At 64.3% G+C, this 57,671-nt stretch carries 55 protein-coding genes, 2 tRNA genes and 1 riboswitch (1 of these 58 running past the window's edge); of the genes, 6 read left to right on the top strand and 51 right to left on the bottom strand.

Annotated elements, in window-relative coordinates; translation table 11 throughout:
* Positions 1-1,408, top strand: the 3' portion of a protein-coding gene (locus tag U1E26_10215) for an adenylate/guanylate cyclase domain-containing protein (GenBank protein MDZ4170009.1). It extends 125 nt beyond the left edge of the window; the window shows 1,408 of its 1,533 coding nt (coding positions 126-1,533); its start codon lies off the left edge, out of view; the stop codon is at positions 1,406-1,408.
* A 57-nt stretch (positions 1,409-1,465) separates the two neighbouring features.
* Here U1E26_10215 and U1E26_10210 read toward each other — a convergent pair.
* The 20 genes from U1E26_10210 to U1E26_10115 all read right to left on the bottom strand — a co-directional run bounded on the left by U1E26_10210 (position 1,466) and on the right by U1E26_10115 (position 20,839).
* Positions 1,466-1,541, bottom strand: a tRNA-Thr gene (locus U1E26_10210).
* Between the two features lie 53 nt (positions 1,542-1,594).
* The gene (gene sigH / locus U1E26_10205; GenBank protein MDZ4170008.1) at positions 1,595-2,248 is read right to left on the bottom strand and encodes an RNA polymerase sporulation sigma factor SigH; all 654 of its coding nucleotides are present in this window, start codon (positions 2,246-2,248) and stop codon (positions 1,595-1,597) included.
* Positions 2,249-2,484: 236 nt separating this feature from the next.
* The gene (locus tag U1E26_10200) at positions 2,485-3,000 is read right to left on the bottom strand and encodes an NYN domain-containing protein (GenBank protein ID MDZ4170007.1); all 516 of its coding nucleotides are present in this window, start codon (positions 2,998-3,000) and stop codon (positions 2,485-2,487) included.
* Positions 2,997-3,731, bottom strand: coding sequence for a 23S rRNA (guanosine(2251)-2'-O)-methyltransferase RlmB (gene rlmB / locus U1E26_10195; GenBank protein MDZ4170006.1), 735 nt, complete (start codon positions 3,729-3,731; stop codon positions 2,997-2,999). Before rlmB ends, U1E26_10200 begins: the two co-directional genes overlap by 4 nt.
* 4 nt (positions 3,732-3,735) lie before the next feature.
* Entirely contained in the window at positions 3,736-5,220 is a 1,485-nt protein-coding gene (gene cysS / locus U1E26_10190; GenBank protein MDZ4170005.1) for a cysteine--tRNA ligase, read from the bottom strand.
* Positions 5,221-5,278: 58 nt separating this feature from the next.
* Positions 5,279-6,031 carry a serine O-acetyltransferase gene (cysE, locus tag U1E26_10185; protein MDZ4170004.1) on the bottom strand — a complete coding sequence of 251 codons (753 nt, stop codon included), beginning with the start codon at positions 6,029-6,031 and terminating at the stop codon, positions 5,279-5,281.
* 32 nt (positions 6,032-6,063) lie between these two features.
* Positions 6,064-6,546: a 2-C-methyl-D-erythritol 2,4-cyclodiphosphate synthase gene (ispF, locus tag U1E26_10180; GenBank protein ID MDZ4170003.1), complete on the bottom strand. Its 483-nt coding sequence runs from the start codon at positions 6,544-6,546 to the stop codon at positions 6,064-6,066.
* Positions 6,543-7,256: a 2-C-methyl-D-erythritol 4-phosphate cytidylyltransferase gene (gene ispD / locus U1E26_10175; protein MDZ4170002.1), complete on the bottom strand. Its 714-nt coding sequence runs from the start codon at positions 7,254-7,256 to the stop codon at positions 6,543-6,545. Before ispD ends, ispF begins: the two co-directional genes overlap by 4 nt.
* Entirely contained in the window at positions 7,253-8,320 is a 1,068-nt protein-coding gene (locus U1E26_10170; GenBank protein ID MDZ4170001.1) for a hypothetical protein, read from the bottom strand. The genes ispD and U1E26_10170 overlap by 4 nt, the downstream gene beginning before the upstream one ends.
* A gap of 122 nt (positions 8,321-8,442) precedes the next feature.
* Positions 8,443-9,507 (bottom strand): DNA integrity scanning diadenylate cyclase DisA, encoded by a 1,065-nt coding sequence (gene disA, locus U1E26_10165; protein MDZ4170000.1) that lies wholly within the window; start codon positions 9,505-9,507, stop codon positions 8,443-8,445.
* A 62-nt stretch (positions 9,508-9,569) separates the two neighbouring features.
* The gene (gene radA / locus U1E26_10160) at positions 9,570-10,907 is read right to left on the bottom strand and encodes a DNA repair protein RadA (protein MDZ4169999.1); all 1,338 of its coding nucleotides are present in this window, start codon (positions 10,905-10,907) and stop codon (positions 9,570-9,572) included.
* Between the two features lie 3 nt (positions 10,908-10,910).
* Positions 10,911-13,472, bottom strand: coding sequence for an ATP-dependent Clp protease ATP-binding subunit (locus U1E26_10155; protein ID MDZ4169998.1), 2,562 nt, complete (start codon positions 13,470-13,472; stop codon positions 10,911-10,913).
* A 162-nt stretch (positions 13,473-13,634) separates the two neighbouring features.
* Complete coding sequence (lysS, locus tag U1E26_10150) at positions 13,635-15,134, bottom strand: lysine--tRNA ligase (GenBank protein ID MDZ4169997.1); 1,500 nt, start codon at positions 15,132-15,134, stop codon at positions 13,635-13,637.
* A 4-nt stretch (positions 15,135-15,138) separates the two neighbouring features.
* On the bottom strand, positions 15,139-15,615 hold the full coding sequence (greA, locus tag U1E26_10145; GenBank protein ID MDZ4169996.1) for a transcription elongation factor GreA: 477 nt from the start codon (positions 15,613-15,615) through the stop codon (positions 15,139-15,141).
* A gap of 181 nt (positions 15,616-15,796) precedes the next feature.
* Positions 15,797-16,048, bottom strand: coding sequence for a twin-arginine translocase TatA/TatE family subunit (gene tatA / locus U1E26_10140; GenBank protein ID MDZ4169995.1), 252 nt, complete (start codon positions 16,046-16,048; stop codon positions 15,797-15,799).
* Positions 16,049-16,114: 66 nt separating this feature from the next.
* Positions 16,115-16,789 (bottom strand): redox-sensing transcriptional repressor Rex, encoded by a 675-nt coding sequence (locus U1E26_10135; GenBank protein MDZ4169994.1) that lies wholly within the window; start codon positions 16,787-16,789, stop codon positions 16,115-16,117.
* A gap of 133 nt (positions 16,790-16,922) precedes the next feature.
* On the bottom strand, positions 16,923-18,050 hold the full coding sequence (locus U1E26_10130) for a site-2 protease family protein (GenBank protein MDZ4169993.1): 1,128 nt from the start codon (positions 18,048-18,050) through the stop codon (positions 16,923-16,925).
* 49 nt (positions 18,051-18,099) lie between these two features.
* The gene (locus U1E26_10125; protein MDZ4169992.1) at positions 18,100-18,894 is read right to left on the bottom strand and encodes an S-methyl-5'-thioadenosine phosphorylase; all 795 of its coding nucleotides are present in this window, start codon (positions 18,892-18,894) and stop codon (positions 18,100-18,102) included.
* Positions 18,895-18,973: 79 nt separating this feature from the next.
* Complete coding sequence (locus U1E26_10120) at positions 18,974-19,972, bottom strand: HD domain-containing protein (protein ID MDZ4169991.1); 999 nt, start codon at positions 19,970-19,972, stop codon at positions 18,974-18,976.
* Positions 19,973-20,032: 60 nt separating this feature from the next.
* Positions 20,033-20,839: an SAM-dependent chlorinase/fluorinase gene (locus U1E26_10115; GenBank protein MDZ4169990.1), complete on the bottom strand. Its 807-nt coding sequence runs from the start codon at positions 20,837-20,839 to the stop codon at positions 20,033-20,035.
* 68 nt (positions 20,840-20,907) lie between these two features.
* Here U1E26_10115 and U1E26_10110 point away from each other — a divergent pair, with 68 nt between their 5' ends.
* Positions 20,908-21,360 (top strand): hypothetical protein, encoded by a 453-nt coding sequence (locus tag U1E26_10110; GenBank protein MDZ4169989.1) that lies wholly within the window; start codon positions 20,908-20,910, stop codon positions 21,358-21,360.
* 2 nt (positions 21,361-21,362) lie between these two features.
* Here the strand turns inward: U1E26_10110 and U1E26_10105 are convergent, their stop codons facing one another.
* The 6 genes from U1E26_10105 to U1E26_10080 all read right to left on the bottom strand — a co-directional run bounded on the left by U1E26_10105 (position 21,363) and on the right by U1E26_10080 (position 26,657).
* The gene (locus U1E26_10105) at positions 21,363-21,746 is read right to left on the bottom strand and encodes a hypothetical protein (protein ID MDZ4169988.1); all 384 of its coding nucleotides are present in this window, start codon (positions 21,744-21,746) and stop codon (positions 21,363-21,365) included.
* Positions 21,747-21,802: 56 nt separating this feature from the next.
* Complete coding sequence (locus tag U1E26_10100) at positions 21,803-22,042, bottom strand: hypothetical protein (protein ID MDZ4169987.1); 240 nt, start codon at positions 22,040-22,042, stop codon at positions 21,803-21,805.
* A gap of 65 nt (positions 22,043-22,107) precedes the next feature.
* A complete protein-coding gene (locus tag U1E26_10095) occupies positions 22,108-22,794 on the bottom strand; it encodes a DUF2085 domain-containing protein (protein ID MDZ4169986.1) in 687 nt (228 codons plus the stop codon).
* 63 nt (positions 22,795-22,857) lie between these two features.
* Positions 22,858-22,934, bottom strand: a tRNA-Pro gene (locus U1E26_10090).
* Between the two features lie 109 nt (positions 22,935-23,043).
* Positions 23,044-25,284, bottom strand: a complete 2,241-nt coding sequence (locus U1E26_10085) for a NapC/NirT family cytochrome c (GenBank protein ID MDZ4169985.1) — start codon at positions 25,282-25,284, stop codon at positions 23,044-23,046.
* 212 nt (positions 25,285-25,496) lie between these two features.
* On the bottom strand, positions 25,497-26,657 hold the full coding sequence (locus U1E26_10080; GenBank protein MDZ4169984.1) for a methyl-accepting chemotaxis protein: 1,161 nt from the start codon (positions 26,655-26,657) through the stop codon (positions 25,497-25,499).
* A gap of 478 nt (positions 26,658-27,135) precedes the next feature.
* Here U1E26_10080 and U1E26_10075 point away from each other — a divergent pair, with 478 nt between their 5' ends.
* The gene (locus U1E26_10075; protein MDZ4169983.1) at positions 27,136-27,390 is read left to right on the top strand and encodes a DUF1462 family protein; all 255 of its coding nucleotides are present in this window, start codon (positions 27,136-27,138) and stop codon (positions 27,388-27,390) included.
* A 24-nt stretch (positions 27,391-27,414) separates the two neighbouring features.
* Here U1E26_10075 and U1E26_10070 read toward each other — a convergent pair whose 3' ends face one another.
* Complete coding sequence (locus U1E26_10070) at positions 27,415-27,711, bottom strand: J domain-containing protein (GenBank protein ID MDZ4169982.1); 297 nt, start codon at positions 27,709-27,711, stop codon at positions 27,415-27,417.
* A gap of 31 nt (positions 27,712-27,742) precedes the next feature.
* Positions 27,743-29,713 carry a PBP1A family penicillin-binding protein gene (locus U1E26_10065; GenBank protein MDZ4169981.1) on the bottom strand — a complete coding sequence of 657 codons (1,971 nt, stop codon included), beginning with the start codon at positions 29,711-29,713 and terminating at the stop codon, positions 27,743-27,745.
* Positions 29,714-29,814: 101 nt separating this feature from the next.
* Between U1E26_10065 and U1E26_10060 the strand changes: the two genes are divergently transcribed.
* Positions 29,815-30,393 (top strand): hypothetical protein, encoded by a 579-nt coding sequence (locus U1E26_10060; protein ID MDZ4169980.1) that lies wholly within the window; start codon positions 29,815-29,817, stop codon positions 30,391-30,393.
* A gap of 8 nt (positions 30,394-30,401) precedes the next feature.
* Here U1E26_10060 and U1E26_10055 read toward each other — a convergent pair whose 3' ends face one another.
* Positions 30,402-31,316, bottom strand: a complete 915-nt coding sequence (locus U1E26_10055) for a DMT family transporter (GenBank protein MDZ4169979.1) — start codon at positions 31,314-31,316, stop codon at positions 30,402-30,404.
* Positions 31,317-31,410: 94 nt separating this feature from the next.
* Between U1E26_10055 and U1E26_10050 the strand changes: the two genes are divergently transcribed.
* Positions 31,411-31,824 (top strand): VanZ family protein, encoded by a 414-nt coding sequence (locus U1E26_10050; protein ID MDZ4169978.1) that lies wholly within the window; start codon positions 31,411-31,413, stop codon positions 31,822-31,824.
* On the opposite strand, the gene U1E26_10045 is transcribed toward U1E26_10050, so the two are convergent.
* From U1E26_10045 to U1E26_09985, 13 genes are all read right to left on the bottom strand, one after another.
* Complete coding sequence (locus U1E26_10045) at positions 31,818-32,921, bottom strand: PilT/PilU family type 4a pilus ATPase (GenBank protein ID MDZ4169977.1); 1,104 nt, start codon at positions 32,919-32,921, stop codon at positions 31,818-31,820. The genes U1E26_10050 and U1E26_10045 overlap by 7 nt on opposite strands.
* A 118-nt stretch (positions 32,922-33,039) precedes the next feature.
* On the bottom strand, positions 33,040-34,008 hold the full coding sequence (locus U1E26_10040) for an NlpC/P60 family protein (protein ID MDZ4169976.1): 969 nt from the start codon (positions 34,006-34,008) through the stop codon (positions 33,040-33,042).
* Between the two features lie 110 nt (positions 34,009-34,118).
* Positions 34,119-35,012, bottom strand: coding sequence for a peptidoglycan-binding protein (locus U1E26_10035; GenBank protein ID MDZ4169975.1), 894 nt, complete (start codon positions 35,010-35,012; stop codon positions 34,119-34,121).
* A gap of 21 nt (positions 35,013-35,033) precedes the next feature.
* Positions 35,034-35,384: a hypothetical protein gene (locus U1E26_10030; GenBank protein ID MDZ4169974.1), complete on the bottom strand. Its 351-nt coding sequence runs from the start codon at positions 35,382-35,384 to the stop codon at positions 35,034-35,036.
* A 37-nt stretch (positions 35,385-35,421) separates the two neighbouring features.
* Complete coding sequence (locus tag U1E26_10025; protein ID MDZ4169973.1) at positions 35,422-36,915, bottom strand: sensor domain-containing diguanylate cyclase; 1,494 nt, start codon at positions 36,913-36,915, stop codon at positions 35,422-35,424.
* Between the two features lie 27 nt (positions 36,916-36,942).
* Positions 36,943-37,476, bottom strand: a complete 534-nt coding sequence (locus U1E26_10020) for a chemotaxis protein CheD (GenBank protein MDZ4169972.1) — start codon at positions 37,474-37,476, stop codon at positions 36,943-36,945.
* Complete coding sequence (locus U1E26_10015) at positions 37,473-38,081, bottom strand: chemotaxis protein CheC (protein ID MDZ4169971.1); 609 nt, start codon at positions 38,079-38,081, stop codon at positions 37,473-37,475. Before U1E26_10015 ends, U1E26_10020 begins: the two co-directional genes overlap by 4 nt.
* 2 nt (positions 38,082-38,083) lie before the next feature.
* A complete protein-coding gene (locus U1E26_10010) occupies positions 38,084-40,033 on the bottom strand; it encodes a chemotaxis protein CheA (GenBank protein MDZ4169970.1) in 1,950 nt (649 codons plus the stop codon).
* 5 nt (positions 40,034-40,038) lie between these two features.
* Positions 40,039-41,121, bottom strand: coding sequence for a chemotaxis response regulator protein-glutamate methylesterase (locus U1E26_10005; GenBank protein MDZ4169969.1), 1,083 nt, complete (start codon positions 41,119-41,121; stop codon positions 40,039-40,041).
* 13 nt (positions 41,122-41,134) lie between these two features.
* A complete protein-coding gene (locus U1E26_10000; GenBank protein MDZ4169968.1) occupies positions 41,135-41,506 on the bottom strand; it encodes a response regulator in 372 nt (123 codons plus the stop codon).
* Complete coding sequence (locus U1E26_09995; GenBank protein ID MDZ4169967.1) at positions 41,499-41,990, bottom strand: chemotaxis protein CheW; 492 nt, start codon at positions 41,988-41,990, stop codon at positions 41,499-41,501. Before U1E26_09995 ends, U1E26_10000 begins: the two co-directional genes overlap by 8 nt.
* Positions 41,991-41,999: 9 nt before the next feature.
* Entirely contained in the window at positions 42,000-43,313 is a 1,314-nt protein-coding gene (locus U1E26_09990) for a methyl-accepting chemotaxis protein (protein MDZ4169966.1), read from the bottom strand.
* Positions 43,314-43,353: 40 nt separating this feature from the next.
* Complete coding sequence (locus U1E26_09985; GenBank protein MDZ4169965.1) at positions 43,354-44,196, bottom strand: protein-glutamate O-methyltransferase CheR; 843 nt, start codon at positions 44,194-44,196, stop codon at positions 43,354-43,356.
* A gap of 118 nt (positions 44,197-44,314) precedes the next feature.
* Here U1E26_09985 and U1E26_09980 point away from each other — a divergent pair, with 118 nt between their 5' ends.
* Complete coding sequence (locus U1E26_09980; protein ID MDZ4169964.1) at positions 44,315-45,373, top strand: L,D-transpeptidase/peptidoglycan binding protein; 1,059 nt, start codon at positions 44,315-44,317, stop codon at positions 45,371-45,373.
* Between the two features lie 18 nt (positions 45,374-45,391).
* On the opposite strand, the gene U1E26_09975 is transcribed toward U1E26_09980, so the two are convergent.
* The 9 genes from U1E26_09975 to U1E26_09935 all read right to left on the bottom strand — a co-directional run.
* The gene (locus U1E26_09975) at positions 45,392-46,240 is read right to left on the bottom strand and encodes a hypothetical protein (protein ID MDZ4169963.1); all 849 of its coding nucleotides are present in this window, start codon (positions 46,238-46,240) and stop codon (positions 45,392-45,394) included.
* Entirely contained in the window at positions 46,237-47,679 is a 1,443-nt protein-coding gene (locus U1E26_09970; GenBank protein ID MDZ4169962.1) for a hypothetical protein, read from the bottom strand. Before U1E26_09970 ends, U1E26_09975 begins: the two co-directional genes overlap by 4 nt.
* A gap of 96 nt (positions 47,680-47,775) precedes the next feature.
* Positions 47,776-49,056: a cytochrome c3 family protein gene (locus U1E26_09965; protein ID MDZ4169961.1), complete on the bottom strand. Its 1,281-nt coding sequence runs from the start codon at positions 49,054-49,056 to the stop codon at positions 47,776-47,778.
* Positions 49,056-49,964, bottom strand: a complete 909-nt coding sequence (locus U1E26_09960; protein ID MDZ4169960.1) for a hypothetical protein — start codon at positions 49,962-49,964, stop codon at positions 49,056-49,058. Before U1E26_09960 ends, U1E26_09965 begins: the two co-directional genes overlap by 1 nt.
* A 14-nt stretch (positions 49,965-49,978) precedes the next feature.
* The gene (locus tag U1E26_09955) at positions 49,979-52,975 is read right to left on the bottom strand and encodes a molybdopterin-dependent oxidoreductase (protein ID MDZ4169959.1); all 2,997 of its coding nucleotides are present in this window, start codon (positions 52,973-52,975) and stop codon (positions 49,979-49,981) included.
* 48 nt (positions 52,976-53,023) lie between these two features.
* Positions 53,024-53,680, bottom strand: coding sequence for a twin-arginine translocation signal domain-containing protein (locus U1E26_09950; protein ID MDZ4169958.1), 657 nt, complete (start codon positions 53,678-53,680; stop codon positions 53,024-53,026).
* Positions 53,681-53,931: 251 nt separating this feature from the next.
* A riboswitch (molybdenum cofactor riboswitch) is annotated at positions 53,932-54,060 on the bottom strand.
* A gap of 130 nt (positions 54,061-54,190) precedes the next feature.
* On the bottom strand, positions 54,191-55,753 hold the full coding sequence (locus tag U1E26_09945) for an NHL repeat-containing protein (protein ID MDZ4169957.1): 1,563 nt from the start codon (positions 55,751-55,753) through the stop codon (positions 54,191-54,193).
* Positions 55,743-56,747: a tetratricopeptide repeat protein gene (locus U1E26_09940; protein MDZ4169956.1), complete on the bottom strand. Its 1,005-nt coding sequence runs from the start codon at positions 56,745-56,747 to the stop codon at positions 55,743-55,745. The genes U1E26_09945 and U1E26_09940 overlap by 11 nt, the downstream gene beginning before the upstream one ends.
* 161 nt (positions 56,748-56,908) lie before the next feature.
* The coding region (locus U1E26_09935; protein ID MDZ4169955.1) for a hypothetical protein at positions 56,909-57,671 on the bottom strand (763 nt) is incomplete at its 5' end.

The raw sequence follows: 57,671 nt of genomic DNA, 5'->3' as shown, positions 1-57,671 counted from the left end.
GCTCGCGCTGGCAGCGGGACTGCTCACGCTGGCCGCCGCCGACTTGGGTGTCCTCACCTTGGTGATCGCCGTCTCGCTCCCCCTCACCGCCGCCAACCCGATCGTCGGCATCATCTTTCTCACGGTGGGAGTGGTCAGCATCCGCTACCTTGGTGCTGACGGAGGGCGGGCCGCCCTGCTGATCGCCACCGGTGTCATCGGCGCGTTTGCCGGGCCGGTCTGGGTCGTGCCCGCGATCGCGGGATGCGTCCTTGGCGCCAGTGAAGGTGCGCTCGCGGCCGGCATCGCCTGCGTCGCTGCTCAGGTCATCGGGCTGATGCTGGGACGCGAGCGGCTCTTCGGACTGGTCACCGGAGGGTCTGAAGCGACGCAGCTTCTTGACTTCGCACGTGAGAACCTGCCGCAGTCCTACTTCGGCGTGGCGTGGCTCAAGGATAGTTTCGCCGGTCTCGACAACGCCGCCATCGATCGTTTCTCTGAGGCGTTCGGTGCCGCGGCTCTCCCCGCGATGCTCGCACTTCAGCCGGTACTGTGGGCGGCCGGCGCTGTCGCAGCAGGAGTGATAGCCAAGACGGCGAGACACCGGAGGAGTCCGCTCTTGTCAGCGACGGCGGGCGCCGCAGGAGTCGCTGTGCCGGCCGTCGGCTCGCTTCTGGTGCTCGGCCCTGCGGCCGGCCTCAGCGCGATTGCTCTCCCCTTGGCCAGCTCGCTCTTCCTCGCCGTCGGGTTCGCCTGGGCATGGGACCGTTACTTCCCCCTCGAGGTGGTGGCTCAAGCGCATTCCGCTGCGGGCGGACCCACGACGATGGCCGCGGAAGACGCTGACGTCGATGAGCTTCTGCGCCTCATTTCGACGGCCGAGGATAAGCTCGCCACGGACCACACGACCCAGAAGACCGTGATGATCACGGATATGAAGGCTTTCTCGCGGATGACCGAAGAGGACGGCAGCATTCTCACGGCCAAAGCGATCCAGCGCCACCGCGACCTTCTGCTGCCGATCATCGAGCGGCACGGCGGCCACGGGAAGTCCACCGGAGGCGACGGGCTCGTCGCGGCGTTCGCGGAGCCCGCCGGCGCGCTGCGGTCCGCGGTCGAGATGCAGCGGACACTGGACGCGCACAACGCAAGCCACCCAGGTGAACGAGAGATGACGGTGCGTATCGGGGTCGCTGACGGTGAGGTCGTGCTCGACAAGGGCGGCCGACCCTTCATCGGAGCTGCGCTGAACCTGGCGGCCCGGGTCATGAACCTGGCAGACGGGGGTCAGGCATACGCAACCGCTGAAGTCGCGTCCAAGGCCGCCGGCGCCGTGGACACGCGGCCCCTTGGCGAGTTCGAGCTGAAGAACATCGCCAAACCGGTCCAGGTCTCTGAGATCCTGTGGCGCCAGGAGTCGGCAGACTAGGGGCCCGAAGTAACGGTGACCCGGACGACGGGCGCCCGGGTCACCAGTTCTGTGCGGTGGAGCTGGCGGGGGGACTCGAACCCCCAACCCCCTGATTACAAATCAGGTGCGCTGCCAATTGCGCCACGCCAGCAAACGCGCAGAAGTGTACCTGTGCATTCGCCGACGTGCCAAGCCTCGCCTCTCTCAGCAGGCCCGGCAGCGCTGGATCTGAGTCTCCATCTTGCGCTTGATCCTCTGGAGCGCGTTGTCGACCGCCTTCGTGTGGCGCCCGAGTTCGTCCGCAATCTCCTGGTAGGAACTCCCGCCGGTATACAGCCTCAAGACGCAGTGCTCGAACGGCGAAAGCGTCTCGACGATTCCTTTTCGGATGAAGTCCGACTCCCAGGCGTTGACGACGATCTCTGCCGGGTCACAGATATCGCGAGCTGCGATGATGTCTGACAGAATCCGCTCCCCTTCCTCGTCGGCCGTAGCCGGACGAGAAAGAGATACGTACCCGTTGAGCGGGGTGTGCTTGCGTCGAGTCGCCGACTTGACGGCGGTGATGATCTGCCGGGTGACGCAGAGCTCGGCGAACGAGTGGAAGCTCGCCTGTCGTGACGCGTCGTAGTCCCGAATGGCCTTGAACAGGCCGATCATGCCTTCCTGAATGATGTCGTCGCGGTCAGCGCCGACCAGGAAATAGGATCTGGCCTTGCTCCGAATGAGGCCACGGTAGCGGCGCACCAACTCCCCGCCTGCGGCCTGATCCCCCGACTGAGCTGCATGAACGAGCCTGATTTCACCCTCGCGACCGCATGGAACGCGGTGCGCGAGGGCGCGCCTCGTGAGGTCCACTGCGACACCCCCGGTATCGATGTTCCCTAATCGCCCACATGTTCGGAAGGACGGCACCGCCGGCACGGCGCGGGACACAGCGAACAAGGTGACCGTATGCCTGGCCCAAGGCCCGGGTCAATGGGTTTCGCAATTGTTGAAGAAGCCTGTCTTAGTATGAATGAATTCGACTGCTGCGATCTGCAAAAGCGCACTTCAGGGCTAGCATGAACACGTCCTGCGCGCGCCACGCATGCCTAGCCGTCCCCGCGCGCCCATCGGTCGAGGGTGGCTCGGATGTCAGGATCGATGCGCTCTTCGATGCGCACCTTCGTCATCCCGTTCGGCGTGTGTTCGCGCCACTCGCTCTCGGCCACCCTCAGCTCGCCTGCGAACTCCGTCGCCGAGCGCCTCACGACCGAGCCTCCCATCACGGCCCACTGGGTCTGTGCGTCGCTCGTGACGACTTCAACCGAGTCGCCGCTCTCTCGCCATCGTCGTGCGAGAGACTCGATCACGGCGTCGGCGTCCACCCCATGAGGTGAGAACTGCACCGTCACCCCCCACATTGAATGCGGCTCGCCGTCTGAGCGGGGGTTTCCACCCCCATCAAACACGACCGTCGCGTCCCAGTCGCCGCCAGCGTAGGCAGCCACATCGCCGACGAGTGCCGCACGTGCGGCTTCGAGGTCGCGGAGCGCGAGCTCGCGATAGGGGGGCGTCGAACGGATGACGTTGTAGCCGTCCACGACAAGTCGGCGGGCCTGACTCACCGGGCCGCCTCACGCCGACGTACCCACTCGTACGCGATCGCAGTGGTCGCCTGGGCCACATTGAGCGACCCGATCTTTCCCGCCTGCGGGAGGCTGACAAGAAAGTCGCACGTCTCGCGCGTCAGTCGTGAGAGCCCCTCGCCTTCTGAGCCCATCACGAGGACGATCCTGCCCTCAAGTGCCGCGTCCCATACCGACTGGTCGGCGCACTCGGACGCGCCTGCCACCCAGTAGCCCGCCTCCTTGAGCCTGACTAGCGATCGCACGAGGTTCGTCTCTTGCACAAGCGGCACGTGAGCGAGCGCTCCTGCAGCCGCTTTCCAGGCCGCTGGTGTCACACCCGCGCTACGCCTGCCGGGCACCAGAACAGCCGCTGCGCCGATGACCTCTGCCGTACGGGCGATCGCGCCGAGGTTACCTGGGTCGGTGATGTGATCGAGCGCGATCACGAGTGACCACCGGTCATCGGCCGACTCCCGAATCACCGTGTCGAGTGAGGCGTAGTCGAACGGTCGTGCGGCGGCGACGATGCCCTGATGTGCGCCTCGCTCGCTCAATCGATCGAGCTCCTTGCGAGCCACCACATCCACCCGCACGCCATCGGCGCTCGCCAGTCTGCGGATCTCGTCGACTCCGCGGTCAGGCTTGGCCCCCTCCGCCACGAGTATGCGTTCAAGCGGCATGCCGGCACGAAGGGCTTCGAGCACGGCGTGCTTGCCCTCGATGTGCATGCCTCTACCCGTGGAAGACGACACGCGCGCCCTGCGGCGTGTCCTCGACGGAGAAGTTCAATCTCGAAAGGCCATCGCGGACGCCATCGGCCAGTGCCCAGTTGCGCTCAGTGCGCGCAGCGGTCCGAGTCTTCAACAGCGCCTCGATCGCCGCCTCGGCGTCCTGGCCCTGGTACCCCGCAAGGTCACGAGCCAGATCCACGACCTCGGGTGGGTAGCAGCACTCCCGTGGCTCAGGCACGTGGATTCCCAGCACCCCGAGCAGCTCGATCACCGTGGCTTCCGCTTCAGAGATGGCGAGCTTGTCCTCGACACACAGGTCCACTTGGTACTCGGAGAGAAACACGTTGGCTGCCTTGGCAAGCTCGAATACCGATGCGAGTGCTGCCGCCGTGTTGAAGTCGTCGTCCATCTCGACCTCGAACTTGTGCCGAGCCGTATCCACGTGAAGCTTGAGTCCCGAACACACCTCAGCCGGTGCACCGGTCCCCGTCGCCGCGAGCGTACGCGCCCACCCAAGATTGCGAACGATATTGGCAAGCCTGTCGAACGCGTGAATCGTGTCGTCGAGACGCGAGTCCGAGAAGTCGAGCGGGCTGCGGTAGTGCGTCTGGAGCATGAGGAGACGAACGACGTTCGGGTCATAGCGCTCGAGCACCTCTTTGAGGAGCAAGAAGTTGCCCTGTGACTTGCTCATCTTCTCGGCGTTCACCTGGAGCATGCCGCCGTGGAGCCAGTACCGGACGAACTGAGCGCCTGTTGCCGCTTCTGACTGGGCGAGTTCGTTCTCATGATGGGGGAAGATGAGATCGGCGCCGCCGCCGTGAATGTCGAACGGAAGCCCGAGCTGCTCCTCACTCATCACGCTGCACTCGATGTGCCACCCGGGGCGCCCGTCACCCCACGGGCTGGGCCAGTGCGGCTCGCCGGGCTTCGCGGACTTCCACAGCGCGAAGTCGAGCGGGTCGGTCTTGCGCTCGTCGACCTCGACCCGGGCGCCCGAATGCATCTCATCGATATCGCGTCCGGACAGCTTGCCGTAGGCGGGAAAGCTGCGTACGGCGAAGTAGACGTCGCCATCGACGGCGTACGCACTCCCCTGGGCGATGAGACGTTCGATCATCTCGATCATCTGCGGAATCGTCTCCGTGCACAGCGGACGCACCGTCGGGTCGGCAACGCCGAGAGCACGCATACCCTGGATGAAGGCGTGTGTGTACTCGCGCGCCACGTCGGCGGCTGGGCGACCCTCCTCGTTGGCGCGGTTGATGATCTTGTCGTCGACATCAGTGATGTTCTGGACGAAGGTGACCTTGAGGCCCTTCCACTCCAGGTACCGTCTGATCACATCGAACGACAGGAAGGTCCGCGCGTTGCCGATGTGGATGTGGTTGTAGACAGTGGGGCCGCAGACGTACATCGACACCTCACCCGGCCTGACCGGACAGAACTCCTCTTTCGTACGAGTCATGGTGTTGTAGACGCGCATCGATCGTTCCTCTCCGCGCCGCACAGGCGCAGACTTCTCATTCGTCTGCAGTGCCCGCTCAGTCGACACTGTTCGTCTCGTTGGCGCCGGTGGGTTCCCCGCGTTCCTCCGACAGTCCTTCATCGCGTGACAAGCCCCGCTCAAGCCGTTCCACACGGCGCGTGAGCGTGGTGAACATCTCGATCACGGGGTCGGGCAGGTCCTCATGATGCAGATCGATGGCCTCGACCCGCGCACCGGCCCGCACGACAACGCGCCCCGGGATGCCCACTGCGGTGCTGTTGGGCGGCACGTCCTCGATCACGACAGCGCCTGCACCGACCTTGCTTCCGCGCCCCACGGTGATGTTGCCCAGCACCGCAGAGCCGACGCCCACGACGACACAGTCATCCAGTGTCGGGTGCCGCTTGCCCGCTTCCTTGCCCGTTCCGCCGAGGGTGACGCCCTGGTACAGCGTCACATCATCGCCGATGACCGTCGTCTCCCCGATCACAACGCCCATGCCGTGGTCGATGAAGAAGCGCTCGCCGATGGAGGCTCCCGGATGGATCTCCACTCCCGTGAACCACCGTGTCACCTGCGACAGGAAGCGTGCGACGCCGTGGCGCCCACGGTTCCACAACCAGTGATTGACGCGATGGGACCACAGCGCATGCAGGCCGGGGTAGTTGACGAGGACCGACACGGTCGAGGTAGCAGCAGGATCGCGCTCCTTGACGGCACGGATATCTTCTCTGATGCGCCCGAACATGCTCCCCGGTCTTCGGTCGAGGCCCGTTCGCACGAGCGCTTCCCAGCGTAGCGCACACAGTCTATCACCCGGCCGCAGGGGGCAACCCGGCTCTAGCTGCTCGCTTGGATCAGGACAACCGCCTGCACGCCGATCCCTTCGCCGCGGCCTTCGAACCCGAGGCCCTCCGTCGTGGTGGCTTTGACACCGACGCAGTCCACACCAACCCCCATCGCCCGGGCCAGATTCGAACGCATAGCATCCCGGTACGGAGCGATCTTGGGCTGCTCGGCTATCACGACACAGTCCACATCAAGCACCTCAAAGCCCCTGCTTCGCACCAGATCGGCCACGGTGCCGAGCAACCCCAGCGAGTCTGCATCCGCCCACGCCGGGTCGGTGTCGGGGAAGTGCTGCCCGATGTCGCCCTCCCGCAGTGCGCCGAGCAGCCCGTCAGCCACTGCGTGGGCGACAACATCCGCGTCCGAGTGCCCGGCAAGGCCTCGATCATGAGCGATCTCGACGCCCCCCAGCACGAGTCTGCGCCCAGCCGCGAACGCATGAACGTCGTACCCTAGACCGATTCGAAGTCTCACTGCTCCCCCTCGTGCCTGAGCGCCATGAGCGCCTCGGCGAGTGCCAGGTCATCGGTCACGGTCACCTTCAGGTTGTCGCGGGGACCCTGAAACACGATGACCGTGCCGCCATCGTGCTCCACCAGCGAAGCGTCATCCGTTCCGGTGTACCCGCTACTGGCCGCAGCGCGATGCGCGCGACGCAGGCTTTCTGCCCGAAAGACCTGCGGGGTCTGAACCGCCCACAGTCGTGCCCTGTCCGGAGTCCCGATCACCACGTCGCCATCGACCTGCTTGATCGTATCAGCACTCGGATACCCCACGACAAGGCCGTCTGCCGTCACCGATCGCAGCTTTGCGATCGCATCGGAGAACAGGTCCGGCGACACGATCGGACGCGCCCCATCGTGCACAACGACGATCTCGATCGGGGATGGGATCTGCGCGAGCCCCGCCGCCACAGAGGCCTGACGCGTATCTCCGCCGGCGACGAACACGTGAGGCTTGTCGATCCTGATGGCTGCCTCCACCGCGAGGCGATACGTATCGACCCGCTCCGGGTGGCACACGATGACGATGAACCCGATCGCCGGCGAGGCGTCGAGTGACTCGACTGCCCATGCGAGAACCGGCCGCCCCGCGAGCTCTGCCAGCTGCTTGCCTCCGGGGCGGCCCAGACGCTCGCCGGCCCCACCGGCCACGACTATGGCGCCTGCGGTTGGCGCGCTCACTCAGGATGCCCCTGAGGGTCAACAGGCTCTGTGGGTCGGGCGAAGATCATCCGACCGCCCGCGGTCTGCAGCACAGAGGTGACCTCTAAGAGAGCGTCTTGGCCGATGAGCGGCTGTCCATCATGGACGACCACCATCGTGCCGTCCTCAAGATAGCCGACACCCTGCCCCGCTTCCTTGCCGGCCTTCGCCACGCGGAGCCTCAAACCGTCTCCGGGCAGGAAAGTCGGGCGCAGAGCGGCTGCAGCCTCGTTGAGATTCAGCACCCGAATCCCGCGAACACGGGCGACCTGGGACAGATTGTGATCGACGGTGACGATCGTCGCTCCCGATTCGGTCGCCAGTCTCATCAACTTCTCGTCCACCCCCGCAAGGTCAGAGTAGTCGACCTCCAACACCGAAACGGCGCGCTCGGCGGGGAGCGTGACCAGCAGATCGAGCCCGCGGCGACCACGCGAGCGACGCCCGTCGTCCGCTGAGTCAGCGAGTGTCTGTAGCTCGGCCAGAACGAAGCGCGGCACGCGGAGTTCCCCCGTGAGGAATCCGAGTTCGCGCATCTCCGGGAACCGGCCATCGATCACGGTGCTCGTGTCCAGAGCGAGCATGGCCGAAGAGGTCTCGGAAGCGGTCGATGCGAACCGGGGAAACAGCGCCCCGAACTCCTTGCGGCGGGTCATCGCCAGACTGATTCCCAGGTATCCGGCGACGATGGAGAGTAATGCTGTCACCGCAATCGCAAGCCACACGGGCTCAAGAAGCCGCAGCGGCTGCGCCGCGAAGAACGCTATGGTCAGTCCGACGATCAGCCCGACGGTACCGAGGATGAGCTCCGCGAGAGCGACCTCGCCGAGCCTAGCCTCGAGACGCCCCCATGCCGTGTCCAACTCGCGCCCGACGATCCCGCCGAGAACGAACCCGCTCGCGCCCCCCAGAATGACGAAGAGAAAGATGACGTAATTGGGGTCGAGTCCGAGCTCCGCTTGCCAGTTGAACGACTGCGTGATGGCGTACCCGCCGAGCAATCCCGCCGCGACAAGTACGAAGCGCGTGATTGCCTCAATCATGGTTGTGGCGTGAACGGCCTCAGCGCCGCCTCGCCCTCACCTCCTTACCGAATCTGCCCCCCAAGGGCCCCCGTTGGTGGGGATGGTAGCACACCTGACAGCTTCGGACCCGCATGCTGCCGCTACACGGAGACGTGCGCCTTGACCCGCGCCAGACCGTTCGCAATCGAACGAGCACGACGCTCGCCCACGCCGTCCACCGCGTCGAGTTCCGCGGTCGACGCGCGCACGATGGCGGGCAACGTCCCGAACCTCTCGACAATCCGGCCCACGACGGTGCCGGGAAGCATCGGTATCTGGGCGAGCGCACGGTGCCCGCGCGAGCGCAGATGCTGCTCCGCCTGCTCTGCGGAGGTCAGCCCGAGTTCGTGAGCGATGACCTCCGGCTCGAGCAGTCGCTCCGAAGGCAGTCCCGCGAGGCGGTCACGAATCGAGTTCACACGTCGGGTACGCGGTGAGTCGGAATAGTCGCGAAGCACGAGGGTGTACTGCTCCATCACCCCCGATGTGAACTCGTCGGACTGCATCCGCACGAGCCTGCCCTCCGTGCCCAGCTGGATGATGTAGCGAGACACCTCGCGTGACACGCGCAACAGCATCTCGAACCTGCTCACGACTTCGGTGATGTCTCCGAGCGTGACGAGATCCTCGAACTCAAGCAGTGTGAGGCGTTCGAGCATCTCGTCGAGCCGCTGGCGGTAGTTCTGGAGCGTCTGAATCGCCTGATTGGCTTTGGCAAGCAGGACCTCGATGTCCTCGAGTTGTATCCGGCGACCGAGCAGGTACAGGCTGACCGTGTTGCGCCTGCCCGAGATCGCTATCGCGAGCGCGTTCGACTGTCGGCTCAAGCGCTCGGCCGTTCGATGCCGCATCCCGGTCTCGCAGGTGAGCAGGGCCGGGTCGGGCACGAGATGGGTGTTGGCGCGCACGATGTGGTCACACTCCGCGTCGAGCACGATTGCACCGTCCATCTTGGACAGCTCGAACAGACGTTGGGGCGTGAAGGTGACGTTCAACACAAAGCCGTCATTGCACAGCGGCTCGACCTCATCGGCGTCGCCCACCACCACGAGGGCACCCATGCGCGCGGAGATGATCATGTCGAGCGCCTCGCGAAGCCGAGTGCCCGGTGCGACCTTGCGAAGCTCGGTTCGCATGATCTCTTGGAGGACTCTCTCGTCGGTCACAGCCGGCTCCCTTGGTTGTGTGGCTTGCTTGGATTCTGCCAGAGAAGCCGCCTCAACGGAACTCAGGCGAGTAGACCGAGTGCCTCACCTACCGTGTCGACGCCACGCATGCCGGTCACGCCACCGGTGGTAGGCACGGCTCCCACCACCGTCTCGAAGCCAAAGCGCGCGGCCTCCTTCACGCGAGCTGCTGCGTGCGGAACCGGTCGCACATGCCCCGTGAGGCCGATCTCGCCGAACGCGGCGAGGGCGGTCGGCACAACGGTATCCCGAGCCGCTGATGCAAGGGCCAGCGCAAGCGGCAGGTCCACCGCCGGCTCGCCCACCCGCAGACCACCAGCGACGCTGACCAGAACATCCAGTCCCGCGAAGGAGACGCCTGCGCGCCTCTCGAGCACTGCGATGACCTGGAGAAGCCGCGCCGTCTCGATACCCGTAGCCAGTCGCCGCGGGGCCGGCAGGTAGCTCGAGGTGACGAGCGCCTGTACCTCGACCAGCAAGGGACGAGATCCTTCCACGGTGACCATGACCGCCGACCCGGGTGTGGCCTCCGATCGCTCAGCCAGAAGCGCCGCCGACGGCGAACCCACCCCGAGCAGGCCGTCCTGAGTCATCTCGAACACCCCTACCTCGCTTGCCGACCCGAAGCGGTTCTTCACAGCTCGGACCACTCGGAAGGCATGATCGCGATCGCCCTCGAAGTACAAAACCGCGTCCACCATATGCTCGAGCACGCGGGGGCCGGCTATCGCCCCGTCCTTGGTCACATGCCCGACGATCAGCGTCGTGACGCCAAGGTCCTTCGCGATCCTGGTCAGCCGTGCCGTGCACGCCCGCACCTGTCCGACGCTGCCGGGGGCACCGGCGAGCTCGGGGTCGAACGCCGTCTGAATCGAGTCCAGGACAAGGATGTCGGGATGAGACGATCTGACGTGCTCCTCGACAGCGGTCACATCGAGTTCCGGGAGCAGAACCACGTTATGGGACGTGGCACCAAGACGTTTGGCTCTGAGTCCGACCTGCTGCGGAGACTCCTCCCCGCACACGTAGAGCACGTGCGATCCTTGGCGTCCCAGGGAGTCGGCCACCTGCAGGAGCAGGGTCGACTTGCCGATTCCCGGCTCGCCACCCAGCAGCACAAGCGATCCGGGTACGAGCCCACCGCCAAGCACAAGGTCAAGCTCGGGTACTCCGGTCGAGACGCGAGCTACATCGGCGGCGCCGACCTCATCGAGGTGTACCTGGCTTGCCCGCGCTCGCGAAGCCGGGGGTCCTCCCGCAGCGCGCTCTATCTCCTCGACGAACGTACCGTAGTCGCCGCAATCACCGCAGCGCCCGATCCAGCGGGGAGCACTGGCACCGCAGGTCTGGCATCGCCACGTCGTCCGCGCCTTGGCCACGGACTACGCGCCTGAGGCGCCGCCGGCGCTCTTGCCACCGCGACCGCGCGCCCGGGGCTTCGACGAGGTGACAGGCCGCGAACCTGCCGCGTCCTCTGGATGACGGCGGACGGGAGCTGTCACCACCCCCTCGCCCTTGCGGAACGCGATCACACCTTCGTCATCGACGTAGGTCTCGATCATGTCGCCGCTGCTCCATTGACCCGCGAGGATCTGTTCGGACAACGGGTCCTCGATCGAGCGCTGAATCGCGCGGCGAAGCGGCCGTGCGCCGAGTGCGGAGTCAAACCCTTCTTGCGCCAGGTGAGACCGGGCGTCATCTCCCAAGACGATGCTCATCCCATGGAGCATGAGCTGATCGCGGGTGCGTGAGACCATCAGGTCGACGATCTGCTCGATCTCTTCGCGCGACAGGTCATGAAACACGATCACCTCATCGACACGGTTCAGGAACTCCGGCTTGAACACCGTTTTGAGCTCGCTCGTCACGCGGCGCTTGAGATCCTCATACGCGAGCCCCTCAGACGTCTTCGGCGCGAAGCCCAAGGACGTGTTCTTGACGATATCGCGCGCGCCGATGTTGCTCGTCATGATCACGATGGCGTGCTTGAAGTTGACTTTGCGCCCCTGAGCGTCGGTCAACCTGCCCTCCTCCAGAATCTGAAGCAGGACGTTGAACACATCCGGGTGCGCCTTCTCGATCTCATCGAACAGGATGACGCTGTACGGGCGACGCCGGACCTGCTCAGTGAGCTGCCCGCCGTCGTCGAACCCGACGTAGCCCGGGGGCGACCCGATCAGCCTGGATACCGTGTGCTTCTCCATGTACTCGCTCATGTCGAGCGAGATGAGCGACTCCTCGCTGCCGAACAGGAACTCGGCCAAGGCCTTGGCGAGCTCGGTCTTGCCCACGCCGGAGGGGCCCAGGAAGATGAATGATCCCGAGGGCCTCCGAGGATCCTTGAGACCCGCACGCGAGCGGCGAATGGCTTTGCTCACGGCGGTCACGGCCTCGCCCTGACCGACGATTCGCTCGTGAACGACGTTCTCCATTCGGAGAAGCTTCTCAGTCTCCTCTTCGGTCAGCGATGTGACGGGCACGCCGGTCCACATGCTGACGACTTCGGCGATCTCCTTCTCGGTGACCTCCACCACGCGCCGTACTTCCGGCTTGAGCCACTCCTCCTCCATCGCGCGCTTCTCGGCGAGAACCTGCTTCTCGGTGTCGCGCAAAGCGGCGGCCTTCTCGAACTCCTGAGCTTCGATGGAGGCTTCCTTCTCGGCGCGCGTCTTGCGCAAGCGCTCGTCGATCTCTCTCACGCCCGGTGGTGCGGTCATCATGCGAATGCGCATCTTGGCGCCGGCCTCATCGATCAGGTCGATGGCCTTGTCCGGCAAGAAGCGGTCGGCGATGTAGCGATCTGCCAGGGTCGCGGCGGCGTCGATGGCGTCGTCGGTGATCGACACCCTGTGGTGTGCCTCGTAGCGGTCCCTCAGCCCCTTCAAGATCAGGACGGTCTCTTCGACGCTCGGCTCCCCTACCTGGATCGGCTGGAACCGGCGCTCGAGCGCCGCGTCTTTCTCCACGTACTTGCGGTACTCATCAAGGGTCGTGGCCCCGATCGTCTGCAGCTCCCCGCGCGCGAGTGCGGGCTTGATGATGCTGGCGGCGTCGATGGCACCCTCTGCGGCACCTGCGCCCACAAGCGTGTGCATCTCATCGACAAACAGGATGATGTCGCCTCGCTCGCGAATCTCCTTCATGACCTTCTTGAGGCGATCCTCGAACTCGCCCCGGTACTTGGAACCCGCGACCAGCGCCGCGAGGTCAAGGGTGTAGAGCTGCTTGTCCTTGATGGTCTCGGGCACCTCGTCGGCCGAGATCCGCTGAGCCAGGCCCTCCGCCACCGCGGTCTTGCCGACGCCCGGCTCCCCGATCAGCACGGGGTTGTTCTTGGTGCGACGCGAGAGAATCTGCATCACGCGGTCGATCTCGTTGCTCCGCCCGATGACCGGATCGAGCTTGCCCTCGCGGGCCTGCTTGGTCAGGTTGCGCCCGAACTCATCGAGCATCGACTGCCCGCCGCCGCCGTGACGCTCCTCGCCCGGCTCCCCGGACTGCTTGCCATAGTGGCCGGACAGCAGCTGAATGACGGCGGATCGAACCTTGTCCAGGTCGGCTCCCAGGTTGAGAAGCACCTGGGCGGCAACACCCTCGCCCTCTCGGATGAGTCCGAGCAAGATGTGCTCGGTGCCGATGTAGTTGTGACCAAGCTGCAGCGCCTCGCGCAGCGACAGCTCGAGGACCTTCTTGGCGCGCGGCGTGAACGGGATGTGCCCGGTCGGCACGAAGGTCCCCCTCCCGATGAGGTCCTCGACTTGCGCGTGGACATCCTCAAGCGAGATGTTCAGCGACTCGAGCGCTTTGGCTGCGATGCCATCCTGCTCTCGAATAAGACCGAGCAGGAGATGCTCGGTGCCGATGTAGTTCTGGTTCAACATGCGCGCCTCTTCTTGCGCGTACACAACTACGCGGCGCGCCTTCTCGGTGAATCGCTCGAACATGAGTGCTCCCCTTGGTCACACGGCCGGTTGCTGCCAGCCGATGGGTGTCTGAGGTGAGTATACCCGTGCCTCGTGACACGGGGACTCCGTACGGCGAACAGGAGCAAGACAGATGCCACACATCTGAGTGTGCGACACTCAGATTGTCGCGGAGGTCGCCGATCAGCCTTCGGAGCGCATGTGCGGGAAGAGCAGAACGTCCCGGATGGAGGCCCGGTCCGTGAGCAGCATGACGAGACGATCGATTCCGATACCGAGCCCGCCCGCAGGAGGCATGCCGTACTCCTGCGCCCGGAGGTAGTCTTCATCGACCCACATCGCCTCGACGTCGCCCGCCTCCTTCGCGGCCGCCTGTGCCTCGAAGCGCGCGCGCTGGTCTACCGGGTCCACCAGCTCTGAGAACGCGTTGGCGAACTCCCTCCCGGTGATGATGAGCTCGAACCGGTCCGTCAACTCCGGATCGTCATCGTTTCGACGCGCCAGCGGCGACGTCTCTGCTGGATGCATCGTCACGAACGTCGGCTGGACCAAGGTGTGCTCGACGAGCTTCTCAAACAGCTCGGTCAGAAGCTTCCCGGGGCCCCAGCCCTTCTCGACTGAGACGCCGTGCTTGTCGCATTCGGCGAGCAGGTCTGCGACCGGCGTATGCACCGAAAGTTCGCGCCCCGCGGCCTCGCTCACCAGTTCGGCCATCGGAGCGCGGCGCCACGGGCGCTCCAGCGAGACATCGACTCCCTGGTAGCTCAACTCAAGAGTGCCGAGCACCTCGCGGGCGGCGGCCGTGATGATCGACTCGGTGAGTTCGAGCATCGATGCCATATTGCCGAACGCCTGATAGGCCTCAAGCATCGTGAACTCGGGATTGTGGCGGGGACTCATGCCCTCGTTGCGGAACGAGCGGTTGATCTCGTAGACGCGCTCGAAACCCCCCACAAGGAGGCGCTTCAGGTAGAGCTCGGGCGCGATCCGCAGGTACAGCGGCATATCGAGCGCGTTGTGGTGGGTCACGAACGGTCGGGCCGAAGCGCCACCCGGAATGGGCTGAAGCATGGGAGTCTCGACCTCGAGATACCCCGCCCCTTCCATATGGCGGCGAATCGCGGCGATAGTGCGAAAGCGCGTCTCGAAGACGGCGCGCACCTCGGGGTTCGCGATCAGATCCACATACCGCCGGCGATAGCGCGTCTCGGTGTCCGTGAGCCCATGGAACTTCTCGGGCAGCGGCGCAAGCGACTTCGAAAGAAGCGTGACCTTCGTTGGCTGGATCGACAGTTCCCCGCGCCTTGATCGAAGCACCGTACCCGTCGCGCCGACCCAGTCGCCCAAGTCCAGATCCTTGGCGAACTCGAATCCTTCGTCACCCAGCACATTGATGCGACAGAAGAGCTGGATCTCGCCTGTCCCATCGCGCAGGACAAGGAACGCGAGCTTGCCCTGATCTCGCTTCGCGACCAGACGCCCGGCCACCGTCACGACGTCCTCGGTCTCGCCGCCCGGAACGAGCTCAGCATAGTCGCGCACCAGGTCGGCCACATGCGTCGAAACCTCGAACCCGTCGACATAGGCTTGCGTGCCAGAAGCGCGCAACGCATCAAGCTTCGCACGGCGCACTACGAAAGGGTCATCTTCCGGTGCAAGGGGTTCGATCGGCTCGTCGGCCATGGCGTCAGCGGGAGATCTTGATGATCTCGTACTCAATGACCGAGCCTCGCGGCGTGGTCACCTGAACCGTCTCGCCCTTCTTGTGACCGATGATGGCCTGCCCGACCGGGGACTCGTTGCTGATGCTGCCCTTGGTCGGGTCAGCCTCGGCCGAACCCACGACCTGGTAGTTGTGAACATCGCCGGTCTCGATGTCCTTGAGTTCAACGTGGCACCCGAGCATGACTTTGCTCGGCGCGCTCTTCGGCTTGGCGATGATCGTCGCATGGGCAAGAATCACGTTGATCTCAATGATCCGGCTCTCCACCCATGCCTGCTCGTTCTTCGCATCGTCGTACTCGGAGTTCTCCGAGATGTCTCCGAACTCCTTGGCCTCCTTGATGCGCTCCCCCACCTCACGGCGACGAACCGTCTCAAGGTGACGAAGCTCATCCTCGAGCTTCGTCTGGCCTTCAGGCGTAAGGGCGATCTCCTTGTGCATTAAGCGACTCCTGTGGACGGTGCCGCGCATGCGGCGGGGCTCGAGGGTAACCGTACGGGCTGCCCTGAGTTCACGGGCAGCCCGTCGAATGTCCACGAGAGTATAGCCGAAGCATCATCGATAGCAACCCGCACCCCGCCGCTGGCAGGTGAAGGGCCCGAGAAGGGCGCCTCGTGCCGGGCTACACCTTGGCGTTGTCCTCGCTCTTGACCTTGGTGTCGCCCTCGGTCTTGACCTCGGCCTCGTCCTTCCCAGGAACGGCGGCCTCGTCTTCATCGTCGTTGTCGCCGAACTTGCCGTCGACGCCGTCGCGGATGGAACGCATGGTCTTGCCGATGGTCTTGCCCAACTGGGGAAGACGCTTGGGGCCGAACAGAATCAGAACGATCACCAAGACGATGACCAGTTCCTGCCAGCCGATGCTTCGCAACATACTCGTCAGACCTCCAGTCGAAATCGGATAACGGCCGCATGCCGGGCGACCGCGTGAGTACCAGCGTTAGCGTACCACCTGAGTCGATGGTGCCGCCACGCCTTCTGCGCGCGACAGATAGTACAGGGTATGGAGCAACTCTCGAACCGGATCCGTGTTGTGGATCGTCACCTCTGCCGGAACGTTCACGAAGGCCGGCGAATAGTTGAGAATCACACGGATTCCCGCTTCGCACAGCTGGTCCGCTGCCGCTTGAGCGGATTCGGGCGGAACGGCGATGACACCGAAGCGGATGTTCTGCTGCGAGACCACGCGCGGCAACTCCGAAACATCCCGAACGATCAGGTCGGCCACCCGTTGCCCCACCTTGCGCGGGTCGGTGTCGAAAAGCCCCGCGACGATGAAGCCGCGTGCACGGAGGCCGTCGTAACTTGCGATGGCAGAGCCTAGATTGCCTGCGCCCAGAATGGCGACGCGGTGCGCGTGATCGGAGCCGAGAATGGTCTGAATACGGTCGATCAACTGCGACACGTCATAGCCGACACCGCGCGTGCCGAACGAACCGAAGTAGGTCAGATCTCGGCGAATCTGGGCCGCATTGACCTCCGCAAGCGAAGAAAGCTGAGCCGACGAGACGGTCTGCTCACCCTCGTGCCTCAAGTGGAGCAGGGCGTTCAGGTACTGCGGCAGACGCTCTACGACCCCCTGAGGTATCGCTTTTGGGTGGGAACCGTCGGCCACGTCGAGTGTCTCCTCGTATGCTAGAGGGCGCCCTGACATAGTAACAACTGTTACATAATTGAACAACCTCGGGAGGAGCCGTTCGCCGATCCTCGAAGCCTATCGCGCCGCGCGACCAAGCAGGCTACGTACGTCAGCCGGACGGCGGGCCCTCGATGAGTGCGATCACATCCGCTCGGGTCACGATGCCCACAAGGCGCCCCCCACCCGAGACGATCAGTGCCCCGGGTCGGTCCCCCGCAAGCCGCGGAACCAGCGCCTCGACGGGCGCATCGCTCGGAACCACGAGCGCGTTCAAATCCCGATTCGTGACGTCGATGGTCTTGACGAACGGCCAGTCGGCGCGGTCCACGCTCTTGACCTCGGGCAGGGTCACGAGACCGACGATCGATCCCTCGGAGATCACCGGGTACCGGGCATGGTGTCCACCGAGGAAGTGATTGTGTACCAACTCGTCCAGGGTCAGGTCACCGGACACGTACTCCGGGTTCGGGGTCATGACCTCGGCGACTGTTACGCCTTCGACGCGCGAGCGCACGAGTTGCTGGCGATAGGCCTGACCCGCAAGGGAGGCGATAAACCACCCTACAAGACCGAACCAGATCAGGCCGGACTGCCCGCCGACGACGCCGACCACCGCCCAGACGACCATCGTCCAGCCGATGAACTGGCCTGAGCGCGAGGCCCATCGGGTCGCCTTCAGAACATCGCCGGTCGCAGCCCACAGCATCGAGCGCAAGACCCGACCGCCATCGAGGGGGAAGCCCGGCAGCAGGTTGAACAGCGCGACGAAGAGGTTGATGCCCGCGAGGTACTCGAGCGGCGCCCAAGCCCACCATGCCGCCCCACCGGCCACCAGAGCCACGTAGCCATAGAACGACGCGCCGGCGATCAGCAGGCTCATCCCCGGACCCGCGGCCGCCATCAGGAACTCCTTGCCCGGCGAACGGGGCTCCTCGTCGATCTGGGCAACGCCGCCGAAGATGAACAGGGTGATCTTCTCGACGCTGCCGCCCTCTGCTTTGGCCACGAGCGAGTGGCACAGCTCGTGCGCGAGTATGGATGCGAAGAAGAGCAGAGCGGTAGTAGCGCCGACCACGGCGAACAGCCAGCGCGGCGCCCCCGCCGACTCCTCGATCGCCGGAAAGACCGCTGTGGCGAGGGAGAAGGCAACCAGTCCGAATATGACGAGCCAACTCAGGTTGATCTCGATGGGGATGCCGAAGACCCTGCCGATCCTTACCGACGGAATGTCGAACACGTTGCTCGGTCCGCCTTCCTGGCCATCGGGGCACGAGCGGTCGCCTTGGTCAGAATGCCGCGCCGTCCAGGGCGGATCCGCATCCGCAGGTCGACGTCGAAGGTAGCCGCGGAATCAGCCCATAGATGAGGCTCTTCACCTTGCTGTTGTTCTCGTTGAAGACCCGCACCACTTCCTCGTTGGTGACGGGAGGCACGCCATCCATCCCCGCGTCGTAGTCGGTTATGAGCGAGATGTTGAGGTAGCACATCTCCTGTTCGCGGGCCAGATAGCTTTCCGGGTACTGGGTCATGTTGATGACCTCCCATCCCTGCGCGGCAAACCACTTCGATTCGGCTCGTGTAGAGAATCGCGGTCCTTGGATCACGACGACCGTCCCCGTCGGATGAGCGGTGATCCCCAGATCGTTGGCGCATGAGATCGCGGTCTCGCGCATGACGGGACAGTACGGGTCTGCCGAAGAGACGTGCGTGGTGATGGGGCCGTCGAAGAACGTGTCCTTGCGGCCCCACGTGCGATCCACGAACTGGTCGCAGATCACGAAGTGTCCGGGCTCAACGTGCTTCTGAAGCGAGCCGCATGCGTTGGGACCCACGATCCGGCTTGCGCCAAGCTCCTTCATCGCCCAGACGTTCGCGCGGAAGTTGATCATGTGCGGAGGCAGCTGATGCGCCGCTCCATGCCGGGGCAGGAACCCGACGCTGCGACCCCCGATCTCACCCACCATGACCGGCGCTGACGGCGCGCCGAACGGCGTGTTGACTCGATACTCCTTCGGGTTGTCCAGCAGCTCGTAGAACCCACTACCGCCGAACACTCCGACCTCAATGCGGGGAAGCTCCACCATCGCGCTCGTCCTCCTGACGTCCTCGGTTGGTCCGTTGTGATTCTAGACGATACCCGACGGTCCCACCTTTGTGCGATCAGGCGCTGCGACGAACCTCGAGATCGTCCTCTGTCGCCCGGTACGGACGATCGTCCTCGACGGCACGCGGCGCGTGGAGAGGGCGCCTGAACAGGTTCGAGGCATCCGTCCACGTCTCATCTGCGCGCGTCGCACCTGCCAGGATCGTCGACAGACCGGCGGCCTTGGCGTCGAGATTGTCGACGTGATGAAGCAGCAGCGCCTCCAATGTCGCCGGGCGCTTCGGTGACCCCCACTCGAGTTCGCCGTGGTGAGACAGCATCACATGCCCCAACCGCAGGAGCACTGCAGGCTCCAGCCTCGCGTTCTGCGCCGCCTTCAAGACCCGCTGGTGCCCGAGTACCACGTGCCCCAGGAGGCGACCTTCGTCCGTGTAGGAGATCCCGCTCCCGGCGACCAGCTCATCGAGCTTGCCGATGTCGTGGAGCAGGGCGGCTGTGACGAGCAGATCGTGGTCCGCGCCCTCGTAGCAGGCAGCAAGCTGGGAGCAGAGCCCCGCAACAGCCACCGTGTGCTCTAGCAGGCCCGTGACGTATGCATGGTGGCTGGATTGGGATGCCGGAGCGACGCAGAAGCGGTCGAAGAGCCCCGGTTCGACGAATACCGCTCGCAGCAACCTGCGAAGTCCCGACTGCGTGATCGACTTCGTGATCCTGACGAACTCAGATTTGAGTTCATCTCCGTCACGCGGCCCGACGGGCAACAGGTCCGAGGAGTCCCACGTGGCGGCGGGAACGAGCGAATCCATGGCAAGGCGCTTGATACCTCGGTAGGAGGTCACCACGCCCGTTACCCGGGCCACCGCCCCGACAGGAATCTCGGACGCTGCGGGCCCTGGACGAAAGAGCACGGCTGGCATGGAGCCCGTCCTGTCCGCCAGCTCAAGCGCCAAGTACGCGTCTCCGTTGCGTGCGACACGCACCTCTTTGGAACGAACGAGCGCAACGGAATCGGTCCGCGCTCCGAGAGTCAGTTCTGTCAGGTACTTCGCCTTCATCGCTACCCCTCCTCTCCTGAATGGTTCAACGAGGAAGGTAGCAAGCAGCTCTGACACGCTTCAGCCGGCGGCCTTGATCCTGACCGACGCGCCCGCCTTGACTCTGAACCGATCGGCTGCACTTGCTCGGTTGAGTGCGAGCGTGAGCCATCCGGACGAATCCACGAGCGCGACCGGCTCGCCATCGAGCGCATCCGAGAACGTCAGCCCCGTCCTCGCGAGAAAGGTGTTGTGCCCGATACTCAGCTCGAGCACGTCGGCCTTGAGCCCGAGTGTCTCGACCTGGTCGGCCGCCACATTGGTTCGAATCGAACCGAAACGGTCGATGTCAAGAACCTCGGCAGCGACGGTGTCGCCCTCACGGCAAGCCTCTTCGAACGGAGCGGCCACGAGCGACTCCGGCGCGACGGCGTCACCCAATGAACCTGGATCGACGCCGCAGGCGAGTGCCGCCGCCACCGGCGCTAGGATATCGCGCGCGTGAAACGTCGCGAGCGGGCTGCGAAAATCGACCTTCGAGGAATCGATGACGAAGGCATGTGCGACACCACCCTGGCGACGGGCGGCAGGAATCAAAACGCCGTTGTCCGGACCCACGAGGAGCGTGCCGGACTGCGCCTGGACACAGACGTCGCGCCGCCCGCCTCCAACGCCCGGGTCCACCACGATCAGATGGATCGCATCAGGGACCTGGTGGACGCTGGAGGTCGCGACGGCAGCGCCTTGCCTGATGTCAAACGGGCGAATGTGGTGCGCCATGTCCACGACATGTGCCTGGGGACACGCTCGATGTATCACGGCATGACACACGCCCACCCACGTGTCATCGAGCCCGAAATCGGATACGAAGCAGATCAATGCCTGCACAACTACCCCCCAAGCCGAGCGGTCCGAGCAACTCCATAGTATCGTGGTACCCGATAAGGAGGCGCGCCGTGCCGTTTGCGAGAATCAGGTTACCGCTGATTGCCATCGTATCGCTCGTTCTTGGAGCTGCTGTGCTCGCCTCGGGCTGCCGATCCACAGAAATACGATTCGTGGAGGACGATCAGGCCTACGACGCGGAGTCGGTCATGCAACTGTTCGACGTCGCCGTACCCGCCTCACTGGCTTCGGCTGATGTCCGGGATGCGGCCAGGCTTCGACAGGCCGCGTTGACCGACCTGCGCGGTCAGGGTGGCGTCTCCGCCGAAGCGGCCGAGTTGCTCACTGCAACGTTCACCGCCGCCACGATCGGTGTTCCCTATTACGTCGAACGGGCTACGTATGAGGGTGAGGATGCGTGGCTGGTGCTCGAGGCACGCGGGCCGAAGGACGGCACGCTTTCAGGGCGCCGGCTGTGGGTCTTGAGGCTCGACGGAGACGTGATCCTGTCCACGCTTCTCTGACGTCAGGCACAGAGCTGGCGCCGATAGTCCTCGAGCACGTCTAGCGGGAACACCCGCGCCCAGTCGCGATCGATCTGCTCCCACACCGCTCGGGGGTCTCGACCCGATGCCGTCAGGTCGTCGATGACCGCCTTCAGTACGAACCGTGCCGAAACGTCTCGGGAGCCGGTGCGACTCGCCTCTCGCCGCACGACCGCCCAGAAGTACCGGCGCGTGCGAAGCCGAACTGCCTCACCGGACCGCGACGGGCACCTCGTCATCGCTTCGAACGTCGCCCGCGCGGCTCGATCGATGATCTCCGTCGGAACTCGGTGCTTGCGGCTGGCTGCGTCACAGACGCAATCCAACTCCTGCCGCACCGATACCACGAAACGCGTGTCGCCCATTGCTGCCTCCCTACGAACAAGTGTTCGCAGAAGCATAGCCCCGGGCTCTGACATCGCTACTCGAAGGGGAAGACCGCCGCCACTAAGTCACGATTGACTGCCATGTAGCCGGGCGTGAAGAGCTCCTCGCCTGAGCAAAGATCGGTGACGACGACATCCGTCACGGGAAAGAATCCCTTCACCTTGGCGTTGAGCGTATCGGTGAGTCGGCTCCCGGCGAGTACGTGGACATCCCCGACCACGCGCCATGAGCCGATGACCAAGACACACCGAATCTTGTCCTTCGATGCCTGCACCGTTTCCCCCTTACGTCGCGAATCCGCTTCGAATCTATCGCAAGCTGCCCACGAACGAAAGGGCGTCACCCGACGGAGCGCGCCGCTGCTTCCAGGAGTCCGCGACCCACTCCGGCGATCCACACCTCGAGAACGGCAAGACCAAACGCGATGGCCGAAGGCACCACAAGGTCACGGTAGCGGTGCGCCGCCCTGTCGAACGCGGGGAACATCCCGACGATGACAAGGTTGATGGCTGTCAGGGTTCCGAGGATCGCAAACACGACCAGAATCGGATACCCGACACCGAGTCGCGACCCGAATCGCCATAGCAGGGGCACAGCCGCCCCGGCGCTCACGAGCCATACGGCGAGCCTCCACCAAGGATCCAGGAGTCGCTCGGCCGATGGCTTGGCCCAGAGTACATCGTTGAGCATGGGCAGGATGAGCGCAGCGCACACGTAGCCGACCCCCCAGCCGCTCGTGAGTCTGAGCAGGTTCGTGGTCTCACGTACACCTGCGTAGGACGTCAGGCCGTCCCATCCCATGAACGCCACCGCAGCAGCCGTGACCACCCAGCCCACGGTTCCGGGGAAGATCCGTGGGCGATGGCGATGAAGCGCGGCGAGAACGACGAATGACACGATGAATCCGACGTAGATGCCGGTGTCTCGCGCACAGACGGGGACCTGAACGCCTCCGCCGAAGAAGGACCGCTCGGGAAGCTGGTGGCATAGGCCGTAACCCAGCCATTGAAGAAACTCCTCGAGCACCGAAACACTCCTCCCTGGAAACGGGAACGGCGGGCCGCCGCTGCGGCCCGCCGCCAGTTTCGATGGTCGGGATGGCGGGATTCGAACCCACGACCTCTCGGTCCCGAACCGAGCGCTCTACCAAGCTGAGCCACATCCCGGACGAGGCGCTATGCTAGCACGCCCTTCGAGGCACGCCAACCCCGAAGAATGGGGGCCTGGCTGCCGAAGCGGCCAGGCCCCCCTCAGAGCGAACACCCTGCGCTTTGGTTACATGAGACCCTTCTTCGCCAGGTTCACGTGGCAGTTGGCGCAGAAGGTCGGCTGGTGACACTCGAAGCACGGCTCAGCACCGTTCTTCTTCACCAGGTTCGGGTGATAGCGTACCCACGGCTTATCGGGGCTGTTGCCCTCGTGGTGACAGTCGTTACAGAAGGAGTCGCGGTGGCAGTTCGCGCACTGCTTCTTGTTGTACTGCTTCTTCTCGAACTGATCCTTGTGCATGAACTTCTGCTTCTCCGCATCGTTGATCTTGTGCGGCATCTCGAGCTTATGACAGCTCTTGCAGAACTTCGAGTTCGGGAGCTCTGCCGCAGCGCCGGCGTGGCAGTACGTGCAGATCTCTCCGTCCTTCTTGTACAGAGCAACGTGCTGAGCGTCCTTGGACGAGAAGTCACGAGTGAACTTGCTGTTCTTGTGGGAAGCGGGAACCACCTTGCGCTGCTGGTGGCACTTCACACAGTCGTTCTTCTCATGGCATTTCTCGATGCATCCCGCAGGCTTGTTCGTGTTGACCGAAGTTCCGTGCAGCGACATCCACGACTTCGTCGTCGACGAATCGATATGGTGGCAGTTGCTGCACAGCTCAGGCCACGCGTGGCATTGGACGCACGGTTTCGGGTTCTTCTTGGAGCTGACGTGGTTCGTCTTGAACTCGGCGGCGTGCGGGATCTCCGTCTTGTGGCAGGCCTTGCAGAACGGTGCCTTGGTTCCACCGTCGCCGTGGCAGACCTCACACGACTCGATCGACTTCTGCGCATCGAGTGCGTGCTTCGCCGAAGCCGCTGCGGGCTTCTCGCCGAACGTGGTGAGCGCGCCGGGGTACTTCGGCTTCGTCCAGTACTGCGCGTTGTGCGAGTCGGGCACGACGTTCTTGCCCGTGTGGCAATCCACGCAGAACTTCTTCGGGTGGCAGTCAAGGCACGGCTTCACGCCCGACTTGGCAACGGCCAGCGGGTGCTGCTTCTGGGTCCAGGGCTGGGTCTTGCTGAACTCCCACCCAACTGCGGTTCCGTGGTGACAGCTGTCGCAGAAGGCGGTCTTCTCGTTCTTGCCGTGGCACAAGACGCACTTCTCGGGCTTGGCCTCGGAGATGACCGGGTGGCCCGCCTTGTCCTTGGGCTCCTTGGGCTCTCTGAACTCATCCGGGTGCGGCATCTCCATGCCGTGACAGTTGGTGCAGAATGTCTCGACGTGGCACGTGCCGCAGTAGAAGATGGAGTCGACCTTCGGAAGGAAGCCGCCGACGCTCTCGCTGTCGCTGTTGCCGTGCTCCTTCTGTGCCTCGAGAACCCCCGGCACCTCCTCCTTCGTGACTGACTCGTGCACCGCGCCCCCGCTGGCATAGGCCTTCTCAGGGGTCAGGAAGCTGCCCTCCTTCTCCTCTGCAGGGGCAGTGCTCTCGGTGCTCTCCTTCGAGCCCTCTTCGCCCTCTTCGCCCTCTTCGCCCTCTTCGCCCTCTTCGCCCTCTTCGCCCTCATGGCCACTCGCGGCGGCGTCGGACTCAGCCTTCATCTCCAGGGCCATCTCTGCATGGCCCGCAGGATAGAAGCCCTTCTCCTTGTGATTGTCCGGCTTGAGCTCGAAGTCCGCCGGATGACAGGCCACGCACGCTCCTGGTGCCGCAGCATCCTTGCCCAGGTCGTGGCAGCGGAAACACGCCGTCATCGACATGAAGTCATCGTGCTTCTGGTTCGGCTTGCCTGTACCGGGGTCGGTCAGCGTGAGCTCGAAGTCCTCACGATGCGCGATGCGGTTGTGGCACACAGAACACGCCGCGTTGACCTCGGCGTGGGGCTCGTGCTCGATCTTGATGCCCTTCGACGGCGTGATCACGCGGTTCTTCAAGTTGTGGCACTGCGTGCACTGCTTGGATGCCATCGACAGAGCGACATGGGACTCTGCGTTGAGCGGCAAGTGGAAGTTGTCCGTCACCGTCAGGTACAACTCACCGAGTGCCTCTGCCTTGTGGAGGATGAACGTCACCGGATCCGCGTTCACGGGCATGTGACATGCCATGCACGAGACCTCAGAGTGTGACGAACGCTGATACGCGATGATCGAGTCGTCCTGAACCTTGTGGCACACCTCGGCACAGAACCACCGGGTAGAAGTCACCCCCAGTGCAACGATCATGACCGCTGCAAGCACCAGGACAGCAACGCCTGTCCAGATGATGAAGCGCGGTCGGCGCACCGGGTCCTTGAACCCGGCCAGCGAGATCTTGGGCATACGCGTCTCCTAACTCCGTCGGACAGCGCCGGCAGCGCATGCCCCCTCCAAGCCCCAATTCACAGAAACTCTATAAGAACCTGACCGCGTGAACAACCAAGAATCAACGCGACATCCCTCTGGCTTCGACGCGTCGTCGAAACGTCCTGCCAAAAGCACTCGACTTCTAGGCACGGCCGCCGAGGCTGTCGTGCGCTTCTGAACCTGCCGAACTAGTGCACGAGCAGCGTGTCGGCCAGCCGATTGAGCTCTGAGATGGCGCCTTGGATCTGCCTCGATGCTTCTGCTGCCTGCGTCGAGACCTGGGCCATCTCACGCATCGAGATGACGACCTGATCGGATGCGGTCCGCTGCTGCTGGGTGGCTATCGAGATCTGCTTGGCCGAGTCGGTGGTCTCCTCGACCTGCTGAACGATCTTGTCCAGTGAGCCCGCCGTGCGCCGAGCCAGCATCTTGCCCTCTTCGACCTTCTTCTGGGCTCGCTCGGTCGACATGACGAGGGCGCTTGCGCTCGACTGGATCTCCCGAACGACCCGGCCGATCTCAGAGGTCGACTCGGTGACGGAGTCCGCAAGCTTGCGAATCTCCTCCGCGACCACGGCGAATCCCTTGCCCGCCTCGCCCGCACGAGCCGCCTCGATGGCGGCGTTCAGGGCCAAGATCTTCGTCTGCTCTGCGATCTCGTCGATGATGACGAGCACGCGACCGATCTCCTGGCTACGCTCACCCAACTGGAGAATGCGGTCTGACGATGCCTGCGTGGACTCACGGATCTCCTCGATACCGGCTGCCGTGTCGGCCACCGCCTGCATTCCCTCTTCGGCACTGGCCAGCGTGCGTTCGGCCACGGCAGCCACGTTCTGAGAGTTGTCCGCGATCTGCTTGGATGTCTGCGCGAGCTCTTCGACCGTGGCGCTGGTCTCACTCACGGCCGCGGCCTGCTGCGCGGACCCGGAGGCCTGCTCTTCGGTCGCGGCCAGCACCTGCGACGTCAATGCTCGCACGTCGTTGTTGACCGCTTTGGCCTGACCGAGCATGCCAGTGACCTCACCGAGCAGGCGCAAGACCTCGCCCTGCATGTCCTCGCAATCACCTTCGCACGTCACATCGATGCCGAATCGCTCGCGAGCGCCGTCGAGGACCTGTCGAAACATGCCCTCGCCGACCTTCGCGGCGACCAGCGCGCATCCGACGCCCAGCAGCACACCGGCGGCGATGCACATCAACCAGAAGGTGATGTTTGCCGCAGTGCTCTTCGGCTCCACGAAGAAGCTGGCGAACAGGGGGAAAGCGATTCCTACCACGACGCCGGCGCCGCCCATGTAGAGCATGAGCTTGCGCCGGGTCGAGCCCAACCTGCTCGTTCGTGCCACGCAGACCTCCAGTCCGCCGTACATCCCACTCGGAGACATACTACCAGCACGCGAAGCGACGGATAAGGTGCGCCAAGGAAATGCGTGCCGCGGGTTGCACATGGCATACCCCATGGGGTATTATGCTCACCTAGGAGCTCCGCCCTCTTCCCGAAAGGAATGCCCCGGATGCCAGCGATCAGTATCGAGAACACATCGTGTGACCGGTCCCCCGGGTGCCCCGCCCGTCGCGTCTGCCCCAAGGATGCTATCGTTCCTCTTGCAGGAGGATCGTATCCCGGCGCCAACGGGTACACCGTCATAGATGAGAAATGCGCCGGTTGCGGAATCTGCATGCGGGTCTGTGCAGGCGGAGCCGTCCGCTTCAACTGACAGGAGCGTCAACGTGACTGAACCCATCATCGTCGAGGTGTACGACGTGCCCTCCCCCGCTGACTGTTTCTCCGGCGGTTGAGGCCCCTCTTGGTCTCCGGAGGAGATCACAGCCATCATCCGCACCGAACTCGAGCGGCGCTACGGCGATGAAGCTCGGGTTCTGTACCACAACGTACAGCTGGCTGACGAACGCGCTGAGCACTCCGAGGTGGTTGCCCAGATCGAGCAACGCGGACTGATGTACCCCGTGACTTCGGTCGACGGAGTGCTTGTCTACGATGGGGCCGTCAGCTACCCCGCGATCATGCGCGCAGTCCAGAACAAGGTGGCCGAGCGCGCGGAGCTCGCGCAAGCCTGACCGTCCGGTCACGGGAAGTAGCCATCAGACGTCGGTGCGCGCTGCGATCCGGTCCCTGAAAAGCCCGATCAGGCCGTCGTCGAGGAATCGGTCCCAGCCGTTGGAGCCCTCGGGCGCCAAGCCAGCGTCGTAGTCACGCCTCAGACGAGGGTCCCGAAGTACCGCGTACGCCTCATTGAGACGCTGCATCCGACGCGTGGCACTCCGCCCCGCCCCCGGATTCACATCGGGGTGATACTTCAGCGACAGCGCCTTGTACGCACGCTCGATGACCTCGGGCTCGGCATCGCGTGTCACCTGGAGCGTGCGATAGTGGTCCACGCGCTCGAGCCTCTCTTCAGGCAGCCGCACCTCAGTGCAGCGTGCAGTTTTCTCCCGGAACCCGACCCGGCTCGAGGTATATCTCAACGGGCCGAGGGCATCGACGGTTCGCGATGTTCATCGAGTCCGTGCACACGGTGACCCTCACCTGGTTGCCCACGCTGGGCGCCGTGACTATCGGAGCCGAACGGTTCTTCTTCACGCCTCGCATGAATGCAGCCCATATCTTCGCGGGGAAGCTACCGCCTGTCACGCGAGTTCCGTGAACGTTGGTCATGTCCACCTGCGCATCAGGGTACCCGACCCAGACGGCCGTCGACACATCCCCCGACCATCCCACGAACCACGCATCGCGGTGGGACTGTGTCGTCCCGGTCTTGCCGGCCGCCCATGCACCTATCTTGGCCGACGTGCCGGTACCCTTCTCGATCACGTCGTGCAGTATGAGGGCGGTCTTGAGGGCTACCTCACTGTCGACGACCCGTTCGGCCACGGCGTCTGGCTCATAGATGACAGCCCCCTGATCGTCGGTGACCTTGGTCACGCCGCTTGGCGCAACCCTCATCCCACCGTTGGCGAGGGTGCCGTACGCGGACGCCATCTCCAGCGGCGAGACACCTGTCTTCAACCCACCCAGCGCAATCGCCGGGTCCGCGTTCAGCGGGGTGGTGATTCCGAGACGCTTCGCGACCTCGACGACCTTCTTGGGCCCGACCTCCATGATGAGACGCGCATACACCGCGTTGACCGACCAGCTCGTCGCCGCCCTCAAAGTCAGCTTGCCGCTCGTCCGCGCGTTCTCGTAGTTCTGCACTCTCCAGACTCCGTCTTTGACGCGGACAGAGTAGGGCGCGGCGCTGTACACCTTCTGAGGATTCACACCCTTCTCGAGTGCCGCCACGAGAACGAACGTCTTGAAGGCAGAACCGGGCTGACGACGCCCCTGGGTAGCTAGGTTGAACTGGCTCTTCGAGAAGTCGCGACCGCCCACCATGGCAAGGACGCTGCCGTCCGAGTGGCGCAGCGCGACGATGGCCGTCTCCGGGTCATCGGGACGGTTCAGAAGTCGTGCGCTCTTCTCCGCAAGCCGCTGCAGCGAGGGCTCGAGCGTCGTGTGGACCCTCAGTCCGCCCGCGAACACCCGTTCTGAACCAAGCCTCTCGACCAGGTCGCGCTTCACGTACTCGACGAAATGCGGCGCGACCGTCGGTACATCCGCCTTCGGCGCAAGCTTGACGCCGTCCTTGCGCGCGCCCTGTAGCTCGTCGCGCGTGATGTACCCCTGTTCGCGCATCAATGTCAGAACCAGGTCCCGCCGACGCCGTGCCGCTTCAGGATCGTTCGTCGGGTCGTAGCGCGTCGGTGACCGAATGATTCCCGCGAGCGTCGCGCTCTCGGCCAGACTCAGCGCGGAGGTGCTCTGACCGAAGTACCGGCGCGCAGCACTCTCGACGCCATAGGCTCCGTTGCCGAAGTACACCGTGTTCAGGTACGTCTCGAGCACGCGATCCTTGTCCGCACGGGCCTCGAACTCGTAGGCGAGCAACGCTTCGCGGACCTTACGGTCGAGGGTGCGCTCCCCTTCGGTGAAGAGCAGCTTCACCAACTGCTGGGTGATAGTGCTGCCGCCCTGCCGAACCTCCCCTGCCTGCGTATTGGCTCGGAGTGCCCGGATTATGCCCTCCACGTCGACCCCGTTGTGCTCCCAGAACCTGCGATCCTCGGCTGCCACAACGGCATTGCGGAGGTGTATCGGCATGTCCTTGTAGCTGACGATGGTTCGATCCTGCTCGCCATGCCATTCCGCGATCACCGTGCCGTCTGATGCGTACACCACAGACGTCTGGGGCGTGTCGAGCGCTCGGGGGTCAACCTCCAGATTCGGGAGCGTCTGCGAGACGTTGAACAGGTAGACGGCGAGGGTCAGCGTGATCACCACCGTCGCGACGAGCACGCCAGCGGTCACCTTGAGTGCCGTGCCGACGCGCTGTGACAGCGACATCGGCTCCTCCGTTCACGTCGGGTACACTTGCCGTCGATAGTCATGGACGCCGCGCGCAACGCCCGTGGGCAGCCGCGCAGGTCGGCAGAGACGGCCCGAGTATGGTAGCACGCAAAGAGGGTGCCGAACCGCCCGCGCGGGCCCTTGTGGCCCGCGGTTTTCAGGCGTGGCGCCGCTGGTTGACGAGCGTCTTGAACCTGCCCGCGAGAGTCTACCGCTCTGCGGGCGCACAAACGCAACGACCCCCCACAGCCGACACCCGCATGCTCATCGGGGGAGTGACGTGTCTGGTTGCCGGGGCACTCGCTCGTATGCTGATGGCCGACCCGGGTCCGAGCACCGCGCTCGCCACTATCGCGGCCCTGACTTCGGTTGTCCTGGCAATCGGACGCTACGCCCTGCTTGCGCTGACGCTGCGCAGACGAACCACCCCCTTGGCTGACATCCGCTTCGCATGGTCGTGCGGTCTCATCCCCTGGATTGCGGCGGTCGGCCCGGTACTGGCAGCTGTGGCGTGGGCGGCCTCCGGGGTCGTCACCTATCGGGTACTTCGCGGCCGCCTGGTGACGGCACCCGATGCGTGGCGTGCGGTCGGATGGGCGTGGGGAGCACACGCGGCCATCGTCATCATCGCCTGGTTCGCGCGCAACGCCTGGGTCGCCCTGCTGCTGGCCGAGTAGCGGATCGGCTACACCGGTGCCGGCTCGATCGTTGCGCGAGCACCGATCTCAGCCACCACCACCCCGCCGATGACGAGCGCCACGCCCACCAGCTGCAGCGGTTCGAGCGCGGACTGCTCCGGCAGAAAGACCCTCGCAAGGACTATCGTGAAGATGGGCTCGAGCGTCGACACGACCGCAGCCTGGGAGGGCCCAAGCCCGCGAATGCCCTCCAGATACAAGACGATCGCCGCGAACGTGGGCACCAGCACGATGGCCGCGAGCAGCGCCCACGTGATGGTCGACCACTCAGAGGTGGAGAGCGCCGCCAGCCCTCCGCCCCCAACGGCGAGGGCCGCTGGCAGAACGGCTGCGATTCCGAATGTGTAGGCCATCATCGTCAGCCGCGAGCGGCCGGGAAGCCATCGATGCGACAGCAGGTTGAACAGCGTGTAGCCCACGGCAGCGCCCAGCCCCAACAGTATCCCGGGCAGCGACGCATAGATATCCCCGCTCCCGACCCCCAACACAAGAGCGCACCCGGCGAAGGTGGCACACACGGCCAACGTCGCGGCCCGAGTCGGTCGTTCGCCCAGAAACGCCCAGCCCGCGATGGTCACGAACGCGGGATACGCGTAGAGCAACACCGCCACCACCGCGGCATCCGCATACAGCAGCGCGAAGAAGAAGCACACCGAAGCCGCTCCGTACCCGGTCAGCGCAAGCGCCGCGAATCTGCCGACGTCGCCAGCCGGGACCCTGAGGGAACCCGGATCGCGGATCTGCGCCACCGTCGCAAGGAGTGCTGCGGCGATCACGAAGCGCCAGGCAAGCAGAGGGAGCGGCAGTGCGCCCGAGTCGTACGCAAGCGGCGTGAGAATCGCGAGCGTGCCGAAGCAGGCTGCCGATACGACCACCGCGACAAGGCTCCAACGACGCGACACGCGCAGTACCCCTCTTCCTAGCACGCAGAACGGAAAGCCACGCAACGCTCGCACCTCGACGACATCGCGTCAAGCAGGGTGGTAGACTCGCGCGGTGAATCACTCGCCTGAAACCCAGGACGCGTTGCCGCGACCACACGACCGCTCTTTGCGCTGGCCGATGGCGGCTTCAGCGCTCTGGGCCGCAGCCATCTTCGCCGTGTCTTCGGTTCCCGGCTCGAACGTTCCCGGGCGTTTCGGCTACCTGGCCCACTTCGTTGAGTACGGAGTGCTGGGAGCACTGCTCGCGGTGGGGCTCGGCCGCCGGAGAGATCCCGTCGGACGCGCGCTTGTCGCGATCGCCCTAGCGTCCGCGTACGCCGTTACCGATGAGATTCACCAGTTCTTCGTACCCGGGCGCTCGACCGACCCGCTGGACTGGCTTGCCGATACGGCCGGCGCGCTTGTCGCCGTGGCGATCGTCAGCAGCGTCACTGCATGGCGCCACAGGCGTAGACCAGATCAGTAGACGCCGCTCTCGGCGGCGGAATGCGGATCTATCCCGAGGTGCCTGACTTTGATCTTGAAGTCGTGCGCGTTGTTCGCCATGGCGACAGCGTCGTCGAGCGTGATTCGCCGATCCTGGTACAGCGTGAGAAGTGACTGGTCGAACGTCTGCATCCCGTAGTAGTCGCCCTCTTCCATGGCATCGCGGATCAGGTACGACTTCTCAGGATCGGTGATGTACTCGCGGATGGTGCCCGTCATGACCAAGACCTCGACCGCCGGCACGAGCCCGCCGGATATCGACGGGATGAGCCGCAACGAGACGATTCCCTTGATGGTCGCCGCCATCATGAGACGAACCTGCTTCTGCTGGTACGGCGGGAAGAAGTCGATGATTCTGTTGATGGTCTCGGTGGCATCTATCGTATGCAGCGTCGACAGAACTAGGTTGCCGATCTCGGCCGCGGTCAAAGCGGCTGACACGGTCTCATGGTCACGCATCTCGCCAATGAGGATCACGTCCGGATCCTGACGGACCACATGGCGCAAGGCGTCGGAGTAACTGTCGGTGTCGATGCCGATCTCACGTTGATTGACGATGCACTTCTTGTCCTCGTGCATGACCTCGATGGGATCTTCGATCGTCACGATGTGACCCTCGCGGGTGCTGTTGATGTGATCGATCATCGCGGCGAGGGTGGTGGTCTTGCCGGATCCCGCGGTACCGGTCACGAGGATCAGTCCGCGCGCCTCGTCAGCAAGCCGACGGATGACGGGGGGCAGGCCAAGATCTTCGAACGACGCGCGATCGGTTGCGACCCGACGCATGGTGATGCCGACACTCCCCCGCTGATGAAAGACGTTCACACGGAAGCGCCCTACACCGGACAGCGAGTAGGCGAAATCGATCTCGCAGTGGTTCTCGAACGAACGTTGCTGCAGTTCGTCCATCATGCCTGTCGCGAGCATGTGCGTCTGCTCAGGCGACAGGGGGTCCATCTCGCTGATGACAACCAACTTGCCGTTGAGCCGGACGGCTGGCGGTGACCCTGCCTTCACATGCAGGTCCGAGCTTCCGAGGTCAGCCATGTATTTGAGCAGCGCGTCAATCTCCGCCATCGGATGTCATCTCCCGGATCTGAGCGGCGGCACAGGGCACCATCTAGTCTAGCCCAGGAAGCCCGAATGCGCGCCAGAGAGTTCAGGCGCAGGACCGACTCGCGGGCGACGGCGGTCGCTACGGGCGACAGGCCCCCGCGTAGTCCCCGCGCGCCATTGACGAGATCTTGACGACGTCGCCGGTCCGCGGCGCATGAATGTACATCCCGCCGCCGACGTACATGCCCACGTGACGGATCGGCGAGCCGAAGAAGACGAGGTCGCCGGGTTGCAGATCGGATCGGCTGACACGCTCACCGGCGTGGATCTGTGCGCGGGAGGTGCGGGGCAACGAGACACCGACCTGGCGATACACGAACGAGGTCAGGCCCGAGCAGTCGAACGAGTTCGGCCCGTTGGCCGCCCACACGTAAGGCGCACCAAGGTAGCGCTTCGCGATAGCGACGACCTCGCTGCGAGGGGCCCGCGTCGGCGGGGGGAAGCTGCGATCGGGCTGGCTCACGAAAGAGGAGGCCTGGACGCGGCGAGCCGCCTCCTCTGCGGCCCGGAGTGCGGCGATCTCAGCTTCAAGACCGCGCAGTTTGGCCTTGCGCTCGGCCAGCTGACTCTCAATCGAGCGCTTGTTGGCCTTCATCACCGCGACCTGCTTGGCCGCGGCACGCTCCTTTGCGGCGACCTGGTCGCGCGCCTTCTTCGCCTTGACACGGAGCCCCTTGAGCTCAGAGATCGACTCCGCGTCGCTCGTATTGAGATCCTTGAGTATGTCCCAGGTCGACGCGAACTCCTCGAAAGACTCCGTTCCGAAGAGCACGGTCACGAAACCAAGTTGTCCTTGGCGGTACATGCTGTTCGCGCGCTGGTTCAGATGCCGTTGAACGACACCCATGCGCTTCTTGACCTTCGCGAGTCGCTTGGTCGCAGTGCGCTTCTGCGCCACGAGGGAACCATGCCGCGACGACGCCTCGTTGTAGCGCTCAGCGGCCACCTCGACGCGAAGATCGAGGTTGTCCACCTGCGACTTGACCGCCCTCGCCTGATCCATCTTGCTGGCAGGAACGGCAGATGCGGGGACTGTTGAGATAAGCATCGCGCACGCGAGTGCGAGTGCGACTATCGAGGTGCGGCGGGTAGTCAGTTCGTTTCCTCCCTGGCTGTTCGGGCGCAGTTGCGCCCGTGAGATTCTATCATGATGACGCCTCAGTCGAACACGACGCACACGGCATCGAGCACCCTCACGGCGGCCCGCTGCAGTTCATGTTCGCTGAGCCGGATGGCCTCAGGAATCTCCATCACCACCTCAGGGGTGGCTCTCGGATCGCTCCTCAGGGCAACCGCCAATCGCGATGCGAGGGTCCCGGTGCCGTCCACATGCACGATCGGACGACGCTCATCAGCATCTACCATGCCGCTCGTGCACAACCGCAGCACCAGACGCGCATCTGCCGATGCGTTTTCGCCCGGATCGAGCAGGATGCAGCGCGATTCGGGGGCGGTGGCAACCGCAAGGTTCACGATGCGCTCGGCGATGAGAGCGCCCGTCGAGTCGAACCCGGCGACGGCGAACACGAGGCCCTCGAGCACCGCAGCGGCCCGTGCCGCTGCGGGCCGCGCGGCAGAATGCGACCGCTGATCCTTGCCATCCCACACATGTCGCAGCGCCATGAGCGCACCGACGGTGTCGTCGCCGGCGATTCCGTCCGGAACCAGACCTGCGTTCTTCTGGAACTCGACGAGCGCGCGTTCCGTAAAAGACCCGAAGATGCCATCGAGTTCGCCACACGCGAATCCGAGCGCACTGAGGGCGCCTTGCAACGTTGCGACATCGCGCCCATGAAAGGATGGCAGGCGAAGGTACAAAACGCGATCGCCCAGAGTGAACGTGGCGTCCACAAGGGCCGACCAGGTTTGGGGCCCCACGACGGCGTCCTCCGCGATACCCGCGCTGTCCTGGAAGGCTCGGAGCGCCGCCTCGGTCTGGCCGAGGAACACCCCGTCCACACCCGTCGGGCCGAGATCGTATCCCAGCGCTCGCAAACGCCTCTGTATGTCCTGAACGGCCGGGCCACGATCGCCCGGTCGGATTGGGTTCAACGTCAGAGTCCCCCTCGTCTTTCAGCGCCCGGGGCCGTAGCTACCCCTGAACCGATCCACCCGTCTTCGCAAGGCGCCGTCGATGCGCGTCGCATCGCGCAAGAATCGCCGGACCTCGAGATCGAGCACCTGATCCGGATGGTAGCGGCACCCGTCGAGGCACGGATCGCCGTCGCAGTCTATCACGCGGGCCTGAGCGAACGCAGTCAGCAGCGGTGCGACGCTGGAGGCGGACAGACCGGTCGCCCGACCGACAGCGGGTGCCGGGACGACCTCATCGCGATGCCGGTCGAAGAAGGAGATGACGTCACGAGCCGCTAGGGCGGTATCGCGGTCATCGGCCAGTATGGCAAGCGCCTGACGCAGGCTCATCCCTGCATCTCCCTCGACGATCGAGTGTACGCCGGCTCTAGCAGGTAGCCGACTCGACCCTGTTCTTGCCTGCTCGCTTCGCCCGATACATCGCAGCATCGGCCTCGTCGAGCAGCCGTATCGCGGACTGAGCGTTGAGCGGGAAGGCCGCAACGCCGATGGACACCGTTCGTCCCGCGCTTTTCGCGCAGGACTCGTCAGCATGAAGCTCCTCGACTTCGCGTCTGATGCGCTCCGCGACAGCGTGGGCGCCCTGACAGTCGGTCTCGGGCAGCAGCACCACGAACTCCTCACCGCCGTATCGCGCGGCGATGTCCATCTCTCTCAGGTTCTGGCCGATCACGCCTGCCACCCGTTTGAGCACGTCGTCACCCTGGATATGCCCACACGTGTCATTGAAGATCTTGAAGTCATCGATATCGAGCATGATCACCGCGAGCGTGTGCCCGAAACGCCGCGCGCGCTTGAACTCCTCCTCGAGGCGCTGCTGGAAGTAGCCATGGTTGTACATCTCGGTCAGGCGATCGGTCACCGACAGCCGCTCGAGCTCGCCATGAAGCAACGCATTCTGCAGCGACAAGGAACTCTGGTTTCCCAGTACCTGCAGGCGCTCGAACTCTGCCGGAGTGAGCTCTCTGCGCGTAGCGGAGGACATGATCATCACTCCGAATACGTTCTGCCCGGCACGCAACGGAACGGCGGCCTGGCTCACGGCGTTGCCGGGATCCAAGACCCATGCCGCCTCCTCCGACCCCGGGTCCACGTCGGTCATCAGCGCGGGCCCATCACGGAAGACGCGCCCAAGCAGTGTCTCTGCGACGGGAACCACGGAGCGGAACGCGGACTCGGGTCGCCCTTGAGAGGCCTTGAGGTGAAGCGTCCAATCCAAGCGTCTGAACAGATACACACAACTGATCTCAGCACCGAGAATGCCGTTGCAGCCGTCGACGATGAGCGAGCACACGTCGCTGACGGAGGTGTAGCTGGTCAGCGCCTTGAAGAACTCGTGGGTGAAGAATATCTCGGCCAGACGACTCTCGAGCTCCTGGTTCGCGCGCTCGAGCGCCTCCTTGGATGACTGAAGGCGCCGCTCGTGGCTGCGGATCTTGTCGTAGGCGACCTGGAGCTCGACGAACAGCTTCTCCTGCTCCTCGCCGCGCTTCTTGGCGACGAGCAGGTCCCACACCAGCTCAGATCCTGCGGCGCTCACTATGGCCACGCTATCCGGACGATTCGATTCGAGCTGGGCGCGTGCGCGCGCATCCTCGGACAGGTCCACGATCAGATCCAGACCCGGGACCTGGAAGAGCTCGGTCAGGTCGGTAGTCGAGTAGATGCCGAGGTCTGCCGCAAGCCGCATGCACGGCAACGTCGAGAAGGGGGAGCAGACCGCAAGCACGTCGACGTTGTCCAGATCGTTCATCAATCGAAGCATCGAGGCCGCACGGGAGCCGCCGCCGACGACTGCAATCGCCAAGCGCCGTGTGACACCGCCTGCCGGTGCACCGGAATGGATATCCATGCTGTCCATGATCGTCATAGTACTAGCAACCAGTCTTCAGAGTCGGATGATGCCGAACTGATAGCTGCGCACGAGCACTTCTCCGGTCTCCAGAAAGAACTCGACGGTTCTGGCGTGCGCTTCCCCGGTATCTTCGGCCAGTAGGGGGATCGACATGAGCGCAAGCTGGCGTTTCACCTCGGACACGTTGCGGCCTCCGATGCCCGCGATGGCGGTTTCTCCGCGAAACATCGCGGCGCCGCCGGCGATCTTGGCCTGCAAACGTCGCTTCAGAGTCCCCTCTCTCCGAAGCATCTCGATCATGGCCACAATAGCCGTGTCGGCGAACCTGCCGGGCTCAAACTGAGCCCCGCCGTTCTCGGGGGCGTTGGGCAGCATCACGTGAGCAAGACAACCACGGCGCATGAAGGGGTCGTGCAGCGCCACGGCAACACACGAGCCCAGCGCTGGCGTCAACAGGCGCTTCGGGGCCTGACCCATCCCGATCTCACCGATTCCAATCTCAATGATGTCGGGGTCGCGGTTCAGCGGGAACACGCTATCCGGGAAAGGCGAGTCCACCCTCGTCACAGACCCAGCCGCCTCAAGATGACCATGAGACTATCCGGGTTCGGCACGAAGAACAGGGCTGCCTCCACAGAGTGCTGCTCGTCGATGAAGGCAGTGCGGACCACGACCGCCTCCGTGGCCTCCATCCCCACCTCGGTGATCACCGCCTCGAGAAGCGCGCCGGCCATGTCGAACGCCATTGCCGGGCCCGAGGGAAGCACGTCGATGTCGGTCATGCGCGCCACCGCAGCAAGGTACGCCGCGATGAGGATGGATGCGACATGACTGAACAGCGCTTCTTCGTCCTTCCCCATCGACTTCGCCGTGCCGACCGGATGGCCATGCATCAGGTCCACCACCGAGAGCGCGTTGTCACGCTCAGCCATGAACAGTATGCCTCCGGTGAGGTCGCCGAGCAGTTGCGCGTACACCGCGCCCACGAGTCGCTCGGGTCCGCCGAACAGATACGGCACCTCAGCAAGCTTCAGTATGTCCAGCCGCGGGACCTCCAAGGCCACCGGCCGGTCAACGAGCTGCGATAACGCTGTGGCCGCGTGACCTGCACCGATGCCGCCGATCTCGCGCAGCGCATCCAGCTGTAGGGGAGTGAGACTGTCGAGCTGCATCGTCATCCTTCGGTTGAGGAGAGCACGCGGAGGTCGAGGATGAGAATCACGCTGCCATCCCCGAGTATCGTCGCACCGGAGAAGCCGCGTTGGTCGCGGAAAAGCCCTGACAGCGGTTTGACCACGATCTCTCGGCGCCCGACGATGCCGTCGACGTGCAGCGCCCTTTGCTGGGCGCCCGACTGCACCAACACGACCGCGGAACGCGGCTCTGGAAGCGTCGCCGGTGACGCATCGTACAGGATCGCATCGAGCCGCTGGAGTGGTACCACCTCGCCGTCTCGTAGGACAACCACCAACGAGCCGTCGACCGTCTCGATTCTGACATCCTCTGCGGAGAGCACCTCGTCCACGGAGGCCAGTGGCATCGCGAACACGTGCTGGTTCGCCTCCACGAGCAAGGCCTGCACGATGGCAAGGGTGAGCGGAAGACGCAGGATGAACTCGGTGCCGGCCCCATGGACCGAGAGAATCTGCACCGTTCCACCGAGGTGCTCCACCTTGCCCTTGACCACATCCATGCCCACGCCTCGGCCTGACACCCTGCTCGTCGCATCCATCGTCGTGAAGCCCGGCAGGCACGTCATGTCCAAGATCTCTGAATCATCGTAGTCACAGCGCTCAGCCTCTGTCACAAGGCCCCGCTGCACCGCTTTGGACCAGACCCGCTCCACGTCCATGCCCTTGCCGTCGTCACTCACGACGATGGCGACGTGATCTCGCTCGCGCGACGCCGTCAACGAGATGCGCCCTATCTCTGGCTTGCCCGCGGCAAGCCTACTGTCGCTGGACTCGATACCGTGATCGATGCAGTTGCGCAGAAGGTGCACCAACGGATCACCGATCTCGTCGAGTACGGTGCGATCGAGCTCGATATCGAGGCCGTCCATGCAGAACTCGATCTTCTTGCCGAGTTCGTCCGCAAGGTCGCGAACCATGCGCGGAAAGCGGTTGAAGATGTTGCCGACGGGAACCATGCGGGTCTGCATCACTTCGTACTGCAGATCGGTGGAGATGCGCTGGAGCTCATCCACGGTCTCGACAATCTCGGCGTCCGGCAGCCCGGCGACGAGCCGCTCCAGACGCGATCGCAAGATCACCAGCTCGCCCACAAGGTCAACGAGCGTGTCCAGATGCCCGATAGCCACGCGAACCGTCTGCGTCTGAGACAGCTTCGGCAAGTCGCGCCTGCGCGCATTGGTGGACTGTCCGCTTGGAGCCGGCGGTGCCGGCGCACTGGGCTCGACGTCGAGCGGTTCGATGACCACCTCGACGACTTCGTTGACATGAGTGGCCGCTTCGCGCACCTCAGGCTCGCTCGAAACTGTCTCGAGAACGATCTGGAAACTGCGACCGAACTTCTCGTCCTCGATGTCTTGTGCTGATGGCCGGGTCTCGACGACCCGACCCATGTGGGCGAGCCGCTTGATCACCATGTACGCGCGGACGGCCTTGAGAACGCAGGATTCGTCGAGCCTGACGGTCACGATCAGTGTCCCTGCTCCCGCGACGGCCTCCACGGCACCCTCGGCACCCGCCTGGGCACCACGCACATCCGAGGGTTTATCGGCAGGCGCAACGGCATCCGACACGACGCCATCGAGAGCTTGAATCATCTCAGACGGATCGAGACGACCCGCGCCCGCCGACTCGTCATCGATCATCTCTTTCACGAGGTCCACGGCCGCGAGCATGAGGTTCACGACATCGGATGTGATCACGACTTCGCCTTTGCGAACGCGATCCATCAGGCTTTCCATTCGATGGGTCAGGTTTGCGGTCTTCTCATAGCCCATCGCGGCCGACATCCCCTTCAGGGAATGGGCCCCGCGAAAGACGGTCTCGACGGGTCCAAGGTCGTGAGGAGCCGACTCGAGCGCAAGCAGGCCGTCCACGATCTGCAGCATGTAGTCCGCGCTCTCGGCTAAGAAGACGTCGCGGTACTGGTCCATATCGCTCACTCGGCAGCCCTCCGATCGGCTCTGGACCTGATCGCCCGCCGAATCTCCGCGGCGATGAGCCCCACCGGAACCACCCGCGTAGCCGCACCGGCATTGATGGCGGCTCTTGGCATACCCCAGACCACACTGGTCTGTTCGTCCTGGACCACGATGTCGCCCCCGGCGAGCTTGATGGCCTTGGCACCTTCGGCGCCGTCCGCTCCCATCCCGGTGAGCACGACTCCGACGGAGCGGTTACCGAACGTGCGCGCGACGCTCTTGAGTGTGACGTCACCGGCGGGGCGCACCCCGTGGATCGGTTCGTCGTCGATGAGCCGGACACAACGATTCGTTCCGTTCTGCTCGATCACCATGTGGCTACCGTACGGGGCAAGGAGCGCTCTGGCCGGCTCAAGGGAGTCACCATCGGCCGCCTCGACGACTTCGATCTCCCCTGCCTGCGACAGTCGGCGCGCGAGCGAGGTCGCGAATCCGGCCGGCAGATGCTGGACTACGAGGTAGCTCGCGGGAAGCGACGCCGCCAGGCCCGCGAACACGCGCTCAAGGGCGGGAGGGCCGCCAGTCGAGGCAGCGATGGCGACACACGCCGCTATCCGCGACTGGGGCGCGTTCGAGTAGTCAGCGCCGGGCCTTCCCGCCGGTTCGGCGGCGTCATGCAGTGAGGCGGCTATTCGCTCCGGGAGTACCCGGTGAGCCGTCTTTATGACTTTGAGCAAGCGCTCTGACAGCTCGGTGATAGAACTCGCGACACCGGTCGAGGGTTTCGCGATGAAGTCGATCGCGCCCTTGGCCAGAGCGCGATACGTAGTGTCCGGATCGTCGAGCGATGACAGCACCACGACGCGTGCATCGGTGTGCTTCCGAATGTGCGGCAGCGCTTCGAGCCCGCTGAGCTCAGGCATCTCGATGTCCAGGGTGACCACGTCCGGCCTCAGCTCGCGTGCGCGCTCGATGGCCTCAACGCCGGTCTTCGCGGTGCCGACGATCTCGACGCGTGGATCCATAGCCAGCGCACGGGTCAGCATCTGACGAATCAACGCCGAGTCGTCGACCACGAGCACCCGGATGATTCTGGACAACGTCCCCGCCGCCTCAGGAAGGGGCGCTGTCGAGGCACTTCTTGACGGTCTCAAGCACCTTTGTCGGTTGGAACGGCTTGACGAGGAAGTCGATCGCACCGGCCTCAAGGGCCTCGACGATCATCTTCTGCTGGCCCATGGCGCTCACCATCAGCACGCGGGCGCTCGGATCGGATCCACGGATCTCACGAAGTGCCGTGATGCCGTCAACTTCGGGCATGGTGATGTCCATCGTGACGAGGTCGGGTTGGACCTCGCGGTACTTCTCAATGGCGTCACGTCCGTTCACGGCCTCATGGATCTCATACCCTTCCTTGATCAGGATGTCGCGGATCATCATGCGCATGAACGCCGCATCATCGACAACGAGAATCGACTTAGGCATCGGCCTCTCCGATCTTCTCGTCCTCGAGTGCGACCGCGCCCGCATACTCAGATCGCGGTACGGCATGATCCAGATCAAGCAGTATGGTGAGCGCGCCGCCGCGCTCGACGACGCCTGAGAAGGCGCGGGCCGTCTCAGGAGCCAAGACTCCCTCAGGCACCGGTCGCACCAGACTCCCGTCGATACTCGCCACCTCGCTTGCCGCATCAACCGCAATGCCTACGGGTCCGGCGGCCCCCTCCGTGACGACGATACGTGACGTCGGGCCTGGCTCGAAAGCGACCCCGCGAAAGCGCATGCGAAGATCCACCACGGGAATCACCCGGCCGCGCAGATTGACCACACCGAGAACCGCCACAGGGGACCGGGGGACCGGCGTGGCTTCCTCATAGCGGATGATGCCGCTGACCGAGGTCACCGGCAGCCCGTACTCCTCTTCACCCAGCCGGAAGATGACGTAGCCGGCCCCACTCACTTCGGACACGCGACCTCCCTATTCCACTCGGAAGCGACGAACCGTCTCGTCGAGCCTGTGCGCCATGTCGGAGAGGTCCTGCGCCGACGCTGTGACCTCCTCCATACACGCGGTCTGTTCTTCGGCGGCCGCTGCTGTCTCTTCCGCAGACGCCGCATTCTGTTCGACGACCGCAGCTATCTCGTGCATCGCGCGATCGACCTCGCTGGTGCGCTTCGACTGCTCGGACATCTGCTGGGCGATCTGCTCTGAGATGCTATTGGTGCGCTCCACGGCCTCGGTGATGAGGCGCAGCGCACTGCTCGACTTGCTGACGACGTCGCTGCCCATCTCGACTTCTCGTGATCCGATCTCCATATAGCGAACGGCCTTGGCGGTCTCAGCCTGGACTTCCTTGATGAGCTCGCCGATCTGTTCCGCCGCCCGCCCGGAGCCCTCAGCCAGCTTGCGGACCTCCTCGGCGACCACTGAGAACCCGCGCCCCGACTCACCGGCGCGCGCCGCTTCGATCGCTGCGTTGAGCGAGAGCAGGTTGGTCTGGTCGGCGATGCTCGTGATCACGTCGACGATGCCGCCGATCTTGTCGCTCCGCTTGCCGAGCACGTCGATGGACTCCGCGAGCGTCTCGATGGCCTGCTGGACCTCATTGATCTTGAGAATCGCCTCGCTGGCCGCCTCCTCGCCCCGACGCGCGATGCTCGCAGCCTCGTCCGAGGTCCGCGCCGCATCGACGGCCTGCGTGGCTACGCGCTCGGTGGTGCTCGAGATGATCTCCATGGAGCGCGAGGTCTCATCGACCTTGCGAGACTGCAGTTCGGCACCGTGCGCAATCTGCTGGACCGACGACGAGATCTCGATGGTTGAGGAGTTGATCTCCTGTGACGAGGCCGATAGCTGAGAGGCTGCTGCGGAGACGGACTCCGCAGAACGCCGCACCTGCGCGGCGATATCCCCGAGTGAGGCGATCAAGCCGTTGCACTCCGTGGCCAAGACTCCGATCTCGTCGTCGCGCATGACCTCGGCCCGGACCGTCATGTCCCCATTGCCGGCCGCCTCCATCACTCCGCCGACGTCGCGCAAGGGTCGCAGTACCCTGTCCTTGAACTGCCAACGCCACAGGAGCGTTCCCGGGATTCCCGCGATGAGCATGGCGAAGGCACCGAGCGCCATCACCGGCAGCATGTCGCTCGGTGTCAACTCGAGGTACCACCACGCGAAAACCGCCGTGACAAGCAGGCCGACTGCGACCGCGGGGCCGATAGTCAGCCATGTCAGCACGGTGAACCAGAACGACAACCCTCGCCGCACCTCACTGCGCCTGTGCTCGGTCAATCCCCTCACTCCCCTTCCGAAGACGGCAACGACGCCGCCTTCACGCCCGAGTAGGCCTGCGATAGATCCGTTCGCGCCCGACAACAGCCTCGAATCGCGCCGCCGCCGCCGGGGCCAACTTCTCGCTCCTACCCAAGACCAAGTATCCACCGCGCGTCAACGAGCACCAGAAGTTCTCAAGCACCCGCTCTTGCTGCTCCCGGTCAAAGTAGATGAACACGTTCCTGCACATCACCAGATCAATGACGCGAAAGGGAGCCGGCTCGAAGAGGCTCTGTTCCCGAAACCTGACGAGGCGCTTGACCTCCGGTGCGATTTCAAACCGCTTCGCGTCCAGCTTACGCATGAATCGTACCTGATAGGCGGGCGGAATGTGACGGAGTCTTTCATTATCGTAGATGCCGCGCTCTGCGACCGCCAAGACGTCTGGGTCGAGGTCGGTCGCGGTCACCGACACGATGAAGTCGGATGCATGCTCACCAAGCAGGTCGAGAAGGAGCATGGCGATGGAGTACGGCTCCTCCCCGGTCGAGCACCCCGCCGACCATACGCGCAGCGTCCGGCTCCTGCCGTGACGCTTCTGCTCGATCAGCTGCTTGAGCACGGGGCGCAGCATGTCCCACACGACCTTGTCCCGAAAGAAGTCGGTGACGTTGATCGTGATCGTTCCCATGAGCTCGTCGTACTCAGCCGGGTTCGAATCGAGCAGGTCTGCGTACTGTCGGTACGAGTGAAGACCGACCACTCTCAGGCGAGCGGCGACGCGGCGCTCCAGATAGGAACGCCGATAGTTGCCCAGATCGATGCCGCGCGCCGCGCCGATCTTGCCGATGAGTTTGTCGATGCTACCTCGGTAGGCCTGCTCGGACCTAGGTTCTGCCAAGCGGTGTACCCCCATGAATCGCACAAAATGGCAGTCGGCAGATGACTTGCTTCCCGATGCGTCTATAATAGTAGCCGTTAGGTCCCACTAGCGCCTTTCGAGAAAGAATCCTCACGCCATGAAAGCCCCCAGCACGTCACAACGCGTTCTCATAGTGTTGCTTGCGGCGAGTCTGCTCGCGCTCTCGGCGACGATGGCCTGGGCCACCGTCAACGACTACAGCTCCCGCGGCTACGTGCCAAGCGGCGTGAGTGTGGCCGGCACCGATCTGTCCGGGCTGTCCGAGGCGCAGGCCCGCGACGCCATCGAGAAGGCCGTCGTCGCGCCTTTGCTGCGGCCGGTAGCCGTCGAGGGCGATGGCCGCACCTTCTACTTCGACCCGCGCGGTACGGTGAGCGTCGATGTGGACGCGATGATCGCCGAGGCTTACGCGCCCCGGCGCACGGCTTCCTACCTGGCGCGACTCGGACACGACGTGATCGGTACGCCGTTCACGAAGGACGTCGAGCCGACCTACACCGTCGACGAAGCGGCGATCTCAACGTGGCTCGCAGGTGTGGCCGACAGCGTAGATCGGCCTTCCATCGACGCTTCTCTCACCGTTGTCGGTAGCACGGTCAAGATCACCAAGTCCCGAACCGGCCGGTCAGTGGACGGGACCGCGGCCGTCGATGCGCTTTCGGCGGCGTTCGCAACCGACAAGGCGCTCGCGGACGGAGCGCGTGCCGTCGAACTTCCCGTGAAGACGCTCAAGCCCAAGGTGACTGAGAAGTCCATGGGCAAGACGATCGTGGTGGACCTCTCGGAGAGGAGCATTCGCCTGTACAACGGGGTCAAGATCGAGAAGAAGTACTCGTGCGCAATCGGCACGCCCGGCTACCCCACCCCGCAGGGGCAGTTCGAGATCGTCCTCAAGCGATTCATGCCGACGTGGTCGAACCCGGCACCCAACGGCTGGGGCAAGGACATGCCGGCCTACATCGGGCCAGGCCCGAGCAACCCGCTCGGAACGCGCGCGCTCAACATCAACGCCGCGGGAATCCGCTTCCATGGAACGACCAAGCGCTACTCGATCGGCTCGGCTGCAAGCCACGGCTGCATGCGGATGCTTCGTGAAGACATCGAGGACTTCTACGAGCGCGTCGAGGTCGGGACCCCGGTCCACATCGTCCCGTAGCGCGGCGGTCAAACGCTCCTAGGGAAGCTGCTTGATAGCGTCGAGAATCGACGACTTCAGGTCCTGGGGATCCGTGCCCGCCTTAGCGGCCATCTCCAGTACGACGAATACGGAACCCTCGGTGAAGCCGGCAGAGAGAAACGTCCTGCCGTCATTCCCCGACACGACATCATGGCCGTTGAGCTTCTGGGTCGCAGCGTCCTGAGAGTAACCCGTCATCTGGGCGTCAAGCGCCCGCTTCGCCTCCGCTGGCGTTCGGAACTGCTCGGCGACGATCACGAGTGACGCCGCATCCGACGAGCCCGACGGCGCGTACTGGCGAGCAATCGAGAACCCATCGATCGATGGCGATCGCGCGGTGAACCCGTCGAGCTCGTCCGGCGTGTACTTCTTGAGCGAGCCCACAGGCCCCGAGGTGTCGCCCTCTCCCGGCTTAGGCGTCACCGTAGCCGGCACTGAGGGCTCCGGGGAGCCCTCGCCCGTGTCAGGCTTGGGCTTCTCGCCCTTGGCGATAGCCTGGAGTTGCGTCGCCGTCTGCCTGAACCCGGCGTCCTCGGCCGAAACGGCCTCGAGCTTGGCTTGCGCGGTCTTCACATCACCGGCCGCCAGTGCGGTCTGCGCCTCGGCATAGAGCTCCTCCAACGCCACATGACGGTCGCAGACGCGCTTCTCGGTCCGCACGCGGTACGCAGCAGCGGTCTTCGCCGGCACCTCGACGGACGTGACCTCGGAGTTGTCCACGTGACCGTACGGGCACTCGACTCGTACGCCCGTCTGAACTTCGACCGTGCGCTGGCAGCCCGACAGCCCTCCCACGGCAAGAACGAGAGCGGCCAGTAGCGCCGCGGTCCACACAGAGCGCCTCATGGTGTTCCTTCCGACATGACCGCATCGGGTCTGCTGCGCGCGGCTAGGGTGATCGCCACGATGGCCACCGCAACCGACACGACGATTGATGCCACTCTCACCGGGTCGAGAACGGCGGCGAAGGTGATTCGAGCATACTCCGTGCCGAGCGTCTGCGACACGTCGGCCGGAATCCACTTAGTGGCGGTGCGCAGCGGCGTGTTCGCGATCATCGGATACACCAGGGGCGCGCAGACAGCAAGCGCTCCGGCGACGATAGCGCTGCGTCGCCGGCCTGCAGCCGCGTCCAGCAGTGCGGTCGTTGCCAGAGCAGCCACACCGATCGCAAGCCAACCCACTGCGACCTCGATGCCAGGCATGACCCATGCCGCCCGGTACTCCTCGCCGAACGCTCCGGCGACCACGACCGTGATGCCCGGCGTGACGGCGGATGCAGCCGCCAGGCCCAGCGTGGCGACTGCAGCTACTCGGACGGGCCAACTGCGAGCAAGAGCTCGCACGGGGGTCACCGTCGCAGGTGATTCCAGAGTGAGCCACTGCGCGGACACCGCCCCGACACTCAGCGCGATCCCCGCAAGCACCGGCTCCCATTGGATCGGGTCCGGACCGTACACACTGAGCGAACGCTCGAGAATCGAGAGTCCCGTGAGTGTTGCAGGCACCAGCAGGAGCGAACCGGATGCCCCGACGAGTCCCGTCGACGCAGCGAGATGGATCCAGCCGATCGCGAGCAGCGCTCCGAACACGCCCAATACCAGAAGGGCGCTCCACGTTCTGGGGAGCGCACCCATAGCACTCGGAGCTGCAGGAATGGCGGCGATCAGCGCCACGAACGCCGCCGCGACCGTCGCGAGCGCCGCGGTCTGGGTGGCCGTGAGCCGCCGCGATGCGCCCCAGAGCGCGTAAGCGCCGGCAGCGAAGATAACGCCCGCCACGAGCATGATCAGATGCTGCTCAGGGAAGCGTACGAAGGGAGAGAGCGAGCTTGGCCGCTCCCAGTTGGCCAGTATCACGAGGCCGCCAAACAGACCGAGAAGCGAGGCCGAGAAGCCGATAGAGCTGCGCGGCCGCGGCCGGACGGCGTAGACCGCCACGCATGCGATGAGCGCCCAAGCTGATGTCGTGAAAAGCAGAACCTCGGTACCGGGGGGGGCGTCGCTCGCGCGCTGTGACAGCACCAGCAGTGGAGCAACGGCGAAGGCGGCGGCTCCGCCTGCGAGCGCGGCGTACACGTCAGCGCCACCTCGGCGCAAGAGCGCGAATGTGCGCCGCACCCCCGCTAGCGCCAGCGCGAACGCGAGCGCCCCTACGCATGCAGCCAGCACGAGAAACGCGTCCGGCAGCTCTTCCATCAGCACCGTTGAGGACACGAACCAGCCAGAAGCGCCGACAAGCGCGACCAGAAGGAGGCCGATGTCCCGGAGCCTGCTTTGGATCACACCGCTCCCTTCGCGTCCACCCGATAAGGAAGGGCCGGGGTTCTTGCTCCCCGGCCCTTCCGACAGTACCTGAAACACCTGCAACGAGCGAGACTGCTACTTGCTGTGGCAGCCCTGGCACACGCCGCGGTTGTTGACGCGGAGCAGCGCGGAAGCCTCGTTACCCACGTACGGGTTCGTCGGGAATCCGGTCTCGTCAACGACGGAATTCATGCCGGCCTCAGACGCGAACCCGGTCATGGTCGCCTTCGTGCCGTGGGCACGGTGGCACGTCAAGCACTCGATCCAGTCCGAGGCCTCCGGGGCCTGGGCCGCTCCACGCTCATCGAAATCGTGAGCGAGGGGAAGCGTCGGCTCGAGACTCGGGATCGCACCCAACAGCATGTCGCGGTCGGGGCCCTGGTAGTTGTCGAGCTCGACGTTCATCGGGTGACGGTGGCGCACCATCAGGTTCGAAGGCGTACCGCCGACCCACTCGCCTGCCGCATAGGTCGTCGAGAAGGACGCGGCGACCGTGGCTCCACGGCTCGGGGTGTTCGGATCTGCGTTGTCGTACGCGCTGTACTGCGTATGACATCCGGAGCACCAACCGCTCATGCCCTTGCTCTCGTTGATGCCGAGGGCGCCGTTGCCAGCGTCCATGTCCGGCTGATCGTAGCCCTTGGCGTACTTGGCCGTGGTGTAGTTCGGCTGATAGTTCGGGTACTCGGTGCTGAGCCTGAATCCGCCCTCAGGGAAGCCGGTCTCGACGGACGAGACGAAGCCGTTCGGGTCGGGATCAAGAGGCGTACCGCCGGGGCCGTAACCACCCACGTTGACCGAGTAGTCGCCGACTGCGAGCGAGCCCTTCAGGATGCGATAGTTCGCGCTGCCGTGAGGATCGTGGCAGGCGCCGCATCCCATCTGGACCTCGGGGCCGGTGCCTAGGTCGTACGAGTCCACGTCCATGCCCGTGATGCCGCCGCCGAAGGCGCCCCACGAACCAGCGGACATGTGGGTCGAAGACCACGTGCCGTCTTCAAAGCCGGGGCGACCGAAGCCGCCACCGTTGAGGTCGCCACCGGGCTCGCCGTACAGCGTGCCCTCGTAGACGCCGTCCTCTACGTTGGTATCTGCACCCGGAGCGTCAGCGCCGTGGCAGACGTAGCAGAACTCCCACACTTCGGTGGTGCCGCCGATGAGCAGTGCACTCTGGTCGTTGCCCAGATTATCGGTCCACGTGACCGAGCTGTACGACGTGTGTGCACGGTGACAGCCGGCGCATGCGTCGGTGTCAGTGGCGTAGTTGCCGTGGATGGCGAAGTTCGCCATCGCGGTGGCCGGAAGCACGATTGCCACGAAGGCAGCGCTCGCGATGAGGATTGATAGCCTTCTCATCACTTCACACCCCCTTCGATCATCGATGCTTCTTCTTCGTTGCTGGTTCGGCGCGCAGAGATCGCGGCCAGTCCGCCGATGACGATCGTCGGCAGGAGCAACTTGGAGCCGCTCAGCAGGCTCGACGCCATCGGGGCTACGTGATCCTCGATGAACGGGTCGGCCTTCGGCGGGGTGAAGCGGTTGCTACGGCTGGCCCAGTAGATGGAACCGGAACCCGCCCATCCGCGCCAACCGGTGGCGGGATTGTAGTAGCCGTTGGCAGCGGTGTTGAGGTACTCGAGGATGTTCTCCCGCGTGTCCCACATCATCGCCTTTGCCGGGCAGCTACTGACGCAGGCCGGCTCATGCTTCTTCTCCGGCACATCGCCGATTTCAGCAGACGTAGCACGGGTCGGAAGGCCGAGGAGCGGATCGCCGCCGACAGCGGTGATCTGCGCGTCGGAACCGGCGCGACCATTGCACAGCGTGCACTTGTTCATCTTGACGACGTCCGGAGTAGCCTGATAGGCGAAGCCGGTCTTCGGATAACCGCCGCGCTGACAAGAAACCTCGCACGGGTACGGTGCGCCGAGCCCAGCGTTCGGGTTGCAGGCATCCGGATCGCACTTGGTGTTGTCGACGCTCACAGCGCCGTTCTCCTGCTTGACGATCGCGCTGAAGGGGCACGACCCCGCACAGGGCGGATCAGGACAGTGCCAACACGTGAAGCGGACGAACGGACCCATGTCGCCACGACGGTTGGACTTGATCGCCAGGCGCTGATTGGCCTTGACGACCGCACGGAACGGCTTAACGTCCTCGATGTCCTCGGGGAGCTTCGTTTCCCATACGCGCTTGCAGGCGACGACGCAGCCGTTGCAGCGCATGCACTTGTCGACTTCTTGAAGGATTGCCATCACAGTCATCGGTCACACCTCCTTTACAGCTTCTCGATCTTGCACAGACAGGCCTTGTACTCAGGGATGTAGGTATTCGCATCACCCGCATCGATACAGAGGTCGTTCGCTCGGGAGCCGGCCGAAAGGCCACGGTCACCCCAGTGCCACGGAATCGCGACGACGCCCCGGCCAACACGCTGGTTGGCCTGCAGGCCGCCACCCACGCGTGCGCGGAAGCCCTTCGCGAATCCGGCAGCGCCCACGGTGCGTCCTTCCTGGTTGCTCGTCGAGTTCGAACGGGCGGTGGTGACGTTCACCATGTCGCCGTCGTTGATGCCGTACAGCAGCGCGTCCGCCGAGTTGATCTCGACCCACGGCTCGGGCTCCTGCTCGACATTCCACCAGTTGTTGCGCGTGATCGGACCGCCCTGGAAGTGCTCGACGCACCGGATGGTGGTGAGCACCAGCGGGAAGCTCGCGACCGCACCCTTCGCGGTGCCGCTCATCAGCAGGTTCTCATAGGTGTTCGCCGTGCCAGTGCCCAGAGCGCCCGTGGCAGACGCGTTCTTGCCCCACGTTGCCACCAGGTCCTCGCGAGGACTCTCGTACGGTTCGGTATGCCCGGGGAAGCGACGTGAGCTCTCCGCGCCGCCCGGTCCCTGCTTGTGTATCGCCGGCACGAGGTTGTCGTCGCCACGAGGGGTGTCCGACAGCATGTGATACGTGCGATACCAGCGAGAGTAGTTGAGCAGGGCGGGTGCGGAGCCGGCAACCGCATTGAACATCCTGGACTGCGACTCAGCACTCATGAACCAGTCGTTGATGTCGCCAGGGATCTCGCCCTGGTTGTACAGTACGCGGCGGTTGACGAGCCACGAGTAGCCCCAGCCGGGGAACGCGAACGTGCCGTTGCCGTCCCAGCGGCTGCGGGACTTGGCGCGGTTCGAGACAGCCCAGTCGGACTGGCCGGCATGCTTGTTCGTGGTCTTGCCAGTCGAATAACCGTTCGTGTAGATCCAGATGCACCCGGTTCCCGGAGTACCTGCGCCACCGGTTGCACGGCTCATCTGCTGGTACATGTACTCCGCAACGGCCTCCGAACCGGTCAGCGTTTTGCCGGTGTCGATCCCGGGCGCGGCGTCGACGGTCGTGCCCAGCGGGGCCACGTAGTCACCGACGAGCGAGACAGCATTGAAGTCACTCGCGCCGTCCCAGCCGTACTGGCGGCCGAACAGGTTGTCGTAGACGGAACCCGTGTAGGTGAACCCGTACGCACCGGTGTCCCAAACGGCCTTGATGTGCGAGAACGCGCTGCCTCCGACCACATTGACGTCGAGCGCCTTGGCGAGCATCAGCAGCAGGTGCGTGTCGTCCTTGCTGGCTCCCCTGGGAAGGGTCGACTGATAGCGCCACTGCAGCACGCGACCGGAGTTGGCCGACGAGCCTGCCTTCTCCACATGTGAGCACGAGGGCAGCAGGAAGGTCACACCGGCGGGCTTACGGTCCACGCCCGCGGTCTCGGTCTCGAAGAGATCCGTGACAACAAGCAGATCGAGATTGTAGAAGCCTTCCCGGATCTTGCTCTGGTTGGGCTCGGTGACCGCGGGGTTCTGTCCCCAGACGACGGCCGCCTTCGTGTCACCACTCGCCATCTTGCGGAACATGAGGACGTGGTTGTCGCCGTTGCCCTTCGGCCACAGCGAGTACGCCGCATCGATCTTGGTGCGATCGCCATCGGCTATGTGGGGAGTGGTGCCGTCAGCCGTGGGACCGAACCAAAAACGCGTCATGTTCAGGAAGCCGGCCTGCTGCAACGCGCCACGCGCGGTGTAGTAGGCATCGTCGTACGAACCGTTCATGTCCGTGCGAGTACCGGTACCGGACAACGGCAAACCCCACAGGTTGTCCATGTACTTACCGAACGCGTTGGTGGTCGTGTCCGGAATCGCCGTCACCTGCGTCGACGGATTGCCCGAGTACGCAGGAATCAGGTGATAGAGAACGCCCATGTCGGTCGAGCCTTGGACGTTGTGGATACCACGCAGGGCATTGATGCCGCCTCCGGCACGACCCAGGTTGCCCATGAGCGTCTGCAGGACGGCGAACGACTTGACGTTCTGGCCTCCGCACGTGTGCTGCGTCAAGCCCATCGCATAGAGCATGGTCGTGGCACGATACGAGGCGTTACGGGGATCCTCACCCGCAGTGCCGACGCCGGTCGGGCCGTTACCGGGCCAGTTGCCGTCGGGGTCAGGTGTCGCGCCGCTCGAGCAGCGGCTGTTGGCGATGTAGGCATCAGCCACGAACCGTACGTCAGCCGTAGTGCAGCCGCAGATGTCGGCGACGGTGGCCTGCGTGTACGGATCGACGTGAGCCTTGAGGCGGTTGTACACCGTGTTGGGATCACCGAGCACGGTGGCTGCCTTCTTCGGGAAGCCGTAGATGATCTGTGCGGGAGTCTCGCCGCCGACCAGCGCAGCGCCCGTGAGGCCCACATCCTCGCGATCGTAGTCATTGCCGTCGCCACGGATGATGAAGCGCGCATCCGTGTACTTCGAACCGCCGTCAACCGCACCAGAGATCGGTGCACCGAAGCCGCTGCCGCCGGTCGACTTGTTGGGGAAGAAGGACTGGCGCGACCACGCGGGAATCGTCGCTGCAGCAGGATTCGCGCCCTGGTTCAGGAACGCGTAGAACTTATCGCGAACCGGATCCCCTGCTAGGCGTGTCTCCATCTCAGCGATGATTGCGCGGATGACACCATTGACGAAGGCGATGTCAGTGCCAGGGCGAATACGGACGTAACGATCGCCCGGTCGGTTCGGATCGACCTGAAGCGCGGTGCGCGTCTTCCGGGGGTCGACAACGATGAGATCGGCCGGCTTCTTGTTCGACCGAGGATCAGTGGAGGCGAAGTAGTCCTTCGGGAAGCGCGCCCTGTTGATGTGCGCGATGCACGCAGGGTGGTTCTCAACCGGATTCGCGCCCATGACCATGACGAGTGTCGTGTTGCCGATGTCGGCCCAGTTGTTCGTCATTGCACCACGTCCGAATGCGGCGGCCAGACCGGCCACCGTGGACGAGTGTCATATACGGGCCTGATGCTCGACGTTGCTCGAGCCGAACGTCGCGATCAGCTTGCGGTAGAGGTAGTTCTGCTCGTTGTTCATATGCGACGAGCCGAAGAACGCGACGTTCTTCTGGTTGTATGTCGTAGTGCTCAGCGCACCGCGAGCCGCCACAAGTCCTTCAGCGATGTCCTCCATCGCCTCTGCGAGCGGGACTGCGGTCCAGGGGTCGTTGCCCGCGCGCTTGTAGGCCACGTCGCTGCCGGTCGCCTTGAAGACGTTGTTGACCGGGTGATCGGTGCTGCCGGTCATCTCCTGGAGCTCAGCACCGGTCCATGCGCCGATGCGGCGCGGGTTGTTCACGAGCTGGAGCGTGCCTGCGCCCTTGGAGCACAGTCCGCCGGAGTTCCAGGGGGACTGGAAGTCGCCGTAGATGTCGACGACCTTGCCTGAGGCGTTCTCCTTGACGACCCGCTGACCGCAGCTGGCGGAGCAGTACGGGCAGGTGGTGAAGGTGACCGTGTGTAGGGGACTCGACTCGTACGCCGCCGCCTTGGCGGGATCGTACATGAACTCGAGTCCACAACCGGCCACCGCGGTGGCAGCAGCGGTCGTCTTGAGGAAATCACGTCTCGTGATCCCCGACGCCGGCTGCCCGGTGTCTCTAGTTGCCATACCTCGTTCCTTCCTGATCGAGGTTTTCGGACAGAAACTTCGCGCTCCCACCCCTCACCGGGGTCATGACGAACGAATCGAAGTGCTTCTCCTTCCACGCCGGGACTTCGTTCGAACGAGAGCAGACAACGAAAAGACCGGCACACAGCCCGAAATCGTTCGGAGGCAATGTACCGGTCAGGTAACCCATATGCGTAACGCCTCCCTTACCCTTGGAACGACGCAGAAACGACGGAATCCTCACGCATGAGGCCGTCGCACTGCGATCTCCTTTCCAAGGAGGGAGGCGCCACCGTTTCCCGTGACACCCTAGGCGGCTCGGCGACCGTGGCACCGCGGGCGGTGCGTTAGGTCAGAGGAGCTCGGAGATCTCGATGTTTCGCGTTCATATCAATCGCGGGCGGTTCCACGTTGCCGGACTAGAACCTCCTTGTAACAAGCGTTACAAGTCCCACACAAACACCATACTCCCCTGCGTATGCGAGGTCAACCACCAGTTCGTTAAGGCTGTCACTTGTCATGGATGCCCAAGTAGATCTGGAGGAACTCCTCGGCGTCGACGGTGCGTACGTCAGCCACCGCGGCAAGTCGGCGGAGCTCGATGTCTTGGGTCGCAAGTGCCTTGGCGCGCTCGGCCATCGTGAAGAGCATCGCCTCGCGCTCGTTCAGCTGGTACTTGTCCGCCATCGCCCGGGCGTCAGGCTCCGAGTAGTCCTCAAACGACAGAAGCTGCTCGAGATCGACGTCTTGAACGACCCGACCTGCATAGAGATGCCGATCCGCCACCGGCGCGACCAGACGCAGTCGGCGCTTTTCAGAGGCATGCGCAATCTCCTCCATGTCGATGAGCGTCTCCATGAACTCCGGTGTCACGACAACGCGGCGCTTGCGCAGCAGGAGCAACGGCAGAAGCAGCAGCGGGGCCAAGCACGCAAGCCAGCCCCACGGCGACTTGGGCACCACGATGGCCGGTGGCTCAAGCGTCGGCCATCCCCAGACCTGCACCTGGTCGTTCTCTCGATCGGAGACGAAGATCTTGCCCTTGGGGTCAAGCGCGATGTAGTTGGGGTAGTTGAACTGCCCGATACCGAGGCCTCGCCCGCCGAACTGCGTGATCAGCGCGCCTTCAAGGTCGTAGACATCGATCGCATGCGCGATTGCATCAACCACGTAAAAGCGCTCCACGGCATCGATGATGATCCCGCGCGGCACGCCTGATGTGTCGACGAACCGCTTGAACGCGCCAGCGGAGTCGAACACCTGAACGCGACGGTTGTTGCCATCAGCGATGTAGACGCTTCCGTCCTTGGCGATGGCCACACCGGTCGGGAAGAAGAATGAGCCCGGCTCTTCCTCTGGGGCGTTGGCCTGGAAGGTGCGTCCGAAGGTGGCCGTGCGGCTGCCCTCCGCTGTGAAGTAGTGCACGCGATGTTTCTCGGTGTTGCCCACGTCCGTGACCACGAAGCCACCGTCAGCGGCGAAACCGACGGCCAACGGCGACCAATCGAGCTCCTCGCCCACTGGCTCAAAGGTGCGCAGGTGCTCGCCCTCCAGATCGAAGATCTCGATGCTGCGCAGCCGCCTGTCGGTGACCCAGACTTCTTCGCCCTGGATGGTGATCTGGACGGGATTCTGAAGCTCCTCACCGTCGCTGATCTCCTTGAAAGCAAAGAGATAGCGGCCGGCGTTGGTGAAAACACTCACGCGGCGTTTGCCGAAGTCGACGACGTAGACCCGGCCATCGGGGCCGACACCGACGCCAAGGGGGATCTGCAGCTCGTTCTTGCCGGTGCCGGTGATCGAGTACAGGTAGCGCGGCGGCTCGGTAACCTCCGGCGCCTCGATGCCCACCAGCGGAAGGCGGCGATTCTGGAAGTAGTAGTAGGTGCTGTAGGCGAGCAGGGCGAGCAGAACCAGCAGCAGTCCCAGCAGCCACCAGCGGCGGCGTCGCTCTTTTCTCGTGAGCTTGCGCGGGCCGGACTCGTCGCGCCTGGCCTGCTCCACGTCGAGCGGGCTGCCATGCACCGGATCCGGTATCTGGGGCACGTTGCCCATCGGGTCCTTAGGATCCATCGCCCACTCGCTCCAAGCCGGCCTTCGCCGCATCGTTGGCCGCATCCAGCGTGAGCACCTTGCGGTACGCATCGCGCGCTCGGTTCTCGTTGCCGGCTTCCGCGTACAGGTCACCAAGCACCAGGAACGCCGGAACCGACTTCGGATCCATCGCGACTGCTACTCGCGCCTCGATGAGCGCCTGCCCCGGGTCGGAGGCGGCAAGCTTGCGAGCCGCCGCCACGCGCTCCTCGACGGTCCCCATGTCATTGAGGGCGTCCATCGGGAAATCCACGCCCGGTGCCGAATCCGCCGACGTGCGGAAGTGCTCGGCCGCCGACGCTTCATCCCCGTCTGCGAGGAGGAGCCTACCGTAGTCGTAGTTGGCCTCCGGATGCTTCGGATCGAACAGCAGCGTGTTGCCGAGGGCCTCACGGTACGCGGAGCCAAGACCCATCTCGCGCAAAGAGACCGCGAGCAGATAGTGCGTCGTGGACGAGTCGCGCTTGATGCGCAATGCGGCTTTGAAGTAGCTTGACGCCTCCTCGTACTCCTTCTGCTCGAGCAGGGCGGTGCCTAGGTAGAAGTACGACTGCTCAAGTGCCTGCGAGCCCGCCGCGCCCGGCTGCTTGGCGAACAGCTCCGACGCCCGACGGAAGTAGCCCTCGGCCGTCGCGAAATCACCCTCGCGCAGCGCCAACGTGCCCAGACCGGCTAGCGCAGGCGCGTAGTCCTTGCTTGCCTTGAGAATGGTCTCGTACTGGTCCACGGCCTCGTTGCGACGCCCAGCGAGCATGTAGGCCTGCGCCAACCGCATGCGCATGGGCAGGTTGTCGGGGTTCTGGCGAACCGAAGCCACGAGGTCCTCGATGCCACGCGAGACGGGCGAAGACCCCACGACCTGGCGGCTGTTCTGCCACACGGTGTAGCCCAGATAGCCGCCGAGGATAGCAACTACCACGACGAGGGCGACGATGGCCGCGTCGAGCGGCCTGACACGCTTGAAGTCCAACACTCGATACTCCCTTGCGAGACGTCGGAGCCTGCCGGGGCTGTTCTTTCGACGCCATAGGGTCACTGGGCGAATCTACGGACGAACGCCGCGGGTGTCAAATGCCCGAGGATGTCATTTCCGGTCCCTCGTCAAGCACAAGCGACCAACCTGCCAACCTGCGACTAGAGATAGAGGTCGGTATGGCACCTGATGCACAACTCGCGCCCCGTCCACGGGGCGATCTCCCGGTTCTGGTAGTCCAGGTTTCCGTGACACCCGAAGCAGAGCCTCAACTCGTGCGTGGCCTCGGGCAGGCCCTCCTTCTTCTGACCGGTGCCGACGCTGCCGAATCCTATGTGGCAATCATCGCACCGGTAGTATCTTCCCTTCTTCTCTTTGACGTCGAAGTGGACCGCATGCTCGGCGAAGGATTTGTGCTTGATACCGGTGGCCGGCACCTGCTTCATCTCATCGTGGCACGGAGTGCAGTTCTTGCGTGTCAGCTCCGAGCGATCGACGCCCGTATGGTGACAGTCTTGGCACGAACTGCGGTCCGTGTGGCAGATGTTGCAGTCATCTTTGGGCACGCCCGGGTCAGGAGCATGCTCCTCGATCCATCCCAGCGGGTGCGGCATGACGGTCTTGTGGCAGCGTTTACAGCTGGCGTCGTCGTGGCACGAGCCGCAGGCACCCTTGCCGTCGAGGTAGAGCGGGCCGTGACCCGTCTGCCATTCTTTCTTCTTGTGGTCATCGGGGATGATCTGGTAGCCGGGGGCGTTGGGGCTCACGGCCTTGCCGCGGTGGCACCCCACGCAGAAGTCCGAGGGGTGGCACATGGCACAGTAGGCCGGGTCGGCGTCGGCGCGCTTGGCGTGGGTCTTCTTGATGAAGCCCATCGTATGGTTGGCCGGCATCAGGTCGAACTCCTTGGGGTGACACGCCTCG

Source organism: Coriobacteriia bacterium, assembly GCA_034370385.1.
Classification (GTDB): Bacteria; Actinomycetota; Coriobacteriia; order Anaerosomatales; family PHET01; genus JAXMKZ01.
This window is presented reverse-complemented; position numbering and strand designations above follow the sequence as displayed.

What these genes read in the sequence shown, in the direction of transcription:
- U1E26_10010 (MDZ4169970.1), bottom strand. Translation starts at nt 40,033, where the DNA reads ATGGACCAGTACCGCGACGTCTTCTTAGCCGAGAGCGCGGACTACATG.
- lysS (MDZ4169997.1), bottom strand. Translation starts at nt 15,134, where the DNA reads ATGGCCGACGAGCCGATCGAACCCCTTGCACCGGAAGATGACCCTTTC.
- U1E26_10085 (MDZ4169985.1), bottom strand. Translation starts at nt 25,284, where the DNA reads ATGCCCAAGATCTCGCTGGCCGGGTTCAAGGACCCGGTGCGCCGACCG.
- U1E26_09980 (MDZ4169964.1), top strand. Translation starts at nt 44,315, where the DNA reads ATGAAAGCCCCCAGCACGTCACAACGCGTTCTCATAGTGTTGCTTGCG.
- U1E26_09955 (MDZ4169959.1), bottom strand. Translation starts at nt 52,975, where the DNA reads ATGACGAACAACTGGGCCGACATCGGCAACACGACACTCGTCATGGTC.
- U1E26_09950 (MDZ4169958.1), bottom strand. Translation starts at nt 53,680, where the DNA reads ATGGCAACTAGAGACACCGGGCAGCCGGCGTCGGGGATCACGAGACGT.
- U1E26_10065 (MDZ4169981.1), bottom strand. Translation starts at nt 29,713, where the DNA reads ATGTCGCTGTCACAGCGCGTCGGCACGGCACTCAAGGTGACCGCTGGC.
- U1E26_09945 (MDZ4169957.1), bottom strand. Translation starts at nt 55,753, where the DNA reads ATGGATCCTAAGGACCCGATGGGCAACGTGCCCCAGATACCGGATCCG.
- U1E26_10030 (MDZ4169974.1), bottom strand. Translation starts at nt 35,384, where the DNA reads ATGAGCCTGCGTCAGGCGCTTGCCATACTGGCCGATGACCGCGATACC.
- U1E26_10155 (MDZ4169998.1), bottom strand. Translation starts at nt 13,472, where the DNA reads ATGTTCGAGCGATTCACCGAGAAGGCGCGCCGCGTAGTTGTGTACGCG.
- U1E26_10015 (MDZ4169971.1), bottom strand. Translation starts at nt 38,081, where the DNA reads ATGCAGCTCGACAGTCTCACTCCCCTACAGCTGGATGCGCTGCGCGAG.
- U1E26_10120 (MDZ4169991.1), bottom strand. Translation starts at nt 19,972, where the DNA reads ATGAAGGCGAAGTACCTGACAGAACTGACTCTCGGAGCGCGGACCGAT.
- U1E26_09975 (MDZ4169963.1), bottom strand. Translation starts at nt 46,240, where the DNA reads ATGAGGCGCTCTGTGTGGACCGCGGCGCTACTGGCCGCTCTCGTTCTT.
- U1E26_10000 (MDZ4169968.1), bottom strand. Translation starts at nt 41,506, where the DNA reads ATGCCTAAGTCGATTCTCGTTGTCGATGATGCGGCGTTCATGCGCATG.
- U1E26_10040 (MDZ4169976.1), bottom strand. Translation starts at nt 34,008, where the DNA reads ATGCTTATCTCAACAGTCCCCGCATCTGCCGTTCCTGCCAGCAAGATG.
- U1E26_10170 (MDZ4170001.1), bottom strand. Translation starts at nt 8,320, where the DNA reads ATGATTGAGGCAATCACGCGCTTCGTACTTGTCGCGGCGGGATTGCTC.
- U1E26_10045 (MDZ4169977.1), bottom strand. Translation starts at nt 32,921, where the DNA reads ATGGCGGAGATTGACGCGCTGCTCAAATACATGGCTGACCTCGGAAGC.
- U1E26_10105 (MDZ4169988.1), bottom strand. Translation starts at nt 21,746, where the DNA reads ATGGGCGACACGCGTTTCGTGGTATCGGTGCGGCAGGAGTTGGATTGC.
- tatA (MDZ4169995.1), bottom strand. Translation starts at nt 16,048, where the DNA reads ATGTTGCGAAGCATCGGCTGGCAGGAACTGGTCATCGTCTTGGTGATC.
- U1E26_09960 (MDZ4169960.1), bottom strand. Translation starts at nt 49,964, where the DNA reads ATGACTGTGATGGCAATCCTTCAAGAAGTCGACAAGTGCATGCGCTGC.
- greA (MDZ4169996.1), bottom strand. Translation starts at nt 15,615, where the DNA reads ATGCACAAGGAGATCGCCCTTACGCCTGAAGGCCAGACGAAGCTCGAG.
- U1E26_10025 (MDZ4169973.1), bottom strand. Translation starts at nt 36,915, where the DNA reads ATGGACAGCATGGATATCCATTCCGGTGCACCGGCAGGCGGTGTCACA.
- rlmB (MDZ4170006.1), bottom strand. Translation starts at nt 3,731, where the DNA reads ATGCACATCGAGGGCAAGCACGCCGTGCTCGAAGCCCTTCGTGCCGGC.
- U1E26_09965 (MDZ4169961.1), bottom strand. Translation starts at nt 49,056, where the DNA reads ATGAGAAGGCTATCAATCCTCATCGCGAGCGCTGCCTTCGTGGCAATC.
- cysS (MDZ4170005.1), bottom strand. Translation starts at nt 5,220, where the DNA reads ATGCGCGTCTACAACACCATGACTCGTACGAAAGAGGAGTTCTGTCCG.
- U1E26_10060 (MDZ4169980.1), top strand. Translation starts at nt 29,815, where the DNA reads ATGGTAGCACGCAAAGAGGGTGCCGAACCGCCCGCGCGGGCCCTTGTG.